This is a genomic window from Streptomyces sp. NPDC030799 (assembly GCF_055572255.1).
On sequence record NZ_JBVIDS010000010.1, the window covers coordinates 340411 to 382189 of the forward strand.

The following is a 41779-nucleotide window of genomic DNA, read 5'->3' on the forward strand; positions in this document are numbered from 1 at the left end:
TGCTGAGTTCGACGACGCCCAGGAGCTGACGGCAGGCCGACGACGGCCGGAGCCGACGACGACTCGGAGCTGAGGATTCCGCCGACGCCGGGGCGGGCACAACTCCTCCATGCTCCACGGCATCGACGTCAGCGCGTTCCAGTCCTCCGCGTACGACACGGACGGTCTCTCCTTCGTCTTCATCAAGGCGACGGAGGGCCGTTCGTACGTCAATCCCCGGCTCGCCGCCCAGACCAAGAGGGCCCGCGACGCCGGACTGGTCGTCGGCTTCTACCACTTCCTCTGGCCCGGCAGTCTCACGGCCCAGGCCGAGTACTTCGTCCGGCACGCCCCCGACCGCGCCGGCGACATCCTCGCGGTCGACTGGGAGACCACGGGCGAGGGCACGCATGCGAGCAACGCGGAGAAGGACCACTTCATCCGCACACTGAAGGGATTACGGCCGCACAACCGGGTCGTGCTCTACTGCAATCGCGACTTCTGGCTGAACATCGACACCACCTCCTACGCGGGCGACGGCCTCTGGATCGCCGACTACGTCACCGCCGGTCATCCCCGCATCAAGGCGAAGTGGCGGTTCCACCAGTACACCAGCGAGCCGCACGACAAGGACGTGGCCGGCTTCGCCAGCAAGGCCGCACTGAAGGAGTGGGCCACGCCCTAGGGGGTGCGCTCAGCCCCGGAAGTCCGCCGGACGTTCCGGGGAGGCTTCCGCCAGGGCCTTCTTCACCCCCTCCACGCCTGCCCGGAGGCCGTAGACGGGAGTGCCCGGCTGTTGGCGCCAGGAGTCGTCGAGGGGGCCTGCGTCGACCGTGTCGAAGCCGAGTTCGTCGATGAGGGCGCGGACGGTTCGCTTGGCCTGCTCGTCGTCGCCGGCGACCGGGAGGGCGATGCGCTCGGGGTCGCCCGCGGGACGGGGGCGGTCCAGGATGTCCTGGGCGTAGGTGCCGTTGAAGGCCTTGATCACCGGGTGGCCCAGGTGGCGTTCGGTCCAGCGGCTCTCGGTCAGTCCCTCGTCCTCGATGGCCGCGATACGACCGTCACGCTGCTGCGGGTAGTAGTTGCCGGTGTCGATCACCGCCACGCCCTCGGCGGCACCGTCCAGCAGGCCGGAGGGCAGATCCGGGACCGCCTTGAGGGGCACGGTGACGACCACGACCTGGGCCCCCTGGGCCGCGTCCTCGGCCCGGACCGCGGTCGCACCGGTCTCCGCGGCCAGTTCCTCGAGCGTCTCGGGGCCGCGGGAGTTGGCCACGGAGACCTCGTGCCCGAGGGCGGTGAGCCGCCGGGTGAGGTTGCCGCCGATGTTCCCCGCACCGATGATGCCGATCTTCATGCCAGACCCTCCAGGTTCCATGCGCGTGCATGCGTCTGTCGGGCGACAACCCTGTCGGTGCGGGAGGTATTCCGGCGATCGCTCAGGCCGCTCCTTCCCTCCCCCGCAACAGCCCCAGCGTCCCCTCCAGCTCCTCCAGCAAGACCGCCGCCGCCTCCTCCGCGTCGCCCTGCGCGATGGCCTCGACGAGGGCCGCGTGGGTGCCGTCGCCGGTGTTGCGGTCGTGCCGGCGCAGACGGGTGAGGTGCAGCAGGGTCACCAGGCCCTGGCGCAGCACCGGGGCGAACTCGGTGAACAGGTCGGCGAGGACGGGGTTGTGGGCGGCGGCCACCACGGCCGTGTGCAGGGCGATGTCGGCGTCCACGAAGGCCGCGTCGTCACCGGCGGACGCCGCCCGGCGCGCCTCCAGTGCGGCGCGCAGCGCGCTGACGTCCTCGGGGGTGCGGCGGCGCGCGGCGAGGCGGGCGGCCTGCACCTCGACGCCCATGCGGACCTCGTAGACGTCCGTGACCGCGGCCCGGCCGAGCCTCGTGGGCCAGTCCTCGACGGGCTCGGTGGCGATGACGAAGACGCCGGCGCCGTGCCGGGGCCGTACCAGCCCGGCGCCGGCGAGTGCGCGCAGCGCCTCACGCACCGTGGAGCGGCCGACGCCGAGTTCCCCGGCGAGGGTGGTCTCGCCGGGCAGCTTGCTGCCGACCGGCCAGTGGCCTGCGGCGATCTGCTGCCGGAGGCGCTGCGCGGCCTGTTCGACCAGCGGGCTGGGGCGGAGCGGGCCGAGCGGCATCGGGTCACCAACTTGTCGGAGGGGGGAAACGGACTTCGGGCAATTCTCACTTGTCTGAGGAGCTGAGCTCTCGCTAGCGTACCCGGCATGACGCTGCGCGGTCTGCTTCTCCTCGGCTGCCGCGGCGGGGTTTGACGCGACCGGCGCCCCGCCGCGGGGCCCCGTGCTGCCGGTCACCGTCCGACCGAGCCCGAAGGCAGCAGACGATGACCACACTCTCCGAAGCCCCGGCCTGGAACCCGCAGCGGTCCAGCCCGATGCCGTACCACCGTTACCGCCCCTTCCAGCACCGGGTGAATGTGCCCGTCACCGACCGGGCCTGGCCCGCCGCCCGGATCGAGCGGGCCCCCCTCTGGGTGCCGGTCGACCTGCGCGACGGCAACCAGGCGCTGGCCGAGCCGATGGACACGCCCCGCAAGCGCCGCTTCTTCGACCTGCTGGTGGCACTGGGCTTCAAGGAGATCGAGGTCGGCTACCCGTCCGCGAGCCGTATGGACTTCGACTTCGTACGGCACCTGGTGGACACCGGCGCCGTACCGGACGACGTGACGCCGGTCGTCTTCACGCCCGCCCGCGCCGACCTGATCGACCGGACCTTCGAGGCGATCGAGGGGCTGCCGAGGGCGGTCGTCCACCTGTACATCGCGACCTCGCCGGTGTGGCGGGACGTGGTGCTCGGCCGGAGCCGGGCCGAGGTGTGGCGGACGGTGCGGGAGGCGGCCGAACGCATGGCCCGGCGGGCCGGGGACGCGCCCGGCGTCCGCTTCCAGTTCTCGCCGGAGACCTTCAACCTCACCGAGCCCGACTTCGTCCTCGAACTGTGCGACGGGCTCACCCGGCTGTGGGACGCGAGCCCGGACCGTCCGGTCACGCACAACCTGCCCGCGACCGTGGAGGTCGCCACCCCCAACGTCTACGCCGACCAGATCGAGTACCTGCACCACCACCTCTCCCGCCGCGACTCGGTCATCCTCTCGGTCCACCCGCACAACGACCGCGGCACCGGCGTCGCCTGCGCCGAACTCGCCGTGCTGGCCGGCGCCCAGCGGGTGGAGGGCTGTCTGTTCGGCAACGGCGAGCGCACCGGCAACGTGGACCTGGTGACCCTCGCCCTGAACCTCTTCGCCCAAGGGGTCGATCCGATGGTCGACTTCAGCGACATCGACGCCGTACGGGAGACCGTCGAGCACTGCAACCGGCTGACCGTGCACCCGCGCCACCCGTACGCCGGCGAGCTGGTGCACACGGCCTTCTCCGGCACGCACCAGGACGCGATCAGCAAGGGGCTCGCCCACCATGCCCGGCAGGCGGCGGAGGCGGGGCTGAGCGAACGGGAGGCGCCGTGGGCGGTGCCGTATCTGCCGATAGATCCGGCGGACGTGGGCCGGTCGTACGAGGCGGTGATCCGCGTCAACTCGCAGTCGGGCAAGGGCGGGGTGGCGTATCTGCTGCGCACGCACGCGGGCCTCGACCTGCCTCCGGGCATGCGGCCCGGGTTCTCGCGTACGGTCCAGGAGGCGACGGACGACAGCGGGCGGGAGGCGACGCCGAAGGAGCTGTACGAGCTCTTCCGGGCGGCCTATCTGGGCGAGGGGGAGGTCACGCTCACCGCCTGGTCCACGCACCGGGAGCCGTCCGGTGCGCACCGGTTCGTGTGCACCCTGGTCATCGGCGAGAACCGCGGCGGCGACTACGAGGGCAGCGGGAGCGGCCCGGTGACGGCGTTCGCCGACGCGCTCGCGGGTGCGGGTTACGCGGTGGAGGTGCTCGGCCTCGCGGAGCAGGCGGACGTGGACGGGGAGGTGGTCGCGTACGCCGAGTGCCGGGTCGGGGACACCACCCTGTGGGGCGCGGGCCGGGACGTCTCCGCGCCGGCGGCCCGCGTCCGGGCGGTGCTGTCCGCGGTGAACCGGGCGGCGGCCCGGTGAAGGAGGTCCTGCGCGCCGAGGGCGTCGATCTCGTCCGGGACGGGCGGCCCATCCTCCAGGACGTGTCCCTCACCGTCCGGGCCGGTGAGCACTGGGCGCTGCTCGGCGCGAACGGCGCGGGCAAGTCCACGCTGCTCGGACTGCTCGGTGCGGTCGTGCATCCGACGCGGGGCACGGTGGAGGTGCTCGGACGGCGGCTCGGCCGGGTGGACCTGCGGGAGCTGCGGGCGCATGTGGGGCACGTCGACCCGCGCCATCCACTGGCCTCGCCGCTGACCGTACGGGACGTGGTGCTCACCGGGGTCACGAACTCCGTGGCGCCGGTGCCGAGGTGGCGGCCGTCGCCGGAGCAGCGGGAGCGGGCCGAGGCGCTGCTGGGCACGCTGGGGCTGGCGGCGCTGCGGGAGGCCCGCTGGCCGACGCTCTCGCAGGGTCAGCGCGGCCGGACCCTGATCGCACGGGCGCTGATGCCCGAGCCGCGGCTGCTGCTCCTGGACGAGCCCGCGACCGGTCTCGATCTGCCGGGCCGGGAGCAGCTGATCGAGGCGCTGGAGGAGCTGCGGCTCACCCACCCGGCGCTGGCGACCGTGCTCGTCACCCATCACCTGGAGGAGCTGCCGGCCGGTATCACGCACGCCGTGCTGCTGCGGGACGGCCGGGTCATCGCACAGGGGCGCGCCGAGGAGGTCCTCAGCAGTGACCAGGTCGGCACGTGCTTCGACCTGCCGCTGACGCTGGAGCGGCACGAGGGCCGCTGGAGCGTCAGGATCCGGCGGGCGTGACGAAGGGGGCCCGCCCCGTCCGGGAGGGCCCCCTTGCGCACGTCACTTGTTCAGGTAGGCCCAGAACTCGTCGAAGGACAGGACCTTGTCACCGTTCAGGTCCCGCTGCCTGATGATGGCCTCGGCAACCGTCTCGGTGACGTTCCAGTCGCCCTCCTGGGCCAGGGCGGACTTGAACTCGGCGGCGGTGATGAATCCGTCACCGTCCGCGTCGATCCGCTGGAACTGCTTGCGTGCTTCCTCGATGTCCGCCACCGATCCGCCCCTTTTGGTCGTGTTTCTCATGCCGTGCTGGCGTACTGACGCTGGTCAGATTAACGGCCCGGCCAGGCCTTCAGCGCCGCGACCACCCACCCGTACCCCTCCTGGAACCTCGGGGGCTCCTGCTCGCCCTTGATGACGACCGCCAACTTGTCCGGTCCATCAGTGCCATGGCCGGTAGTACGGATTGCTGACGCAGTCGTCCAGGATCTCGGTCTTCGTCGGCTTGTCGACCGGGCAGGCGCCGACGACGTACTGCCGGGCGATGCCCCCGGGGAAGGCGACCTCGACCTGGTCGGCCCATTTGTGGGTGTCGCCGATGGTCTTGTTGACGTCGATGCCGCCGGGCGCGTCGATGTAGTAGTTGTACTTGGACTTCCAGGTCTTGTAGAGGTCGTGGTCGTACGTCGTGGAGACGTACGGCGAGGGCTGGTTGACGAGGACGTACTGCTCGATGTCGTACTGCCCGTTCACCACGTCCCGCGGGAGGAAGCCCTCTTCGAAGATGATCTCCGGCGCGCGGTTGTCGTTGCGCCACAGGGTGCCGCAGGTGGTGCGCCAGGCGGGCGCCGGCGTGATCCGGTCCAGGTCGACGCGCCGGTCGGCGGCGGCCTTGATCCGGTCGTCGAACTGGGGACAGGCGGGCGCGGCCTTCGCTGAAGCCGCCGCGACGGGGACCGTGGGGGCAGTGGCGGCCGTACCCGCGAAGACGGCGCCGAGGGACAGGACGACGACAAGGAGCCGCCGCCGCAGGCGAGTTGTGATCATGCTCGACACGATCGCGGCTCACCGGCGGCGGACCGTGGATCACCACCCCTTCGGGGGCGTGTCCGGCTGACCGGCGGTCAGCGGAAGATGCCGGTGTGCCCGAGCGAGTAGCGGCCCGGCTGCGGGTAGACGGCGAGACCGTGCGGGCCGCTGCCGACCCTGATGCGGGCCCGTTCCCTGCCGGTGCGGGTGTCGATGGCGTACACCTCGGAGTTGTAGCGGCCGGACAGCCACAGGATCGTGCCGTCGACGGAGACGCCGCCCATGTCGGGGCTGCCGCCGCCGGGCAGGTGCCACTTCTTGGTGAGCCGGTTCCGGGTGAAGTCGAAGACGGAGATGGTGCCCTCGCCGCGGTTGGAGACGTACATCTCACGGGAGTCGCGGCTGACGTAGAGACCGTGGGCACCCTTGCCGGTGTAGAGGAACTCGGGCCGGGTGAACTTGTCGCCGTCGAGGATCCACAGGCCGTTGGCCATCATGTCGGCGATGTAGAACAGCTTGCCGTCCGGGGAGATCTTGACGTCCTGCGGCATCGCTCCGTGGAACGGCAGCTTCTCCTGCTCGATGACCTTCATCCGCGCGGTGTCGACCTTGAGGACCTCGCCGCTGAACTCGCAGGAGACGATGAAGTAGCGCCCGTCCGGGGAGAAGTCGGCGTGGTTGACGCCGTAGCAGCTGACCGGTACGGCCTTGACGGTCTTCATCGTGTGCGCGTCACGGAAGACCAGCTCGCGGTCCATGGAGGCCATGACGACGGCGTATTTGCCGTCGGGCGTGAAGTACAGGTTGTACGGGTCGTGCACGGCGACCGGCTTGCCGGCCCTGCCGGTGCTCGGGTCGATCGGGGTGAGGCTGTTGCCGAGGTCGTTGTTGACCCAGAGGGTCTTCAGGTCCCAGGACGGTACGACGTGCTGGGGCTGGTGGCCGACCGGGATCGTGTCGATGACCTTGTAGGTCTTCGGGTCGATGACGGTGACGGTGTCGGAGTTGGTGTTGGGGACGTACACGCGGGACGGGAAGTCCCTGACGACCGGCGAGAGCCGGCCCGGGCGGTCGGCGGAGTAGAGGTCCTTCGGGTCCTCGACCGGCGGCATTCCGGGAAGCACGTTCACCCGCGGCTGGTTCACCCGGGGCTGGAACGGGGCCTTGCTGCCGATGGCCTCTTTCTCCTGGTGCGAGGAGCCGGAGTCGCACGCGGACAGCAGCGTCAGGGCGGTGAGGGCGGCACCGGCGGCCAGCAGGCGGGCGGCTTTCATGGTTCGCATCAGCTCAGCAGCTCCGTGGTGGTGACCGCGCGCAGGTCGCGGCGGCCGAGTTCGTGGAGGAGGTCGGGCAGGGCGGCGACCGTGTCCGGATACCCGAAGTGCAGGCTCACCACCGACCCGCTGCGTACTTCGGCGAGAACGTTCCGGGTGACAGCGGCGGCGCCGGGGCGGGTGTAGTCGAGCGAGTCGACGTCGTACGACAGCACGTGTGGGTAGCCGACGGCGCGGGCGAGCCGGGCGACCAGCGGGGTGGCGGTCGGCGAGCGGGACGGGCGGAACCAGGTGCCGATGGAACCGGTGAGCCGCTTCAGCCGGTCCGCGCAGTCGGTGATCTCCTTGTGGGCGTCCGTCTCGGCCAGGGCGTTGACGTCGATGTGCCGCTGGGTGTGGTTGCCGAGGTCGTGACCGCCGTCGAGGATCCGGCGGGCGACGTCGGGGTGTTCGTCCAGCCAGGTGCCGACGGCGAGCACGGTGAGTCGGGCGCCGTACCGCTCGGCCGTGGTGAGCAGGGAGTGGGCGATGCCGGGGTCGCCCTGGCCGTGGAAGGTGAGGGCGACCTTGGGGCGGGTGCGCGGGCCGTGGCTGATCTGGGCGGGCTGCCCCGGGTAGGCGCGCGGGGCGGGGGCGGCCCTGCCACTGGCCGCGGGTCGGCCGGTGGAGGACGGGGGCGGGGAGGCGGCGGTCGGGGCGGGGGACGGGGCGGACCGGCCCGCACCGCAACCGGCGGCGAGCGCGCCGCCGGCGACGAGCCCGGCGCCCGCGCGCAGCACCTCGCGTCGGTTGGTGGTGGTCACCCGCACCATTTAAGGGGCGAGAGGTAAGAAAACCTCCGATTGGCCCGAAAGAGGGACGATTTCGGGTCGTCGTCGCCTCAACGGTGCTATCGACAGGCGCACTCCGTCTGCGCTATCGGTCGGCGACCCTCATCTCGAACCACGTCGTCTTGCCCCGCGGCAGCAGGTCCACGCCCCAGCGGTCCGACAGCTTGTCCACGAGGAACAGTCCGCGGCCGCTGACGTCCAGCTCCTGGACCGGCATCAGACAGGGCAGGCCGCGTGAGGGGTCGCGGACCTCGACGCGGATCCAGCCGGTACGGCGTCGCATCCGCAGGCCGAACACCCGGGCCCCGGTGTGCCGTACCGCGTTGCCGACCAGTTCGGACACGAGTAAGACGGCGTCCTCCGCCAGCTTGGGAGTCAGCCGCCAGGTGCGCAGGACGACGATCTGGGCGAGCCGGCGGGCGGTGGCCGCGGACTCCGGGCGGGACGGCAGCGGTACCTCCGCCTCCGTCGGGTTGCCGAACAGTTCGAGCGCCTTGAGCGCCTGTTCGTCCTCGACCGCGGGCGACCAGCGTGCCGCGGCCGCACGGCTGTGTCCCCGCGGCTGTTCGATGCCCTCCAGCCCCGCCATGCCCCCATCATGGCGGCCCGGAGCCGTCCTGGGGGCCGTTCCGGAGGAATACGCCCCCTGTGCGCCCCCGCTCTCCACTCGTCGAACGGCATATGCCGACGGCATGTTTCTCGCCAGTACGGTCTGGTTGACCTGCGATGACGGCTCACATCCGGGCAATCGACAGGCTCCCTCGACCGAGCAGGCTTAAGGCTGCCTTAAGGCTCCCATAAACCGCCCCATCGAGGGACCCGGACGAGACGAGGCGTCAACGGCAGGACGCCCCGCAGGGGTTGCGGGAAGTTCACACCGCTGACGATCAGGGGTGCTCGGAAGAACCTCCACGCACCTCAGAGGAACTTGGCCTTGCCCGGCCCCTCCTCCACGAAGCTGCGCATGCCGCGCTCGCGGTCCTCGGTGGCGAACAGGCCCGCGAACCAGTTCCGTTCGACGGCGAGGCCGGTGTCGATGTCGGTCTCCAGGCCGGTGTCGACCGACTCCTTCGCCGCGCGCAGGGCGATCGCCGGGCCCTGGGCCAGCTTCGCGGCCCAGGCGTGCGCCTGCTCGTACACCTCGGCGGCCGGGACGACCCGGTCCACCAGGCCGATCGCCAGGGCCTCGTCGGCCTTGACCTGGCGGCCCGTGAAGATGAGGTCCTTGGCCTTGGACGGGCCGACCAGCCGGGGCAGCCGCTGGGTGCCGCCCGCGCCCGGGATCAGGCCGAGCAGGATCTCGGGCTGGCCGAGCTTGGCGTTCTCGGCGGCGATGCGGTAGTCGGCGCACAGAGCCAGTTCGCAGCCGCCGCCGAGGGCGTAGCCGGTGATGGCGGCGACGACGGGCTTGGGGATACGGGCCACGGCCGTGAAGGAGTCCTGCAGGGCGCGGGCGCGCAGGACCATCGCGGTGTGGTCCATGTCCTGCATTTCCTTGATGTCCGCGCCCGCCGCGAACACCCGCTCGCCGCCGTAGATGACCACGGCGCGCACGTCGTCGCGGCGCGTGGCCTCCTCGGCGAGCTCCTTCAGCCGGTCCTGGGTGGCGACGTCCAGCGCGTTCATCGGCGGCCGGTCCAGGCGCAGGGTTCCGACGCCTTCGGCGACTTCGAGAGAGACGGTCATGGAGGCAGGTTAACGGGGATTAACGACAGCGGGCCCGGTGCCGTAGGTCACAGCACCGGGCCCGCTCAGTGAACCGTCACTTCTTCCAGTCCGCCCACGACATGTTCCACCCGTTGAACCCGTTGGCCGGGTCCACCGTGCGGTCGTGGGAGTTCTTCACGATCACCACGTCGCCGATGAGCGAGTGGCTGAACATCCAGGCGGCCGGGACGGAGCCGTCGTAGCCGCCGCGCACGTCGCGCAGGCCGACGCAGCCGTGGCTGGCGTTGTAGTTGCCGAAGGCGTCGCCGCCCCAGTAGTTGCCGTGCAGGAAGGTGCCGGAGGTGGTCAGGCGCATGGCGTGCGGGACGTCCTTGATGTCGTACTCGCCGCCGTAGCCGACGGTCTCGCCGTTCATGCGGGTCACGCTCAGCTTCTCGCTGATGACCATCTGGCCGTTCCAGGTCTCGTAGCCGGGCTTGCCGGTGGTGACCGGGATGGTCTTGATGACCTTGCCGTCCTGGGTGACCTTCATCGTGTGCTTCTTGGCGTCCACGACGGAGACCTGGTTGCGGCCGATGGTGAACTTCACGGTCCTGTGCTGCTTGCCGTAGACGCCGGCGCGGCCCTCGACCCCGTCCAGATCGAGGTCGACGGTGACCTTGGTGCCTTCCTTCCAGTACTTCTCGGGCCGGAAGTCCAGGCGGTCGTTGCCGAACCAGTGGCCCTCGACGTCGACGGCCGGCTCGGTCCTGATCCTGATGGCCTTCTCGACCGCGTCGGGGTGCGTGATGCCCCGGGTGAAGTTGACGGAGAACGGCATGCCGACGCCGACGGTGGAGCCGTCCTCGGGGGTGAAGTTGCCGAGGAAGGTGTTCTTCGGGGTCAGGGTGGTGAAGGAGGAGTCCTCGGCGGCCTCGCGCCCCTCGGAGTCCTTGGCGACCGCGTGCACGGTGTACTTGGTGGAGGCGGCCAGATGGGTCGACGGCGTCCAGGACGCGCCCCCGCCGGTGATGGTGCCGTCGACCGCACGGCCCTTGGCGTCCTTGACGGTGACCTCGGTCAGCTTGCCCTTGGCGACATCGACCTTGAGTGCGCCGCTGGTATCGACGCCGGTGGTACCGGCCTTGGGCGATATGGTGACGGCGGCGGCGGACTGCTGCCCCGCCTGCTGCGAGCCGCCGTTCTTGCCCTTGCCCGAGCCCTCGTCCCCTCCCCCGCCGCACGCGGCGAGGGAGAGCACCAGGGCGCCGGCTATGAGAGCCAGCCCCTTACGGCCTCGCCCCTTACCATCGGTCGTTCGCCTCCCCGGCCCCGCCACCGACGCCCCCGATACAGGCCGCACGTTCAACGCGTTCTCCCCTCGCCGGGCCTGATCAGGCCCGCTCCCCACCACCTTGGTCCGCGCATATTAACCGCCCGGTTTTGAGCGGGGTGTCAGGCGACTGTCACCATTCCGTCGCAACTTCCACCTGTCACCTCCACCCGACCCCGGCCCCTCACCCGGTTACTTCACCGCGCTGCCCGCCTTCCACTCCTTCCAGGGCATGTTCCAGCCGCCGAGGCCGTTGTCGGGAGCGACCGTCCTGTCCTTGCTGTTGACGACTTCGATGACGTCGCCGACGAGGCTGCGGTCGAAGAACCAGCCCGCGGGGGTGTCCGAACTGCCGCCCTTGACGTCCCTCAGGCCCACGCAGCCGTGGCTGATGTTGACGACGCCGGGGGCGTCCGGGTTCCAGTAGTTGCCGTGCAGGAAGGTGCCGGAGTCGGTGAGCCGCATGGCGTGCGGGACGTCGGGGATGTCGTACTCGGCGCCGAGGCCGACCGTGCGGCTGTTCATGCGGGTGACCTCCAGCATGTCCATCACCACCATCTTGCCGTTGTAGGTGGGGTGTTTCGGGGCGCCCGCGGTGATCGGCACGGTGGCGAGCAGCCGGCCGTCCCGGCGTACCGCCATGGTGTGCTCCTCCGCGTCCACCAGGGAGACCTGGCTGCGGCCGACGGTGAAGGAGAAGGTCTTGTCCTGCAGCCCGTAGACACCGGGCGCTCCCTGGACGTCCCTCAGGTTCAGGTCGACGGTGACCTCGGTGCCGGGTTTCCAGTACTGCTCGGGGCGGAAGTCCAGGCGGCTCCTGCCGAACCAGTGCGGGCGGATCTCGACGGCCGGGCGGGCACTGACCCGCACGGCGCGTTCGACGGCGGCGCGGTCGGTGATCTCCCGGCTGAAGGTCAGCGAGACGATCATGCCCGTGCCGACGGTGGCGCGGTTCTCGGGGGTGACGTAGCCGATGAACCGTTCATCCGGGACAAGTGTGGTGAAGGTGGTGTGCCGGGCCGAGCGGCGGCCGCCCGCGTCCCGCGCGATCACGTCGACGGTGTACTTGGCGGCGAGCGCCAGCTGTTCCCGGTCCGGCCGCCAGGTCATGCCGTCCTCGCTGATGCGCCCGGGGACCGGGAAGTCCTGCGCGTCCTGCGACCGTACGACGGTCACCTTCTCCAGGCGCCCGGCGGGCACCCGCACCCGCAACCGCTGGTCGGGGCGGACGGCCCTGCTGTCGTCGTCGGGGGTGACGTGGATGACGTCCTGGGGTGCCGGGGGTTTGCCGAGCGCTCCGCCCATCCCGAGCGGGCCGGAGCCTCCGAAAGAGCAGCCTGCCAGCAATGCCGCCGATGTCACCACGGCGGCCAGCGCGACCCACGCGCGCCGCGCGCGTCCTTGTACGTGCCTCACGCGGGACTCAACGACCGGGCACGCTCCGGGGAAACGTGAGTGCGACCCATGCACTGGGCAGAACAGAGGGAAGGACGACACGCTGGGGAGCCGCCGCGCCCGCGCCGGAGGGGGCGCCTTCTTGGATCAGACCGCTGAAAGGGACGGAAAGCGCGATCCAGAGGGCGCCCCCTGCCGTCGGGGCGCAGCCGTACCGGCCGGCCGAGGGTGCCACGGGGCGCGCTCGGCTCTTCGGCACGGCCGACTGCGCCGCCCCGGGGGCGAGCCACTGAAAGAGGGGCCGACAGGTGACGAGCGCAGCCGAGCAGCGGGCACCGGCCGGGGAGCCGGCCGCCGGGACCGGGCAGCAGCCGGCCGTGGTGAACGGCGCACGGCGCGCCGCGGTGCCGGCCCCGGTGGTGTGGCCGGGCGCCCCGACACCGCTGGGCGCCCGGTTCCGGGTCGGCCCGGACGGCGTCGCGGGCACCAACTTCGCGCTGTGGGCGGGCGGGGCCGAGGCGGTCCGGGTCTGCCTGTTCGACGAGCGGGGCCGGGAGACCCAGATCCCGCTGACCGAACTGACGCACGAGATCTGGCACGGCTTCGTCCCGGGCGTGATGCCGGGTCAGCGCTACGGGTACCGGGTGGACGGCCGCTGGGACCCGTGGACCGGCGCCCGCTGGAACCCGGCCAAGCTGCTGCTGGACCCCTACGCGCGCGCGGTGGACGGCGAGTTCCGGCTGCCGCCGGAGGTGTACGGGCACGTCCGGGACTGGCCCGAGCAGCATGTCGCCGACACCGTGCGCGACGACCGGGACTCGGCGCCGCACGTCCCGAAGGGAGTCGTCGTCGACGATGACGACGACTGGGAGGACGACCGCCGGCCGAAGACCCCGTGGGCCGACTCCGTCATCTACGAACTGCACGTGCGCGGCTTCACCAGGCTGCACCCGGGCGTCCCGGAGGACCTGCGCGGCACCTACGCCGGCCTGGCGCACCCGGCGGCGATCGAGCACCTGGTGGCGCTGGGCGTGACGGCCGTCGAACTGCTCCCGGTGCACCAGTTCGCGCACGAGGACCATCTGCTGCGCCGGGGCCTGCGCAACTACTGGGGCTACAACTCCATCGGCTACTTCGCCCCGCACGCCGCCTACGCGGCCTCCGGTACGACGGGACAGCAGGTCGGCGAGTTCAAGCGGATGGTGCGCGCGCTGCACGCGGCCGGCATCGAGGTCATCCTGGACGTGGTCTACAACCACACGGCGGAGGCGGGCGAACTGGGCCCGACCCTGTCCCTGAAGGGCATCGACAACCGCGGCTACTACCGTCTCCAGGGCGACGCCCGCCGGTACGCCGACTACACCGGCTGCGGCAACACCCTGCACGTGGTCCAGCCCCAGGTGCTGCGCCTGATCACCGACTCGCTGCGCTACTGGGTGACCGAGATGGGCGTGGACGGCTTCCGCTTCGACCTCGCGGCGGCGCTGGCCCGCTCGATGCACGACGTCGACATGCTCTCCCCGTTCCTGGCCGTCATCGCCCAGGACCCGGTGCTGCGCCGGGTGAAGCTGATCGCCGAACCGTGGGACATCGGCTCGGGCGGCTACCAGGTGGGTGCCTTCCCTCCCCTGTGGACCGAGTGGAACGACCGCTACCGGGGCGCCGTCCGGGACTTCTGGCGGCACGCGCTGCCGGACGTCCGCGAGATGGGCTACCGGCTGTCCGGCTCCAGCGACCTGTACGCCTGGGGCGGCCGGCGCCCGTACGCCTCGGTCAACTTCGTCACCGCGCACGACGGGTTCACGCTGCGCGACCTGGTGTCGTACGAGCGCAAGCACAACGAGGCCAACGGCGAGGGCAACCGCGACGGCGCCGACGACAACCGCTCCTTCAACTGCGGGGCGGAGGGCGAGACGGACGACGAGCGGATCCGCGCCCTGCGCCGCCGTCAGCTGCGCAACCTGCTCACGACTCTGCTGCTGTCCACCGGCGTGCCCATGCTGGTGGCCGGGGACGAACTCGGGCGCACCCAGCGCGGCAACAACAACGCCTACTGCCAGGACAACGAGGTCAGCTGGCTGGACTGGTCCCTGCTGGACGACCCGGCCTGGCGACCCCTGTTCGAGCTGACCTCCCGGCTGATCGCCCTGCGGCACCGGCACCCGGTGCTGCGCCGCCGCGCCTTCTTCTCCGGCCGCGCCCACTCGGCGGACGGGCTGCGCGACCTGGCCTGGTTCACCCCGCGGGGCGCGGAGATGACCGAGGACGACTGGTACGCCCCCGCGGCCACGCTCGGCATGTACCTCTCCGGCCGGGACATCCCGGGCCGGGACGAGCGGGGCGCACCGGTCACGGACGACAGCTTCCTCGCGATCCTGCACGCGGGTGACGGCCCGACGGGCTTCGCCCTGCCGGGGCCGCCGTGGGCCGAGCGGTACGAGGTGGTCGTGGACACCTCCCGGGAGGACCAGTCGCAGGCCCCGGGCACGGTCCACCCGGCGGGTACGGAGATCACGGTACCGGAGCGGACGGTGCTGCTGCTGAGGGTGGCCCGAGGTCGTCCTCAGTGATCATCTGATGGTCCCTCAGCTATGATCATCCGGCGGGGGCAGCTCACCTGTGCCCTGATCGCACAATGCACTCATGGATGATTCCTGAAGGGATTCCGGCTATGAACAAGCTTGCGCGCACATCGATCGCGGCAGGTGCTATATCGGCCGCATTGGTGACGGCGGTCGGGTTCGCGCCGACGGCATCGGCGGCGGGCGGTCACAGTCTGAGAAACGGTTATGGCTATTGCCTGGGGAGCCTCAACGGGTCCGACCGCACGGTCGGATACATGTGGACCTGCAACGGCAACCGTGACCAGACCTGGCAATTCAATTACGTCGGTGAAGACGTCCGCGGGAACTTCTACCAGATCATCAACGGCAACGGCCAATGCCTGGGCAGCTACGGGGGCTCGAAGTCGCGGGGCGCAGACGTCTCGGTGTGGGATTGCAACGGGAACCCCGACCAGAAGTGGTACTGGAAGTCGGGCAGCGGAGCCGAGATCATCAACAGGAATTCCAACATGTGCCTTGCCGGGTACGGCAGCTTCGGCAAGGGCACCAATGCGATCCAGTGGAGCTGCAACGGCAACAAGGACCAGAAGTGGCGGTGGGTCTAGCAGACAACCGCCCCGGAGTCACTGCGGGCCCCGGGGAGCCGCAGCGGGTGCCGGTTGCCTCCAGGGCGGCGGGCATGCGGCCCGTCGCCCACCCACCACAGCCCGCGTGAACTCCCGTTGAACCCGCGGTCCCCGGATCGGTTCAGGCCAGGCTGTCCCGCCACGCCTTGTGGAGGTCCGCGAACCGGCCGGTCCCCTCGATGAGTTCGCCGGGACGGCCGTCCTCGACGATCCGGCCGTGCTCCATCACCAGCACCCGGTCCGCGATCTCCACCGTGGACAGCCGGTGCGCGATCACCACCGCCGTACGGCCGCGCAGCACCGTCGACATGGCCCGCTGCACGGCCCGCTCGCCCGGGACGTCCAGGGAGCTGGTCGCCTCGTCCAGGATCAGCACCGCCGGGTCGGCGAGCAACGCGCGGGCGAAGGCGACCAGTTGGCGCTGCCCAGCGGAGATGCGCCCGCCGCGCTTGCGCACGTCCGTGTCGTAGCCGTCGGGCAGTGCGCTGATGAACTCGTGCGCGCCGATCGCCTTCGCCGCCCGCTCGATGTCCTCGCGGGTGGCGTCGGGCCGGCCGATGGCGATGTTGTCCGCAACCGTGCCGGAGAACAGGAACGCCTCCTGGGTCACCATGACCACCCCGCGCCGCAGCTCCGGCACGGGCAGCTCGCGCAGATCCACCCCGTCCAGCAGCACCCGGCCCTCGGAGGGGTCGTAGAAGCGGGCGAGGAGCTTGGCGAGCGTGGACTTGCCGGCGCCCGTGGAGCCGACCACGGCGACCGTCTGCCCGGCCGGCAGGGTCAGATCGAAGCGGGGCAGGACCTCGCCACCCGTGCGGTAGGCGAAGCGGACGCCGTCGAAGACGACCTCACGGCCCGGGTAGTCGCGCTTGAGCGCCGGGAGTTCACGCGGCTTCGCCGGCTCCGGCACGGACGGGGTCTGGGCCAGCAGTCCGGCGATCTTCTCCAGGGACGCGGCGGCCGACTGGTAGGAGTTCAGGAACATCCCCAGCCGGTCGATCGGGTCGTACAGCCTGCGCAGATAAAGGACGGAGGCCGCCAGCACGCCCAGTTCCAGCGAGCCGGACGCCACCCGGTAGGCGCCCCACAGCACGATCCCCGCGACCGCCGTGTTGGCCACCAGCCGCGAGCCGACCACATAGCGGGCCATCTCCAGCAGGGCGTCCCCGTTGGTCCGCTCGTGCCGCCGGTTGAGTACGGCGAACTCGGCGTCGTTCGCGGCCTCCCGGCGGAAGGCGCGCACCGGGCGGATGCCGTTCATCGTCTCCACGAACTTGACGATCACCGCCGCGATCGCCGTCGACCGCGCCCGGTAGACCCGTCCCGCCCGCCGCTGGTAGAGCCGGACGAGCAGGTACAGCGGCACGAAGGAGGCCACCGCGACCGCGCCCAGACCCGGGTCCAGCCACAGCAGCATCGCCGAGATGTAGACGAAGGACAGCACGACGGTCACCAGCTCCTGCAGCCCCTCGTCGAGGAGTTCGCGCAGCGACTCGACATCCGTCGTGGAGCGGGAGATCAGCCGGCCCGACGTGTAGCGCTCGTGGAAGTCGATGCTCAGCGCCTGCGCGTGCCGGAAGATCCGGCCCCGCAGATCGAGCAGCACGTCCTGGCTGACCCGGGCGGAGGCCTCGACGAACGCGAACTGCAGCGCGCCCGAGAGCAGCGCGCACAGCAGATAGCCGACGGCCACCGCGATCAGCGGGCCGTGGCGGTGGTCCCGGAACGCCGGTACGGCGTTGTCGATGGCGTACGCCACCAGCAGCGGGCCCGCCTGCACCACCGCCTGCTGCACCAGCAGCAGGAGGGTGGTGAGGGCGGCCCTGCCCTTCATGGGCGCGAGCAGGGAGCGCAGCAGGGCGGCCGTGGCGCCGGGCGGGGCGGGCAGCACGTCCCGGTCGAAGACGTCGCCGTCACCGCCGCTGTTCTCCCGGTGCGGGCCGGGGAGTTCGTCGTCCTCGGCGGTGGGGGTGGAGGCGGTCGTGGTGGTCAACGGGGGTCCTCCTCGTGCCCGGACATCAGGTGCGCGTACTCGGCGTTGGTGCGCAGCAGTTCCTGGTGGGTGCCGACGGCGGCGATCCGGCCGTCCGAGAGCAGGGCGACCCGGTCGGCGAGCAGCACCGTGGACGGGCGGTGGGCCACGATCAGCGCGGTGGTGTCGGCGAGGACCTGCCGCAGCGCGGCCTCCACGGCCGCCTCCGTGTGCACGTCCAGGGCGGACAGCGGGTCGTCCAGCACCAGGAACTCCGGTCTGCCGACCACGGCGCGGGCCAGCGCAAGGCGTTGGCGCTGGCCGCCGGAGAGGCTGAGGCCCTGCTCGCCCACGCGGGTGTCGGTGCCCTGGGGAAGGGCGTGCGCGAAGTCGGCCTGGGCGACGGCGAGCGCGCGGTCGAGGTCCGGTCCTCCGGCGCCGTCCGGGGCTCCCATCAGTACGTTCTCGCCGACGCTGGTGGAGAACAGCGTGGGTTCCTCGAAGGCGACGGCGACCTTCGCGCGCAGTTCCCCGCGGGGTATCGCGGTGATGTCGACGCCGTTCAGGGTGATGCGGCCGGAGGTGACCTCGTGCAGACGGGGGACGAGGGCGGTGAGGGTGGTCTTCCCACTGCCGGTGGCTCCTACCAGGGCCATGGACTCGCCGGGGCGGATGTGCAGGTCGACGCCGGTGAGAAGGGGCGGGGAGTCGGGGGGTGCGTCGGGGTAGCGGAACTGGACGTTCTCGAAGCGGAGCCCGGTCTCGTGGCCGGCCGGGCGCGGGGCACGACCGCCCTCGCTCACGCCGGCTTCCTGCACCTCGTCCAGCACCTCGAAGTACCGCGCCGTCGCCGTCGCCGCTTCCTGGCTCATCGCCAGCAGGAACCCGATCGAGTCGACCGGCCACCGCAGAGCGAGCGCCGTACTCAGAAAGGCCACCAGCGTGCCCGCCGACAGGTCGCCGTCGGCCACCCGGACCGCGCCCAGCACCAGCGCCGCCCCGATCGCCAGCTCCGGCAGCGTCACGATGACACCCCAGATGGCGGCCAGCAGCCGCGCCTTGCGCAGCTCCGTGCCGCGCAGGGTGACCGACAGCTCGCGGAAGGCCCGCGCCTGGCTGCGGTGCCGGCCGAAGCCCTTGATGATGCGGATGCCGAGCACGCTCTCCTCGACCACCGTCGTCAGGTCACCGACCTGGTCCTGCGCCCGCCGCGCCACCTCGGCGTACCGCCGCTCGAAGACCGCGCAGGTCCACATCACGGGGATCGCGGGACCGAGGACGACCAGGCCCAGCGGCCAGTCCTGCATCAGCATGATCACTACGCCGACGAGGATCGTGACGCCGTTGACCAGCAGGAACGTCAGCGGGAAGGCGAGGAACTGACGCAGCAGCATCAGATCCGTGGTGGCCCGCGACAGCAGCTGGCCGGAGGCCCAGCGGTCGTGGAAGGCGACGGGCAGCCGCTGCAGATGCCGGTAGAGCCCCGCCCGCATCTCCGCCTCGACATGCGACAGCGGACGGGCCACCAGCCAGCGCCGTATGCCGAACAGGACCGCCTCGGCGATGCCGAGGAGGAGCAGCCACAGCGCGCCGAGCCGGACGCCCGCCGGGTCCCGGTCGGCGACCGGCCCGTCCACCATCCACTTCAGGACGAGCGGGATCACCAGCCCGGTGCAGGAGGCGACGATCGCGACGAACGCGGCGGTGAACAGCCGTGCCCGCACAGGGCGGACGTACGGCCACAGACGCAGCAGTGTGCGTACGGCGGAACGGCCTGTCTCGGTGGTTGCACGTGTCGTGGGCATCACCGCGAGCGTACGGACCGGCACTGACATCGCCCACTGAGTTTCGGCCGGACCCCGGTCCGTCCTTGGTCCTACGACCTGCGCGTTCGACCCCTCGTACACGCGTTGCGCGCAGGGGTCGTAGGCCCGCATCAACCGATCGGACGATGCCTCTTCGAGCGGGCCGGCCGATGTGGCGGACCCCGCCCGCCCGGGATTCTCAAGGCATGCCATCAGTCATCGAAGTCACCGATCTGCGCAAGTCGTACGGCGGCCGGGCCGTCGTCGACGGCGTCTCCTTCGCCGTCGAGGAGGGCGAGATCTTCGGGATCCTCGGCCCGAACGGCGCCGGCAAGACCACCACCGTGGAGTGCGTGGAGGGGCTGCGGGTGCCGGACACCGGACGGGTCCGGGTCACCGGACACGACCCCGTCGCCGACCACGACAAGGTCGCCGAGATCCTCGGCGCCCAGCTCCAGCAGAGCGAGCTGCAGCCCAAGTTGACCGTGCGCGAGGCGCTGGAGCTGTACGCCTCCTTCTACCCGAACGCCGCCGACTGGCGGCCCCTGGCCGAACGCCTCGGTCTCGCCCCCAGGCTCGGCACCCGGTTCGCCAAGCTGTCCGGCGGGCAGCGGCAGCGCCTCTTCATCGCGCTGGCGCTCATCGGCAGCCCCCGGGTCGTGGTACTGGACGAGCTGACCACCGGCCTCGACCCGCGCGCCCGCCGCGACACCTGGCAGCTCATCGAGGACGTCCGTGCGAGCGGGGTCACCGTGCTGCTCGTCACCCACTTCATGGAGGAGGCGCAGCGGCTCTGCGACCGCATCGCGGTCATCGACAAGGGACGGGTCGCGGCGCTGGACACCCCGGCCGGGCTCATCCGCCGCTCGACGGGCGCCACCGTCATCAGCTTCACCCCGTCGGCCCCGCTGGACGACCACGACCTCACCACTCTCCCGGCCCTCGCCTCGGTCGAGCGCAAGGACGGCCGGATCACGCTCTCCGGCACCGACGAGACCGTGAACGCGGTCATCACCCTGCTCGCCCGCCACCACGTCACCGCCCACCAGCTGCGCGTCACCGACGCCACCCTCGACGACGCGTTCCTCGACCTGACCGACGCCCAGACCAAGGAGGCCGCGGCATGAACACCGCCGTCCTGCGCACCGAGTTCCGGCTGTTCCGCCGGGAACCCGGCGCCGTCTTCTGGATCTTCCTGTTCCCGACGCTGCTGCTGGTGATCCTCGGCTCGATCCCGTCGTTCCGGGAGGCCGACAAGTCGCTCGGCGGACTGCGGCCGATCGACGCCTACGTGCCCATCGCCGTACTGATCGCCCTGATCATGTCCGGTGTGCAGGCGCTGCCCCAGGCCCTGACCGGCCACCGGGAGCGGGGCGTCCTGCGCCGGATGCGGCTCACCCCCGTACGGCCCTCCGCCCTGCTGTCGGCGCAGATGGTGGTGCAGGGCACGGTGGCGCTGGCCTCGGCGCTGCTCGCGCTCGTCGTCGGCCGGCTCGCCTTCGACGTGACGCTGCCCGGACAACCGGCCGGGTACCTGCTCGCGTTGCTGCTCGCCACCACGTCGGCCCTCGCCCTCGGCTCCGTCGTCTCCGCGCTGTCCCGGACCACGAAGATCGCTGGGGCGATCGGCTCGGCGGTGTTCTTCCCGATGATGTTCTGCGCGGGTGTCTGGCTGCCGGTGCAGCAGATGCCGCACACGATGGCCCGGGTGGTGCAGCTGACCCCGTTCGGCGCGGCGGCCCGCGCCCTGGGCGAGGCGGCCGCCGGTGACTGGCCCGGCTGGGACCACCTGGGCGTGCTCGCGGGCTGGACGGTGCTGCTGACGGCGGGAGCGGCGCGCTGGTTCCGCTGGGAGTAGGTGGCCGGCCGTGCAGACTGGGGACATGACCGCGAGGGACAGGCAGATCGACCGGCGCTGGGAGCAACTGCACACCTGGGGGCCGCACGGGCTGCTCGGCATCGGCGCCGCCCTCTCGGTCGCCTCCGCCGACCCGCACACCGCTCCCGCCAAGTGGTACGCCGCCGGAGCGCTGACGGTCGCAGCGGGCGCGCTCCAGCTGTGGTGGCACGGCACCCGTCCCGGCAGGCCCGACCGCGGCCGGACGCCGTCCCGGGCCGGGACGGCGTACTACGTGGTCCGCTGGGCCATCGCGTTCGCGCTCACCTGGATCAACCCGTTCTTCGCGTTCTACGCCGCCAGCGGCTACATGGACGCCGACGAACTGCTCCCGCGCAGGTGGCTGCGGCTCGGACTGTTCGCCAGCGCGGTCACCGTGGCCGGCGCGCAGGCCGGCGGGCTGCCGTTCGAGAGTGCAACGCAGGGGATCGTCTTCGCCGCACTCCTGATCGCCAACTCCGGCCTGCAGATGGTGGTCTCCCATCTCACCGTGCAGGAGACGCAGCGGTCCCGTGAGCGCACCGCGACCATCGCCGAACTGGAGCGCACCAACACGGCGTTGCAGCAGGCCCTGGACGAGAACGCCGCCCTGCACGCCCAACTCCTCGTCCAGGCCCGGGAGGCGGGCGTCGCCGACGAGCGCCGCCGTCTCGCCGCCGAGATCCACGACACCATCGCCCAGGGCCTGACCGGGATCATCGCCCAGCTCCAGGTCGTGGCGAACGCCCCCGACCTGACCACCGCCCGCACCCACCTGGAGCGTGCCTCCGCGCTCGCCCGGCACAGCCTCGGCGAGGCCCGCCGCTCGGTGCACAACCTCGCCCCGGTCGCCCTGGCCGCCGACGGCCTCCCGGAGGCGCTGAAGAAGACGGTCGCCGAATGGGGCGAACGCACCGGAATACGCGCCGAGTTCACCGTCACCGGAACCACCGAGCACCTGCACGACGAGGTCTCGGCGACGCTGCTGCGCATCGCCCAGGAGGCCCTGTCCAACGCGGCCCGGCACGCCCGCGCCACCCGCGTCGGGGTCACCCTCTCCTTCATGGGCGACGAGGTCACCCTCGACATCCGCGACGACGGCACCGGCTTCGACCCGGCCGCCGTACCGGAGCGCACCCGCAACGGAGGCTTCGGCCTGGACGGTATGCGGGCCCGCGCCGAACGCATCGCGGGCTCCCTGACGGTCGAGGCGGAGCCGGGGAACGGCACGGCGGTGTCGGCTCGCGTACCGTTGGTACGCGATGACCGCTGAAACCCCTATTTCCCTGCTGATCGTCGACGACCACCCGGTCGTCCGCGACGGCCTGCGCGGCATGTTCGAGTCCGCCCCCGGCTTCGCCGTGCTCGGCGAGGCCGCGAACGGCGTGGAGGCGGTCGACCGGGCCGCGGCCCTGGACCCGGACGTGGTCCTGATGGACCTGCGGATGCCCGGCGGCTCCGGCGTGGACGCCATCCGCGAGCTGGCCCGGCGCGGCACCAGGGCCCGGGTTCTCGTGCTCACCACGTACGACACCGACTCCGACACGCTCCCCGCGATCGAGGCGGGCGCCACCGGCTATCTCCTCAAGGACGCCCCGCGCGACGAGCTGTTCACCGCCGTCCGGGCCGCCGCCGAGGGCCGTACGGTCCTCTCCCCCGCGGTCGCCTCCCGTCTGGTCCACGCGGTCCGCACCCCCCGCCGGCCCGGCGCCGAGCCCCTGTCCGCGCGCGAGCGCGAGGTGCTGGCCCTGGTCGCCAAGGGCACGTCGAACCGCGAGATCGCCCGCGAGCTGTTCATCAGCGAGGCCACGGTCAAGACCCACCTCACCCACCTGTACGCCAAGCTCGGCGTCAACGACCGCGCGGCGGCGGTGGCGGTGGGGTACGACCGGGGGATCCTGGGCTGATCGTCCATGCCTGGCCGACTGGTCCTTGCGGCATGTGCGGCACGCACACCGGTTCGGCAGCGGTCCGCAGACGTTCCGCCACCACTTCCGGTGTACGGCTGCCCCGGTGACCGCCGCCCGGGCAACCGGTCCGCATAGCGAACATGAACATCCGGTCAACGGACCATTTCCGGCCAAGTTTGTGACGCGGTCCTGACAGGTGCGGTGATCCCCTGTCACTCTTCCCTGGCCGACTCACAGCAACCCCACAGCTCTTCTGCTCCGCGTGAGCCGGCCTGCACGTGGTTCCGCGTAACGCCCTGTTCTGCCCGGACGCCCCAACCCACCGTCCGGTCTCCCCTGGCCGCGCGACCCGCGGTCACGCAGAAGGAGTCAGTGTGAGCAGCAGTTCCTCTCGCAGACGCACCTCCCACACAGCACCGCACCCCACAGCGCACCGCCGCACCGCCACCGTCGCCCTCGCCGGCGTCGCCGCCCTGATCGCCGCCGCCGTCCAGTCCGGCGCGGCCACCGCCGCACCGGCCAAGCCGCAGGCGGGCAGGATGAATCCGGCCCATGTCGCGGTCGAGCTCACTCCCTCGCAGCGCGTCGAGCTGTTGCGCCACGCCGACGCGACGAAGGCCGCCACCGCCCGTTCCCTCGGCCTCGGCGCCCAGGAGAAGCTGGTCGTCAAGGACGTCGTCCAGGACGCCGACGGCACTCTGCACACCCGCTACGAGCGCACCTACGCGGGCCTTCCGGTGCTCGGCGGCGACCTGATCGTGGAGTCCAGGTCGAACAAGACCATGGAGGTCGTCAGGGCCACCGGCGCCACGCTGAAGGTCGCCGGTCTCACCCCGGCCGTGTCCAAGGCCGCGGCGGAGAAGCAGGCCGTACAGCGGGCCAAGGCCCTCGGCGGCAGCAGGTCGGCGGCGGACTCCGTCCGCAAGGTGATCTGGGCGGCGGGCGGAAAGCCCGTCCTGGCGTACGAGACGGTCGTCGGCGGCTTCCAGGACGACGGCACCCCGAACCGGCTGCACGTCATCAGCGACGCCGCCACCGGCAAGAAGCTCTACGAGTACCAGGGCATCGAGACCGGCATCGGCAACACCCAGTACAGCGGCCAGGTGAACCTGACCACGACCCACTCGGGGTCGGCGTACACACTGACCGACGGGGCGCGCGGCGGCCACAAGACGTACAACCTCAACCACGGCACCTCGGGCACCGGCACCCTGTTCTCCCAGAGCAACGACACCTGGGGCAACGGCACCACGTCGAACGCCGCGACCGCGGGCGCGGACGCCCACTACGGCGCGCAGGAGACCTGGGACTTCTACAAGAACACCTTCGGCCGCAGCGGCATCAAGAACGACGGCGTCGGCGCCTACTCCCGCGTCCACTACGGCAACTCGTACGTGAACGCCTTCTGGGACGACGGCTGCTTCTGCATGACCTACGGCGACGGCTCCGGCAACAAGGACCCGCTGACCGCGATCGACGTCGCCGGGCACGAGATGAGCCACGGCGTCACCTCCAACACCGCGGGCCTCGACTACAGCGACGAGTCCGGCGGCCTGAACGAGGCCACCTCGGACATCATGGGCACCGGCGTGGAGTTCTACGCCAACAACTCCACCGACGTCGGCGACTACCTCATCGGCGAGAAGATCGACATCAACGGCGACGGCACCCCGCTGCGCTACATGGACAAGCCCAGCAAGGACGGCGGCTCGGCGGACTCCTGGTACTCGGGCGTCGGCAACCTCGACGTGCACTACTCCTCGGGCGTCGCCAACCACTTCTTCTATCTGCTCAGCGAGGGCAGCGGCGCCAAGGTGATCAACGGCGTCAGCTACAACTCGCCGACCGCGGACGGACTTCCGGTCACCGGCATCGGCCGGGACAAGGCGCTGCAGATCTGGTACCGGGCGCTGACCACCAAGTGGACGTCGACCACCGACTACGCGGGCGCCCGCACCGGCACCCTCGCGGCGGCCGGTGAGCTGTACGGCACCTCCAGCGCCGAGTACAAGGCGGTGCAGGACGCGTGGGCGGGCGTCGCGGTCGGCGCGCGCTCCGGCGGCGGAGACGGCGGCGGTACGTCGTACGAGAGCACCACCCCGGTCGCCATCCCGGACAACGGGCCGGCCGTCACCTCGAACATCACGGTCTCCGGCAGGACCGGAAACGCGCCGAGCAACCTCCAGGTGGGCGTCGACATCACGCACACCTGGCGGGGTGACCTGGTGATCGATCTCGTCGGCCCGTCGGGCACCGCATACCGCCTGAAGAACTTCAGTTCCTCGGACTCGGCGGACAACGTGAAGCAGACCTACACGGTCAACGCCTCCGCGGAACCGGCCAACGGCACCTGGAAACTGAGGGTGCAGGATCAAGCCACCTACGACACCGGAACGATCAACAGCTGGAAGCTGACGTTCCCGTAAACCGAGCGCCACAGGCCCGGGAACTGGGGGTCGTCCGAGGGTCCGGCACCCTCGGACGACCCCGGTTAACACCCCTGAAACGTTTCTCAAACAGTCACTTTCAGGCCAACATCACTTCAGGGTCATGACATGTACGCGCCCCTGATGACACTCTTCCTTCACCCGCCGCAGAGCTTCACCCCACCTCTCCGGCCAGTAACCCCACGCTGACCGGACTCCCCACGAGAAGGAGCTTGCGTGAGCCCCCGCTACGCGCGTCACACGCGCACCACTCTGGCCATCGCCACCGCCGTCGCCGCCGGAGCCCTCGTCACCACCGGTCTGGCCACCGGCGCCTCCGCCCAGACCCCGGCCGGCACCACGGCCGCCAAGCCGCCGGCCGCGGCGCCCACCGCGCTCACCGCCGCCGCCCGCACCTCCCTGATCCAGCAGGCGCAGGCGGGCGCGGCCGAGACCGCGCAGAAGATAGGCCTCGGCGCCAAGGAGAAGCTGGTCGTCAAGGACGTCGTGAAGGACGCCGACGGCACGGTCCACACCCGCTACGAGCGCACTTACGCGGGCCTGCCGGTGCTCGGCGGCGACCTCGTCGTGCACACCGCCAAGTCGGGTGCGACCAAGGGCGTCACCAGAGCCGCCAAGGCCGCCATCAAGGTGGCGTCGCTCAAGCCGCAGATCACCGCCGCCAAGGCCGAGAAGCAGGCGGTGTCCGCCGCCCGGACCCTCGGCTCGGCCAAGTCCGCCGCGAACGGCGCCCGCAAGGTGATCTGGGCCGGTTCCGGCAAGCCGGTCCTCGCCTACGAGACGGTCGTCGGCGGTCTGCAGGACGACGGCACCCCGAACCAGCTGCACGTCATCACCGACGCCGCCACCGGCAAGAAGCTCTTCCAGTACCAGGGCATCGAGAACGCGACCGGCACCGGCAAGACGCTGTACTCCGGCACGGTCAGCCTCAACACCACGCAGTCGGGCTCGACGTACAACCTGACCGACAGCGCCCGGGGCGGTCACAAGACCTACAACCTGGCCCGCAAGACGTCCGGCAAGGGCACCCTGGTGGCCAGCTCCACCAACACCTTCGGCACCGGCACCGCCTCCAGCTCCTCGTCCGACCAGACCGCGGCCGCCGACGCCGCCTACGGCGCGGCGGAGACCTGGGACTTCTACAAGTCCACCTTCGGCCGCAGCGGCATCAAGAACGACGGTGTCGGCGCCTACTCCCGCGTCCACTACGGCAGCTCGTACGTGAACGCCTTCTGGGACGACAGCTGCTTCTGCATGACCTACGGCGACGGTGAGGGCAACACCGACCCGCTGACGTCCCTGGACGTGGCGGGCCACGAGATGAGCCACGGCGTCACGGCCAACACCGCGGGCCTCGACTACAGCGGCGAGTCCGGCGGCCTGAACGAGGCCACCTCGGACATCTTCGGCACGGGCGTGGAGTTCTACGCCAACAACTCGTCCGACAAGGGTGACTACCTCATCGGCGAGAAGATCAACATCAACGGCGACGGCACCCCGCTGCGCTACATGGACAAGCCCAGCAAGGACGGCGGCTCGGCGGACTACTGGTCCTCCTCCGTCGGCGACCTGGACGTCCACTACTCGTCCGGTGTCGCCAACCACTTCTTCTACCTCCTCTCGGAGGGCAGCGGCTCGAAGACGATCAACGGGGTGACCTACAACTCCCCGACGAAGAACGGCTCGACGATCACCGGCATCGGCCGCGCCAAGGCGCTGCAGATCTGGTACAAGGCGCTGACCGAGTACATGACCTCGACGACCGACTACTCGGACGCCCGCGCGGCGACCCTGAGCGCGGCGTCGGACCTGTACGGGTCCGGCAGCACCGAGTACAAGACGGTGGCGGCGACCTGGACCGCGGTCAACGTCACCAGCTGACCGAGCGACTGACGGGCGGGCCCGGGGGGAAGGCACTCCGGGCCCGCCCTACGCTTGTGACCCATGTCCTCGGCGCCCTTCACCTACGAGCCGGTCGGCGCGACCCGCGACGACCTGACGCACTGCCCGTCCGGCTTCCACCCCCTGCACGTGCGCACCCGCCTCGGCGAGGGCGAAAAGCTCTTCCAGCGGGCCGCCGAGGCGGTCCTCACCTGGGAGATGCACCGCGCCCTGGGCGTGGGCATCGACGCCACCGCCGACCGCGCGGCCCCCGGCGTCGACGTCACGGTCACCCTGGCCGGCCTGATCAGGGCCCCCTGCCGCATCATCTGGACGACCGAGGAACCCCGCCGCGCGGGCTGGGCCTACGGCACCCTGGAGAGCCACCCCGAATGCGGCGAGGAAGCCTTCCTGATCGACCGCACGGGCGACGGCACGGTCTGGCTGACGGTGGCGGCCTTCAGCAAGCCGGCCAAGTGGTACGCAAGGGCCGGCGGCCCGGCGACCCGAGGCCTCCAACACGCGTACGCCCGCCGCTGCGGGGCGGTGCTGCGGAGGCTGTGCGAGGGCCTGTCCGAAGCATGACGAGCATGCCCCGCAAAGCCCTCAAGCCCTAGCGCCGTCCTCGTGTCCAGGGGATGGCATCCGGCCATATCCGGGCGACAAGGCACGTACCGCGTTGCAGCCGTCAAACGGCCGATGTGATGATCCGGCACATGACGGAACACGGGGGCGACGCCGACTCGGCGGCGCGAATACCCAGGTCACGGCTGTACGACTACATGGACCCGGCCCGCACCGACCAGCGGGACACGACCGGACCGGAGACGTCTGAGGGCACCGGTTTGCCCGAGCATGCGGCAACGTTCACCGACGCTCCGGAGGAAGTCGAGCGTCGGCGCCGGGAGTTCGCGGTGTTACTGGGCACGTTCCGCCGCACTGCGGTGCTGGTGCCGGTGGACGAGGACGAGGCGCCGCTGACGGGCGACTACGGCGGCATCCGCTGGATCTACGCGTTCTCCGACGAAACGACCCTGGCACGCTTCGCGCTCGCGCGCGGCGAGGGCGACCGTGAGTGGGCGTATCAGAGGTGGCTGGGAGCCCGGTTGCTGGACGCCGGCGTGCCGGCTGTCGGGGTGCCGTGCGGGGTGGCCCTGGACGTGGGCGGCCAGGGCGAGGGCGTGCTGTTTCCGCCAGTGACGGGGATCGTGCCGGACGCGGCGGCCGTTGACCGGGCCGCCGTCGAGCAGACGAACGGGGAGACACCGCGATGAGCGGGGACGAGGGCGGCGGCAAGGACATCAAGGCCGCAGGGCTGAACCTGATCGCGCAGGGCATCACCCAGACGCTGGGCGAGTTGAAGGACCTGGGGATGGTCGGCGAGGCAGGAGCCGGGCGGGGCTTCTCGCATCTGGAGCTGTCCGGCATGGATCTCGGCCATGAGGACCTGACGTCGAAGTTCAAGTCGTTCTGCGAGCGCTGGGAGTGGGGCGTCCGCGGCCTGGTGGCGGAGGGCAACGCGTTCGCGGCGGAGGTGGGACTCTCCGCGGGCACACTGTACGAGACGGACCAGTACGTCGGCGGCACCTTGAGGGTGGGAGCGAACGCGCTGGTGGGCAACCCGCATGCCTCCGAGGCAGACGTCGAGAAGATGAGCTGGAGCCAGTGGGCCGACAACACCGCCGACGCCTACATGCACCCGGACTACAGCAAGAAGTCCTTCGACGAGGCGGGGGAGAACATCAAGCAGGGCTGGATGGACGCCTCGCGCGACTTGGTGACCTCTCAGGCCGGGGCCAACCTGGGCCTGATGCCCAGCGGTATGTCGGACGCGGAGCGCAAGGAGTTCCTGGACCGTGCTTTCGGCCCTTCCCCCGAGGCCCGCGCCAAGGCCGCCGGGCAGCAGGGCGGTGAGGGCTGATGGGCATGGGCCTGGGGGACGTGACCAACTCGCTCCTGGGCGAGGGCGAGCACCTCTACGACTCCGGCAAGAAGCTGCTCGGCAAGGGAATCGAGAAGGGCTCCGATCTCGCCGGTGACCTCTTGGACCACGTCGGAGCCCACGATTACGCAGACCTCGTCAGGTTCACGGGCGACTATGTCGGTTCCGAACTGGGCGCGACCCCGGGAGAGAAGCAGCTCGGCGAGAGCGACCTGGCCCCGGACCTGATCCACGGCTCCCCGACGGCCATCCGGGCCTCCACCACACACCTGAAGGACTTCCACACCGCCTTCGACAACGTCGGCGAGGGCATGCGGAAGCTGGACTCCTCCTCCTGGCAGGGCGAGGCGGCCGACGCCTTCCGCAAGAAGTTCGCCATGCACCCGGTGAAGTGGCTGCAGGCCGCGGATGCCTGCCGCACCGCTGCCACGGCTCTGGACGCCTACGCCGAGACCGTCGAATGGGCGCTGAAACAGGCCACGCACGCCATCGACCTGTACAAGAAGGGCACCAACGCCTCCAAGGAGGCCGCGGACGCCTACAACAAGAAGGTCGACACCTACAACGCGGCCGTGAAATCGGGTGACGATCCGGGCCCGCGCCCGGGGAAGTTCCACGACCCGGGCACCGCCGACATCCAGCGCGCCCAGGAACTCCTGCACGAAGCCCGTAAGCAGCGCAACACGGCAGCGGAGGGCGCCGCCAAGGCCGTGGACAAGGCCCTGGCCCACGCCCCCGCCGAACCGCCTCCGCTCGCCCGGCTGAAGGCGGACGCCGTGGACGGCGCCGGCGCCCTGAACACCGAGGCGCTCCACTTCGTCGGCGGCGTCGTCAAGGGCACCGCCGGATTGATCACCTTCGTCCGCGGTCTGGACCCCGCCGACCCCTACAACCTCACCCACCCCGCCCAGTACGTGCAGAACGTCAACATGACGCTCGCGGGCCTGATCTCCACCGGCACGCATCCCGACCGGGCCCTGAAGAACATGTGGACCGAGTTCCGCAAGGACCCGACCGAGTTCGGCGGCCGCGCGCTCCCCCAGCTCTTCCTCGGCGACGGCGCCGGAATGGAGCTCGGGCTGGCGCGGGACGCGGCGGAGGCGAGCCTGGTGCGGCGGGCGGCGGAGGGGGCCGCCGGGCGGGAGGCGCGGGCGGGGGCGGAGGACGCAGCCGGGAAGACCGCTCGGGAGGAGGTCAACGAGGACCCGCCCCAGCACTCGCACGACGAGAACAGCACGAAGGGCTGCGGCGACCCGGTCAACGTGGCCACCGGCAGGATGTACCTGCCGCAGACGGACGTCACCCTCCCCGGCGCGCTTTCCCTGGTCCTCGGACGCCGCGTCGAGTCCGGCTACCGACTGGGCCGCTGGTTCGGCCCTGCCTGGTCCTCGACCCTGGACCAGCGCCTGGAGATCGATGCGGAGGGAGTCGTCTACGTCACGGAGGACGGCCTCCTCCTGTCGTACCCCCACCCGGCACCGGGCGTGCCCACCCTGGCGAGCCACGGCCCTCGCCTGCCCCTGGACCGCGTGGACGGTGGCTACACCATCACGGACCCCGGCACCGGCCGGGTGTGGCACTTCGCCGACCGGGGCGATGCGTTGGCGGTCCTGGAACAGATCGACGACCGCAACGGCAACTGGGTCACCTTCGAGTACGACGAGGCGGGCACTCCGCTCGGCGTGCACACGAGCGCCGGCCAGGGCGTGCGTATCACCACGGACTCGGGGCGGGTCACCGCGTACCACCTGGCAGCGACGGGCGAGGAGCTGAAACGCTTCACCTACACGGACGGCGACCTCACGGGGGTCATCAACTCCTCCGGCCTGCCGCTCCGCTTCACCTACGACGACCGAGGCCGCGTCACGTCCTGGACGGACACGAACGACCGCAGCTACGCGTACGAGTACGACGACCAGGACCGCTGCGTCGCGCAGGGCGGCACAGCCGGCCACATGGCGCATCGCTTCTCCTACGGGGAGCCGGACCCGGCGACCGGCCTCCGGACCACGACCGCGACGACGGCCGAGGGGCACACCACCCGCTATCTGGTGAACGACACCTGGCAGGTGGTCGCGGAGACCGACCCACTGGGCGCGACCACCCACTACGTCCGCGACCGCTACCACCGCCTCCTCTCCACGACGGACCCGCTGGGCCACACGACGACGTTCCGCTACGACGACGAGGGGAACCTCACGTCAGTCGTCCGCCCGGACGGTCGCGAGTCGAGGGCGGAGTACAACGCCCTGGGCCTGCCGGTGAAGGTGGTGAACCCTGACGGCACAGTGATCCGCCAGACGTACGACGAACGGGGCAACCGCACATCGGTGACGGACCCGGCGGGCCGGACGACCCGGTTCGCGTACAACGAGGCCGGACATCTGACGTCGGTGACGGACCCGCTGGGCAACACGACCACCGTCGTCTGCGACCGCGCAGGCCTCCCGATCGAGGTAACCGATCCACTGGGCGCACGCACCCGATACGAGCGGGACGCCCTGGGCCGCCCCGTCGCGGTCACGGACCCCACGGGCGCCACGACACACCTGGAATGGTCGACCGAGGGCCACCTGACCCGTCGCACGTCTCCCGACGGTACGACGGAGACGTGGACGTACGACGGCGAGGGCAACTGCACCAGCCACACGGACCCCCTCGGCGGCGTCTCCCACTTCGAGTACACCCACTTCGACCTCCTGTCGGCCCGCACGGGCCCGGACGGCGTCCGCTACGAGTTCGCCCACGACACGGAACTGCGCCTGACCGAGGTCACCAACCCGCAGGGCCTGACGTGGACGTACGAGTACGACCCGGCCGGCCGCCTGGTGTCGGAGAAGGACTTCGACGACCGCACCCTGACATACGCCTACGACCTTGCCGGCCGCCTAGCCACACGGCGAAACGCACTCGGCCACGTCACATCCTTCGAACGCAACGAACTCGGCCAGGTACTCCGCAAGGACGCGGCAGGCCAGGTCACGACCTACGCGTACGACTTCACCGACCAACTGACCCAGGCGACGGGCCCGGACGGCACGACCCTGACCCTGCTGCGCGACCGCCACGGCCGCCTCCACTCGGAAACGGTCAACGGCCGCACGCTCACGTACACCTACGACCCGCTGGGCCGCCGCACCGGCCGCACCACCCCAACCGGCGCCACGACCACATGGTCGTACGACGCGGCAGGCCGCCGCACAGGCATGGTGGCATCAGGCCGAGCGATCGACTTCACGTACGACGAAGCAGGCCGCGAACTGACCCGCCACATAGGCGGAACGATCGCCCTGGCCCACACCTTCGACACGCTGGGCCGCCTGACCACCCAGTCGGTGACCGGCGCGGACGGCCACACGGTCCAGCACAGGACGTACACGTACCGAGCCGACGGCAACGTCATCGGCATCGATGACCAACTCGCAGGCACCCGCCGCTTCGACTTGGACGCGACGGGCCGGGTCACGGCAGTCCACGCAGCGAACTGGACAGAGCGCTACGCCTACGACGAGGCGGGCAACCAGACCCAGGCGTCCTGGCCGTCGGACCACCCGGGCGGCGAGGCAACCGGCCCGCGCTCTTATGTGGGCACCCGCATCACCCGAGCCGGCAACGTCCGCTACGAACACGACGCCCTCGGCCGCATCACCCTCCGCCAGAAGACCCGCCTGTCCAGAAAGCCGGACACCTGGCGCTACGAGTGGGACGCCGAGGACCGTCTGACCTCGGTGACCACCCCGGACGGCACCCGCTGGCGCTACACCTACGACCCCCTGGGCCGCCGCACCGCGAAACTCCGCCTCGCTGCGGACGGCGAGACGGTCATGGAGCGGGTGGACTTCACCTGGGACGGCACCACTCTCTGCGAACAAACCACGACGTCCCTCGACCTCCCCAACCCGGTCACCCTCACCTGGGACCACCAGGGCCTGCGCCCGCTGTCGCAAACAGAACGCATCACCGCGGCCGACGCCCCACAACAGGAAATCGACTCACGCTTCTTCGCCATCGTCACCGACCTGGTCGGCACGCCGAACGAACTCGTAGACGAGCAGGGCGAGATAGCGTGGCGTACCCGAAGCACCCTGTGGGGAACAACGGCATGGGCAGCAAACAGCACCACCTACACCCCCCTACGCTTCCCAGGCCAGTACTACGACCCCGAAACCGGCCTGCACTACAACTACTTCCGCCATTACGACCCAGCAACCGCCCGGTATTTCAGCCCAGACCCGCTCGGACTCGCGCCAGCGCTGAACCCGGACACTTACGTTCACAACCCCGCGATTTCGACCGACCACCTTGGACTCGCCCCTGAAGGATGTCCCGACCCGAAAACGGGCAGCCAATGGTACCCGGATGAGAACTATGAACCGCGCGCACTCGAAGATCGCAGAGCGGAAAACGCGGACCGTAAGGCGTGGTTCCAAACTCCGCAGGACGTCCACGAACTCGTGGACCGATTGATCAACGATCCGAGTTATCCGCAACGCGAGACAACCACTCGGGACGGCAGACGAATACTGGACTTCTATCAGGGCGGCAATTCTCGCGCAGGAAAACGCTGGGCGGGCTCCCCAATCTACGACAATGGCGATCCGCTAAGTCAACTACGGGTCATGGTCGACGGCGACGGTAATATCGCCTACTTCGGTAGGCGTGCGGACGGTTCGCACAACTACGATCAGGTCATCCCATACCCTTGGGCCAAGAGATCGAACCATTAACCAGCCCGACCATCACTACTAGATCAAGGCAACCTTCATGCAAGAAACAGAACTAACCAGGAGCCTGGCCGCAGCGGGGCTGACATACCTAGGCATGGTGCCCCCTTCCCGCCCACTCGTTCCTCCACGCCTTGCGTACTTCGCGAACTCAACTGCCGCCGACGGACAAGAGTGGGCCGCAAGTATCGAAAATGATGCCGAAGACTTCCAGGAAAGGGTGAACCATGAGTGGTACATGCTGTGCGCCCATCAAGGTCTCTTCGACACCGGAGATCCGCAGTTCCTGATCGCCGTCCGCGACGTGCCCCATAATCGTCCCGACACTGCATGGTGGGCGCGCGTAATGCTGCAGCCGGACTGGGATCTCGCCGGGGCCGGCGCCGAGGCCAGAGTTACCGGATGCGGCTGGGGGAATCCGGAGTTCGTGATGCTTTCCCTGGATGGAAACCTAATTGTCCAAGGATCACAAGGGCAGGAGTGGACGGATATCGTCTGCTTGCGCGACGCTCATCGGATCTCTTCCTTCAGGGAAACGGGCGCCAAACTCGCCAACGATAAATCGATCCCGGAACAGACACGCTACGCCATGGCTCGCTGGCTAGAGAACACACGATGAAAGTGCCCATCGGACGACGGCAAGCATGCGGCGCATGGTTGCCCGCCGACGCGCCGTACCGCTGGTCTGGGTGATCACGATGAGCACCGGCTCGCAGCGGTACTTCTCGCACAGGCAGGAGAGGTAGTACGGCCAGCTGCCGCGTTTCCGTTCGTCCGGGATTATCCACGGGCCCCGAATCCCTGACTCGGCTGCCACAACGAAGGGAGTGAGCATGGAACTGCCCAGCCGAATCAAACGCAGGATCATCAAAGACCACCCCCAGGGAGATCGACAAACCATCGAGGAGCTGCTACTCGAACTCATGGACTATCTGAAAAAAACGGGGATCGACACAGAAAGGGTTATCGCAGCCACACTTCTCCACGCCGACGGCAAAACGGACCGACTCCTCAACTGCATTGAAGAAGTTCGGGTGGATTTTCGGGACATCTTGATGGACTCCGGCCTCGAGCACGCAGACTGGCCTGATCGATTGGATGCCGAATTTGGAACCTGACTCGGGATCCGAGCCCGATAGCCACCAAGGCGGCGATTGGCAGATTCGTGCCACCTTCCCGGGGTCATCCAGGCCTCGCCTACCGGAATTCACTCCCGCCGCATGGCACAAATCTACCAATCACCCTCGCAGCCAAGCCACGCAGCGCGCGCGACCGTCCTGAGCCCGCAGCCGCCGAACCCGCCCGGCGTGCAGGCGAGGCGCGACCGCGCACCCTCGCCGACGTCGCACACGCAGCCGACCCAAGGGACCGGTACCGGTCGGGGCCACCCCTCTTCCAGGCCGCTCGCTCGCTTCTTGCCCGGGCTGGAGCGAGGTGGGTCAAGGGTGGCCCGGAGGGTCATCGCCGGAGGCGACGCGCAGCGCCCTTGACGCGCCTCGTGGAAGCACGACACTGGCCGAGAAGCGGGCGGCCCAACAGCCACCTGCTCACCCCATGTCGAACAGCTCCGCCACCTCAGCGGCGTGCACGGCTCGCTGGGCCCATACCTCCAGCTGGGCCAGGTCCGTGCAGGCCATCACCCGCTCGCGGACGGCGTCAGGCACCGGGATGCTGCGCCATTCCAGGACACGGAGGACCATCTCGGCCTTGGCCTCAGCTCGGCCCTGTTCTCGCCCCTCCTCCCGTACCTGTTCCGCCAGCGGGTGGCGCCAGAAGTACTGGATCGCCGTCATCAGGTCCCTCCACATCTGCTTCGCCTGGGGGTCGGCCAGGCACGAGTCGACGAACTGCACGAAGACTGCGGCACTGTCCGGGTCGATGGTCCGCAGGGCGGCGGCCAGGGATTCCAGTATGGCCGGAGCCTGGGGCCCACGCCCGTGTGTCATGGCCGAGAGCACTGCAAGGGGGACATCCCGTTCGGCCTGCCGCTCGTCCGCGATCACCGGCACGTTGTCCGGGCCCAGCACCAGTGGACGTACCGTCAGCGAGTGCCAGTCCCGGAAGCCGAAACGGATCGGGCGCGAGGCCCACTGAGCGGTCGTACTGCTTTGCGTGATGACGATGAGCACCGGCTCGCAGCGGTACTTCTCGTACAGGTAGCTCAGGTAGTACGGCCAGCTGCCCCGCTTGCGCTCGTCCACCTTCCCCTGCGACTCCACCACCAGCAGATACGTACCCTCGTCCGTCTCCGCCCGCAGCAGCGTGTCCACACGGCGCTCGACCGGTTCGATCTCGGTGAGGTCCACGTTCAGCGCCGCGATCTCCCTCGGCTCGGGAAACGGCACGTGCAGGACCTTCTGTAACGCCTTCGTCAGCAGCGTCGGATCCTTCTGGAAGATCCGGTGCAGCGCCTCATGCGACTGGCCCACCATCACGCGGCCCCCAGCTCACACCACACGTACTTGCCCCGGTCCCCGAAGCGGGCCGTCGGTTGCCAGCCCCAGTAGTCCGAGCAGGCCTTCACCAGCCCCAGCCCCCGCCCGTCCTCCAGCTCAAGCTCCGCCGCCTGCTCCAGCGACCGAGGCGGGTCCGGCGGGGCGGGGTCCGTGTCCCATGCCCCGATCCACACCATCCCCTCCGGGGTGCGGCGGACCCTGAGCGCGGCCGGCCCCTTGGTGTGCCGTACGGCGTTGGAGACCAGCTCCGTCGCCAGCAGCTCCGCCGTGTCCACGATGCCGATCAGGCCGTGCAGGGTGAGGATCAGGCGCAGGGTGCGGCGGCAGACGGTCACCGCTCTGAGGTCGTTGGGGACGTACAGCGTGTAGTCCCAGGACTCGATGAGTTCGTTTTCGGGCATGCGTCATCAACTCCGTTGGGTGAGTGGGAATGTGGCGAGCGGTGGCCTTGCCGCAGCCGTCATGGCGCGACGGAGCAGTGCACTTCCGCTGCGTGCACGTCGCGTCACAGACGGTAGGGGTAACCTGTAACCCGCGGCAAGCCGAGCACGCAATCCGCCCCCGAAAGAAAAGGAGCAGGCCGTGGTTCAGAGGCCGGAACCGACAGCACGGCAGGTCCGCCTGGGTGTCGAACTGCGCCGGCTCCGCGAGGCAGCCGGGCTCACAACCATCCAGTCAGCGGCGCTGCTCGGGGCGAGCAGGGTCCAGATCAGCCACATCGAGTCGGGACTCAAGGGTGTGAGCGAAGAGCGGCTGCGCCGACTGGCATCCCACTACGCCTGCACAGACACAGAGTTCATCGACGCGCTCGTCGAGATGGCCACGGACAGAACGCGGGGGTGGTGGGAGGGGTACCGGGGCCTGTTGCCCACGTCTTTCCTCGACCTCTCCGAGCTGGAGCACCACGCCCGGTTCCTGCGCCACGTGGCAATCCTGTACGTACCGGGCCTCCTGCAGACCGAGGACTACTCCCGCGCCGTCTTCTCGTCCAGACTGCCGGAACTGACCCGCAGCGAATTGGAGTTGCGTATCCAGCACCGGAAAGCGCGCCAGGAGTTCACCGTTCCGTACGAAGCGGTGATCCATGAGGCGGCACTTCGGATCAGGGTCAGTGACCGCGCCACGTCACGGGCTCAGCTCGCCCGACTGCTCGAACTCTCCGAGGCGGACCACATCACCGTGCGCGTCATCCCCTTCGATCTGGACGGCTTCGCCAGGGCGGCAAGCACGATGACGTACGTGGGTGGCCCGCTGCCCAAGCTGGACACTGTGGTCCGCGACGCACTGCACGGCTCGGCCTTCATCGATTCCGAGGCTCAGCTCAACACCTACCGGACCAGTTTCCGTAAGGTAGAGGCCGCGTCACTCGACCCCGAGCAATCGCGTGAACTCATCCACCGGCTGGCGAAGGACCTATGAGGTTCATCATGGACAATTGGCGGAAGTCGTCCTACTCGGGCCCGGGGGACGGCAACGAGTGCGTGGAGATAGCCACCACCCCCACCCACACCGCCATCCGCGACTCCAAGGACCCGGCCGTCGGCACGCTGACCGTCCCGGCCGGATCCTTCGCCCTCTTCGTAGAAGCCCTTAAGACGGCTCCTTACCCGGTGTAGCCACCCGTCTCACCGCAGCAAAACCCCCGCCCCCTCCACCACCTCCTCCGAAGGCACCGCCACCAGCCCCGGCTCGGCCGCGGAGGCCAGCAGGCGGTGGGACGGGAGGATGCGGACCGTGTAGCCGTACGGACCGGTGCGGTCCAGGGCGAGGGGGCCCTCGTACAGGAGGCGGCCCTCCAGGTCGGGGGCCCCGGTCGGCTTCAGGGGGACGATCGTCGCATCCGTGATGCGGTCCTCCGCGTCCACCCGGCCCGACACCGCCTGCACCTCCACGTCGTCCGGGGTCAACGAGCCGAGGGCCACCCGCACCCGCAGGCCCACCGTCGTGCCCAACTCGGCGGTGGGACCCGTCGCCGTCGTCTCGACATGGTCCACGCTCACCCCGGGCCAGGCCGCCCGCACCCGGGACTTCCAGGCGGCCAGGTCGCTCGCCGTGTCCGGGGTCAGGGCGCGGTGGGCCTGGGCCGCGGGGGCGTAGAGGCGGTCGACGTACTCGCGGACCATGCGGCCGGCCAGCACCTTCGGGCCGAGCAGACTCAGCGTCTGGCGGACCATCTGGATCCAGCGGTCCGGCAAACCGCCCCGCCCGCGCTCGTAGAAGCGCGGAGTCACCCGCTGTTCCAGGAGGTCGTACAGCGCCGCCGCCTCGATGTCGTCACGGCGGTCCGGGTCGGTGCCCGCGCCGTCCGCCGTCGGGATGGCCCAGCCGAAGTCCGGCTGGAACCATTCGTCCCACCAGCCGTCCAGGACGGAGAGGTTGAGGCACCCGTTCAGCGCGGCTTTCATCCCGCTCGTCCCACACGCTTCCAGGGGCCTGAGCGGATTGTTCAGCCAGATGTCGCAGCCGGGGTAGAGCTTCTGCGCCATCGCCATGCCGTAGTCGGGCAGGAAGACGATGCGGTGGCGGACCCGTGGGTCGTCGGCGAAGCGGACCAGCTCCTGGACCAGGCGCTTGCCACTGTCGTCCGCCGGGTGGGCCTTTCCGGCCACCACCACCTGCACCGGCCGGTCCGCATGCAGGAGCAGGTCCATCAGGCGGTCGCGGTCCCGGAGCATCAGCGTGAGGCGTTTGTACGAGGGGACGCGCCGCGCGAAGCCGATCGTCAGGACGTCCGGGTCCAGCACCCCGTCGATCCAGCCCAACTCGGCGTTCGCCGCTCCCCGTTGGCGCCATGACGCCCGCAGGCGCTCCCGTACCTCCAGCACCAACTGCTCGCGCAGCGTGCGGCGCAGTTCCCAGATCTCCTGGTCCGGGATGTCGGCGACGGAGTCCCAGCGGTCGGTGCCGCCGACGCTCAGCGCGTCCTCGGCCCGCTCCGAACCGACCTGCCGGGCCCCGAGCCGCAGCACCTCCGGGGCGACCCAGGTCGGCGCGTGCACCCCGTTGGTCACGGAGGTGATCGGCACCTCGTCGGGGTCGAATCCCGGCCACAGTCCCGCGAACATCTCCCTGCTGACCTGTCCGTGCAGCAGCGACACCCCGTTGGCCCGCTGGGCCAGCCTGAGGCCCATCACGGCCATGTTGAAGAGGTTGGGCTCGCCACCCGGGTACGTCTCCATACCGAGGGTCAGAATCCGCTGCACGTCGATGCCGGGGAGCTCGGCGTCCGGCCCGAAGTGCCGGGCGACCAGCTCACGGTCGAAACGGTCGATGCCGGCCGGGACCGGCGTGTGGGTGGTGAAGACCGTGCCGCCGCGCACCGCCTCCAGGGAGGAGTCGAAATCCAGGCCCTGCTCGCACAGTTCGGCGATCCGCTCCAGGCCCAGGAAGCCCGCGTGGCCCTCGTTGGTGTGGAACACCTCCGGCTCCGGGTGCCCGGTGCGGCGGCAGTACGTCCGTACCGCCCGGACACCTCCTATGCCGAGCAGCATCTCCTGCAGCAGCCGGTGCTCGCTGCCGCCGCCGTAGAGCCGGTCGGTCACCCCGCGTTCGCCGAGGTCGTTGTCCTCCACGTCCGAGTCGAGCAGCAACAGCGGCACCCTGCCCACCTGGGCCAGCCAGATCCGGGCGTGCAGCGCCTTGCCGCCGGGCAGTGCGAGCGAGACCTGCGCCGGGGTGCCGTCGGCCTCCTTCAGCTGGGCGAGGGGCAGCTCGTTGGGGTCGAGCACCGGGTAGTGCTCCTGCTGCCAGCCGTCCCGGGACAGGGTCTGCCGGAAGTACCCGTGGCGGTACAGCAGTCCGACCCCGATCAGGGGTACGCCGAGATCGCTGGCCGCCTTCAGATGGTCTCCTGCCAGGATGCCGAGGCCGCCGGAGTACTGGGGCAGTGCGGCCGTGATGCCGAACTCGGGGGAGAAATAGGCCACCGCGGCGGGCAGGCCGTCGGCCTGTGTCTGATACCAGCGGTCGCCGGTCAGGTAGTCGTCGAGGTCGTCCGCGACCGCGCCGAGGCGGCGCAGGAAGCGCCGGTCGCCCGCGAGTTCGGCCAGCCGGGCCGGCCGTACCCGGCCCAGTGTCCGCACCGGGTCGCCCCCGGCCGCGGCCCAGGCCTCGGGGTCGACGGACTGGAACAGATCGCGCGTTTCCGCATGCCAGGACCAGCGCAGATTGCGCGCCAGGTCGCTCAGCGGCCGGAGGGGTTCGGGGAGAACGGGACGGACGGTGAACCGACGGATCGCCTTCACATGCCACCTCGGGCGCGTCACGGGGTGAGACGCACCGCGCTGTGCGTCTCGTCGTCAGTCTCGACGGTAGTGGTTACCCGGGCGTCGGTGGGGACGCGCCGGTGGGGGTGTCGGGGCGTGCGGAAGCGGTCACCGGGCACCTGGTAGAAGGAGGCCGGTCTTGTGGGTGGACATACGCGTGAGTAGTTAACAAAGTATCCGGATTGCCCACCCGAACAGGGTGGGAAGGCTCCTCCGGTACACACCCCACAGGCGTCACCCAGCACCTCCGCAGGACCCACCTCCCCACATCCATCCGCCACACCCACGTTGACGCGGACAGGAGCGGTCATGCCCGCCATGCACCATTCGTCAGTACCCACGAACAGCAGCAAGCTCACGGCAGCGGCACAGAAGGCCCCGAAGAAGACAACGCGCAAGAAGGCGGTGAAACCAGTCAGGGAGACCACCCTCGGCCGTATCCCCGTCCTCGACGTACGCCCCGTGGTCCAGCAGGGGCGCAGGCCGGCCAAAGCGGTGACCGGTGAGTCGTTCGAGGTGTCCGCCACCGTCTTCCGGGAGGGGCACGACGCCGTCTCCGCGAACGTGGTGCTGCGCGACCCGGCAGGCCGGCCGGGCCCCTGGACACCGATGCGCGAACTCGCCCCGGGCACCGACCGCTGGGGCGCCACCGTCACCGCGGGCGAACCGGGCCGCTGGACCTACACGGTGGAGGCCTGGTCCGACCCCCTCTCGACCTGGCGGCACACCGCCCGGATCAAGATCCCGGCGGGCATCGACACCGAACTCGTCCTGGAGGAGGGTGCGCGGCTGTACGAGCGGGCGGCCGCCGGAGTCCCGGAGCGGGCTCGACCGGTGGTACTGGACGTCGTAGCGGCCCTGCGTGACGAGGACCGCCCCGCCGCCTGGCGTCTCGCGGCGGCGCTGGCGCCGGAGGTGGAGGCGTTGCTGGCCCGTCATCCGTTGCGGGAGCTGGTGACCGCGTCCGACGCGATGCCGCTGCTGGTGGAGC

36 protein-coding genes (1 of these 36 cut by a window edge) are annotated in these 41779 nt (G+C 70.2%); 21 read left to right on the forward strand and 15 right to left on the reverse strand.

The genetic code is table 11. The annotated features are described in order from the left end of the window. Together ACZ41I_RS25835 and ACZ41I_RS25840 are read left to right on the forward strand one after the other, a co-directional pair. Positions 1 to 29, forward strand: partial view of a phosphatidylinositol-specific phospholipase C domain-containing protein gene (locus tag ACZ41I_RS25835; RefSeq protein WP_363214633.1) — the 3' portion only. 1003 nt of this gene lie to the left of the window's left edge; the window shows 29 of its 1032 coding nt (coding positions 1004-1032); its start codon lies beyond the left edge, outside the window; it ends in the stop codon at positions 27 to 29. A gap of 80 nt (positions 30 to 109) precedes the next feature. Further along, on the forward strand, positions 110 to 664 hold the full coding sequence (locus ACZ41I_RS25840) for a glycoside hydrolase family 25 protein (protein ID WP_363214634.1): 555 nt from the start codon (positions 110 to 112) through the stop codon (positions 662 to 664). 9 nt (positions 665 to 673) lie between these two features. On the opposite strand, the gene ACZ41I_RS25845 is transcribed toward ACZ41I_RS25840, so the two are convergent. Further along, a complete protein-coding gene (locus tag ACZ41I_RS25845; protein WP_468515135.1) occupies positions 674 to 1336 on the reverse strand; it encodes an NADPH-dependent F420 reductase in 663 nt (220 codons plus the stop codon). An 82-nt stretch (positions 1337 to 1418) separates the two neighbouring features. Beyond that, complete coding sequence (locus ACZ41I_RS25850) at positions 1419 to 2120, reverse strand: FadR/GntR family transcriptional regulator (RefSeq protein WP_399776807.1); 702 nt, start codon at positions 2118 to 2120, stop codon at positions 1419 to 1421. Between the two features lie 206 nt (positions 2121 to 2326). On the opposite strand from ACZ41I_RS25850, the gene ACZ41I_RS25855 reads away from it, so the two are divergent. Continuing rightward, a complete protein-coding gene (locus ACZ41I_RS25855; protein ID WP_468515136.1) occupies positions 2327 to 4048 on the forward strand; it encodes a 2-isopropylmalate synthase in 1722 nt (573 codons plus the stop codon). Next, positions 4045 to 4830, forward strand: coding sequence for an ABC transporter ATP-binding protein (locus ACZ41I_RS25860; RefSeq protein ID WP_468326379.1), 786 nt, complete (start codon positions 4045 to 4047; stop codon positions 4828 to 4830). Before ACZ41I_RS25855 ends, ACZ41I_RS25860 begins: the two co-directional genes overlap by 4 nt. Before the next feature lie 42 nt (positions 4831 to 4872). On the opposite strand, the gene ACZ41I_RS25865 is transcribed toward ACZ41I_RS25860, so the two are convergent. The 8 genes from ACZ41I_RS25865 to ACZ41I_RS25900 form a co-directional block, all read right to left on the reverse strand. After that, a complete protein-coding gene (locus tag ACZ41I_RS25865) occupies positions 4873 to 5085 on the reverse strand; it encodes an EF-hand domain-containing protein (protein ID WP_116147008.1) in 213 nt (70 codons plus the stop codon). 168 nt (positions 5086 to 5253) lie between these two features. Next, positions 5254 to 5859 (reverse strand): ADP-ribosyltransferase, encoded by a 606-nt coding sequence (locus ACZ41I_RS25870; protein ID WP_399776798.1) that lies wholly within the window; start codon positions 5857 to 5859, stop codon positions 5254 to 5256. Between the two features lie 77 nt (positions 5860 to 5936). Then, positions 5937 to 7124 (reverse strand): YncE family protein, encoded by a 1188-nt coding sequence (locus ACZ41I_RS25875; RefSeq protein WP_363214641.1) that lies wholly within the window; start codon positions 7122 to 7124, stop codon positions 5937 to 5939. Further along, positions 7124 to 7927, reverse strand: coding sequence for a polysaccharide deacetylase family protein (locus tag ACZ41I_RS25880; protein WP_468515137.1), 804 nt, complete (start codon positions 7925 to 7927; stop codon positions 7124 to 7126). Before ACZ41I_RS25880 ends, ACZ41I_RS25875 begins: the two co-directional genes overlap by 1 nt. Positions 7928 to 8030: 103 nt before the next feature. Beyond that, positions 8031 to 8534: an ATP-binding protein gene (locus tag ACZ41I_RS25885; RefSeq protein WP_363214643.1), complete on the reverse strand. Its 504-nt coding sequence runs from the start codon at positions 8532 to 8534 to the stop codon at positions 8031 to 8033. A gap of 329 nt (positions 8535 to 8863) precedes the next feature. Further along, entirely contained in the window at positions 8864 to 9631 is a 768-nt protein-coding gene (locus ACZ41I_RS25890) for an enoyl-CoA hydratase/isomerase family protein (RefSeq protein WP_363214644.1), read from the reverse strand. A 76-nt stretch (positions 9632 to 9707) separates the two neighbouring features. Next, positions 9708 to 10961, reverse strand: a complete 1254-nt coding sequence (locus ACZ41I_RS25895; RefSeq protein ID WP_468515138.1) for a L,D-transpeptidase — start codon at positions 10959 to 10961, stop codon at positions 9708 to 9710. Positions 10962 to 11117: 156 nt separating this feature from the next. After that, positions 11118 to 12341 (reverse strand): L,D-transpeptidase, encoded by a 1224-nt coding sequence (locus ACZ41I_RS25900; RefSeq protein ID WP_399776792.1) that lies wholly within the window; start codon positions 12339 to 12341, stop codon positions 11118 to 11120. Between the two features lie 287 nt (positions 12342 to 12628). Between ACZ41I_RS25900 and glgX the strand changes: the two genes are divergently transcribed. Both glgX and ACZ41I_RS25910 read left to right on the forward strand, forming a co-directional pair. Further along, positions 12629 to 14890, forward strand: a complete 2262-nt coding sequence (gene glgX / locus ACZ41I_RS25905) for a glycogen debranching protein GlgX (protein WP_399776790.1) — start codon at positions 12629 to 12631, stop codon at positions 14888 to 14890. 101 nt (positions 14891 to 14991) lie between these two features. Continuing rightward, on the forward strand, positions 14992 to 15489 hold the full coding sequence (locus tag ACZ41I_RS25910) for an RICIN domain-containing protein (protein WP_399776787.1): 498 nt from the start codon (positions 14992 to 14994) through the stop codon (positions 15487 to 15489). Between the two features lie 142 nt (positions 15490 to 15631). Here ACZ41I_RS25910 and ACZ41I_RS25915 read toward each other — a convergent pair whose 3' ends face one another. Together ACZ41I_RS25915 and ACZ41I_RS25920 are read right to left on the reverse strand one after the other, a co-directional pair. Then, positions 15632 to 17503 (reverse strand): ABC transporter ATP-binding protein, encoded by a 1872-nt coding sequence (locus tag ACZ41I_RS25915; RefSeq protein WP_468515139.1) that lies wholly within the window; start codon positions 17501 to 17503, stop codon positions 15632 to 15634. Continuing rightward, the gene (locus ACZ41I_RS25920; protein ID WP_468515140.1) at positions 17500 to 19287 is read right to left on the reverse strand and encodes an ABC transporter ATP-binding protein; all 1788 of its coding nucleotides are present in this window, start codon (positions 19285 to 19287) and stop codon (positions 17500 to 17502) included. Before ACZ41I_RS25920 ends, ACZ41I_RS25915 begins: the two co-directional genes overlap by 4 nt. 206 nt (positions 19288 to 19493) lie before the next feature. Between ACZ41I_RS25920 and ACZ41I_RS25925 the strand changes: the two genes are divergently transcribed. The 12 genes from ACZ41I_RS25925 to ACZ41I_RS25980 all read left to right on the forward strand — a co-directional run bounded on the left by ACZ41I_RS25925 (position 19494) and on the right by ACZ41I_RS25980 (position 35185). Further along, positions 19494 to 20414, forward strand: coding sequence for an ABC transporter ATP-binding protein (locus ACZ41I_RS25925; protein ID WP_363214651.1), 921 nt, complete (start codon positions 19494 to 19496; stop codon positions 20412 to 20414). Beyond that, positions 20411 to 21145, forward strand: a complete 735-nt coding sequence (locus tag ACZ41I_RS25930; protein WP_363214652.1) for an ABC transporter permease — start codon at positions 20411 to 20413, stop codon at positions 21143 to 21145. The genes ACZ41I_RS25925 and ACZ41I_RS25930 overlap by 4 nt, the downstream gene beginning before the upstream one ends. 25 nt (positions 21146 to 21170) lie before the next feature. Then, positions 21171 to 22436, forward strand: a complete 1266-nt coding sequence (locus ACZ41I_RS25935) for a sensor histidine kinase (protein ID WP_399776779.1) — start codon at positions 21171 to 21173, stop codon at positions 22434 to 22436. Then, positions 22426 to 23070: a response regulator transcription factor gene (locus ACZ41I_RS25940; protein WP_363214655.1), complete on the forward strand. Its 645-nt coding sequence runs from the start codon at positions 22426 to 22428 to the stop codon at positions 23068 to 23070. Before ACZ41I_RS25935 ends, ACZ41I_RS25940 begins: the two co-directional genes overlap by 11 nt. A gap of 377 nt (positions 23071 to 23447) precedes the next feature. Beyond that, a complete protein-coding gene (locus ACZ41I_RS25945; RefSeq protein WP_468515141.1) occupies positions 23448 to 25499 on the forward strand; it encodes a M4 family metallopeptidase in 2052 nt (683 codons plus the stop codon). Between the two features lie 237 nt (positions 25500 to 25736). After that, positions 25737 to 27401, forward strand: a complete 1665-nt coding sequence (locus ACZ41I_RS25950) for a M4 family metallopeptidase (RefSeq protein ID WP_363214658.1) — start codon at positions 25737 to 25739, stop codon at positions 27399 to 27401. A 63-nt stretch (positions 27402 to 27464) separates the two neighbouring features. Further along, positions 27465 to 27986 (forward strand): DUF1990 domain-containing protein, encoded by a 522-nt coding sequence (locus tag ACZ41I_RS25955; RefSeq protein WP_468515142.1) that lies wholly within the window; start codon positions 27465 to 27467, stop codon positions 27984 to 27986. Between the two features lie 131 nt (positions 27987 to 28117). Next, on the forward strand, positions 28118 to 28675 hold the full coding sequence (locus tag ACZ41I_RS25960; RefSeq protein WP_468515143.1) for a hypothetical protein: 558 nt from the start codon (positions 28118 to 28120) through the stop codon (positions 28673 to 28675). Beyond that, positions 28672 to 29322 carry a hypothetical protein gene (locus tag ACZ41I_RS25965; RefSeq protein WP_399776767.1) on the forward strand — a complete coding sequence of 217 codons (651 nt, stop codon included), beginning with the start codon at positions 28672 to 28674 and terminating at the stop codon, positions 29320 to 29322. Before ACZ41I_RS25960 ends, ACZ41I_RS25965 begins: the two co-directional genes overlap by 4 nt. Positions 29323 to 29327: 5 nt before the next feature. Beyond that, complete coding sequence (locus ACZ41I_RS25970; RefSeq protein ID WP_468515153.1) at positions 29328 to 34070, forward strand: putative T7SS-secreted protein; 4743 nt, start codon at positions 29328 to 29330, stop codon at positions 34068 to 34070. A 94-nt stretch (positions 34071 to 34164) separates the two neighbouring features. Next, the gene (locus tag ACZ41I_RS25975; protein WP_399776764.1) at positions 34165 to 34686 is read left to right on the forward strand and encodes a hypothetical protein; all 522 of its coding nucleotides are present in this window, start codon (positions 34165 to 34167) and stop codon (positions 34684 to 34686) included. Positions 34687 to 34900: 214 nt separating this feature from the next. Beyond that, on the forward strand, positions 34901 to 35185 hold the full coding sequence (locus ACZ41I_RS25980; protein ID WP_468515144.1) for a hypothetical protein: 285 nt from the start codon (positions 34901 to 34903) through the stop codon (positions 35183 to 35185). Positions 35186 to 35614: 429 nt separating this feature from the next. On the opposite strand, the gene ACZ41I_RS25985 is transcribed toward ACZ41I_RS25980, so the two are convergent. After that, the gene (locus ACZ41I_RS25985; protein WP_468515145.1) at positions 35615 to 36499 is read right to left on the reverse strand and encodes an RpnC/YadD family protein; all 885 of its coding nucleotides are present in this window, start codon (positions 36497 to 36499) and stop codon (positions 35615 to 35617) included. Then, a complete protein-coding gene (locus ACZ41I_RS25990) occupies positions 36499 to 36924 on the reverse strand; it encodes an ATP-binding protein (RefSeq protein WP_468515146.1) in 426 nt (141 codons plus the stop codon). Before ACZ41I_RS25990 ends, ACZ41I_RS25985 begins: the two co-directional genes overlap by 1 nt. 181 nt (positions 36925 to 37105) lie before the next feature. Between ACZ41I_RS25990 and ACZ41I_RS25995 the strand changes: the two genes are divergently transcribed. Together ACZ41I_RS25995 and ACZ41I_RS26000 are read left to right on the forward strand one after the other, a co-directional pair. After that, positions 37106 to 37942 carry a helix-turn-helix domain-containing protein gene (locus ACZ41I_RS25995; protein ID WP_399776756.1) on the forward strand — a complete coding sequence of 279 codons (837 nt, stop codon included), beginning with the start codon at positions 37106 to 37108 and terminating at the stop codon, positions 37940 to 37942. An 8-nt stretch (positions 37943 to 37950) separates the two neighbouring features. Further along, positions 37951 to 38139 (forward strand): DUF397 domain-containing protein, encoded by a 189-nt coding sequence (locus tag ACZ41I_RS26000; protein ID WP_399776755.1) that lies wholly within the window; start codon positions 37951 to 37953, stop codon positions 38137 to 38139. A 9-nt stretch (positions 38140 to 38148) separates the two neighbouring features. Here ACZ41I_RS26000 and ACZ41I_RS26005 read toward each other — a convergent pair whose 3' ends face one another. Continuing rightward, positions 38149 to 40767, reverse strand: coding sequence for a glycosyltransferase family 1 protein (locus ACZ41I_RS26005; protein WP_468515147.1), 2619 nt, complete (start codon positions 40765 to 40767; stop codon positions 38149 to 38151). A 330-nt stretch (positions 40768 to 41097) separates the two neighbouring features. Here ACZ41I_RS26005 and ACZ41I_RS26010 point away from each other — a divergent pair. Further along, positions 41098 to 41779: maltotransferase domain-containing protein (locus tag ACZ41I_RS26010; RefSeq protein WP_468515148.1), on the forward strand; the 682-nt coding region annotated here is incomplete at its 3' end.

Excerpts from the sequence above, each read along its gene's own strand:
- ACZ41I_RS25840 (WP_363214634.1), top strand. The coding sequence starts at position 110 with ATGCTCCACGGCATCGACGTCAGCGCGTTCCAGTCCTCCGCGTACGAC.
- ACZ41I_RS25845 (WP_468515135.1), bottom strand. The coding sequence starts at position 1,336 with ATGAAGATCGGCATCATCGGTGCGGGGAACATCGGCGGCAACCTCACC.
- ACZ41I_RS25850 (WP_399776807.1), bottom strand. The coding sequence starts at position 2,120 with ATGCCGCTCGGCCCGCTCCGCCCCAGCCCGCTGGTCGAACAGGCCGCG.
- ACZ41I_RS25855 (WP_468515136.1), top strand. The coding sequence starts at position 2,327 with ATGACCACACTCTCCGAAGCCCCGGCCTGGAACCCGCAGCGGTCCAGC.
- ACZ41I_RS25870 (WP_399776798.1), bottom strand. The coding sequence starts at position 5,859 with ATGATCACAACTCGCCTGCGGCGGCGGCTCCTTGTCGTCGTCCTGTCC.
- ACZ41I_RS25875 (WP_363214641.1), bottom strand. The coding sequence starts at position 7,124 with ATGCGAACCATGAAAGCCGCCCGCCTGCTGGCCGCCGGTGCCGCCCTC.
- ACZ41I_RS25880 (WP_468515137.1), bottom strand. The coding sequence starts at position 7,927 with ATGGTGCGGGTGACCACCACCAACCGACGCGAGGTGCTGCGCGCGGGC.
- ACZ41I_RS25885 (WP_363214643.1), bottom strand. The coding sequence starts at position 8,534 with ATGGCGGGGCTGGAGGGCATCGAACAGCCGCGGGGACACAGCCGTGCG.
- ACZ41I_RS25890 (WP_363214644.1), bottom strand. The coding sequence starts at position 9,631 with ATGACCGTCTCTCTCGAAGTCGCCGAAGGCGTCGGAACCCTGCGCCTG.
- ACZ41I_RS25910 (WP_399776787.1), top strand. The coding sequence starts at position 14,992 with ATGAACAAGCTTGCGCGCACATCGATCGCGGCAGGTGCTATATCGGCC.
- ACZ41I_RS25920 (WP_468515140.1), bottom strand. The coding sequence starts at position 19,287 with ATGCCCACGACACGTGCAACCACCGAGACAGGCCGTTCCGCCGTACGC.
- ACZ41I_RS25925 (WP_363214651.1), top strand. The coding sequence starts at position 19,494 with ATGCCATCAGTCATCGAAGTCACCGATCTGCGCAAGTCGTACGGCGGC.
- ACZ41I_RS25930 (WP_363214652.1), top strand. The coding sequence starts at position 20,411 with ATGAACACCGCCGTCCTGCGCACCGAGTTCCGGCTGTTCCGCCGGGAA.
- ACZ41I_RS25935 (WP_399776779.1), top strand. The coding sequence starts at position 21,171 with ATGACCGCGAGGGACAGGCAGATCGACCGGCGCTGGGAGCAACTGCAC.
- ACZ41I_RS25940 (WP_363214655.1), top strand. The coding sequence starts at position 22,426 with ATGACCGCTGAAACCCCTATTTCCCTGCTGATCGTCGACGACCACCCG.
- ACZ41I_RS25955 (WP_468515142.1), top strand. The coding sequence starts at position 27,465 with ATGTCCTCGGCGCCCTTCACCTACGAGCCGGTCGGCGCGACCCGCGAC.
- ACZ41I_RS25960 (WP_468515143.1), top strand. The coding sequence starts at position 28,118 with ATGACGGAACACGGGGGCGACGCCGACTCGGCGGCGCGAATACCCAGG.
- ACZ41I_RS25965 (WP_399776767.1), top strand. The coding sequence starts at position 28,672 with ATGAGCGGGGACGAGGGCGGCGGCAAGGACATCAAGGCCGCAGGGCTG.
- ACZ41I_RS25970 (WP_468515153.1), top strand. The coding sequence starts at position 29,328 with ATGGGCCTGGGGGACGTGACCAACTCGCTCCTGGGCGAGGGCGAGCAC.
- ACZ41I_RS25975 (WP_399776764.1), top strand. The coding sequence starts at position 34,165 with ATGGTGCCCCCTTCCCGCCCACTCGTTCCTCCACGCCTTGCGTACTTC.
- ACZ41I_RS25980 (WP_468515144.1), top strand. The coding sequence starts at position 34,901 with ATGGAACTGCCCAGCCGAATCAAACGCAGGATCATCAAAGACCACCCC.
- ACZ41I_RS25985 (WP_468515145.1), bottom strand. The coding sequence starts at position 36,499 with ATGGTGGGCCAGTCGCATGAGGCGCTGCACCGGATCTTCCAGAAGGAT.
- ACZ41I_RS25990 (WP_468515146.1), bottom strand. The coding sequence starts at position 36,924 with ATGCCCGAAAACGAACTCATCGAGTCCTGGGACTACACGCTGTACGTC.
- ACZ41I_RS26000 (WP_399776755.1), top strand. The coding sequence starts at position 37,951 with ATGGACAATTGGCGGAAGTCGTCCTACTCGGGCCCGGGGGACGGCAAC.